General features: G+C 65.6%; 38 protein-coding genes and 6 pseudogenes (1 of these 44 running past the window's edge). 18 read left to right on the forward strand and 26 right to left on the reverse strand.

The genetic code is table 11. From position 1 onward, the window contains the following. The first annotated feature begins 734 nt into the window (after nucleotides 1-734). Nucleotides 735-944 (forward strand): hypothetical protein, encoded by a 210-nt coding sequence (locus CDN38_RS00005; RefSeq protein ID WP_099318711.1) that lies wholly within the window; start codon nucleotides 735-737, stop codon nucleotides 942-944. On the opposite strand, the gene CDN38_RS00010 is transcribed toward CDN38_RS00005, so the two are convergent. Both CDN38_RS00010 and CDN38_RS00015 read right to left on the reverse strand, forming a co-directional pair. After that, nucleotides 931-1353 carry a Zn-ribbon domain-containing OB-fold protein gene (locus CDN38_RS00010; RefSeq protein WP_075510411.1) on the reverse strand — a complete coding sequence of 141 codons (423 nt, stop codon included), beginning with the start codon at nucleotides 1351-1353 and terminating at the stop codon, nucleotides 931-933. The genes CDN38_RS00005 and CDN38_RS00010 overlap by 14 nt on opposite strands. Beyond that, nucleotides 1350-2513 carry a thiolase family protein gene (locus CDN38_RS00015; protein ID WP_075510420.1) on the reverse strand — a complete coding sequence of 388 codons (1164 nt, stop codon included), beginning with the start codon at nucleotides 2511-2513 and terminating at the stop codon, nucleotides 1350-1352. The genes CDN38_RS00010 and CDN38_RS00015 overlap by 4 nt, the downstream gene beginning before the upstream one ends. 52 nt (nucleotides 2514-2565) lie before the next feature. Between CDN38_RS00015 and CDN38_RS00020 the strand changes: the two genes are divergently transcribed. After that, nucleotides 2566-3435, forward strand: coding sequence for an NYN domain-containing protein (locus CDN38_RS00020; protein WP_075510419.1), 870 nt, complete (start codon nucleotides 2566-2568; stop codon nucleotides 3433-3435). A gap of 52 nt (nucleotides 3436-3487) precedes the next feature. Here the strand turns inward: CDN38_RS00020 and CDN38_RS00025 are convergent, their stop codons facing one another. Continuing rightward, the gene (locus CDN38_RS00025; RefSeq protein WP_075510410.1) at nucleotides 3488-4150 is read right to left on the reverse strand and encodes a hypothetical protein; all 663 of its coding nucleotides are present in this window, start codon (nucleotides 4148-4150) and stop codon (nucleotides 3488-3490) included. A 683-nt stretch (nucleotides 4151-4833) separates the two neighbouring features. Here CDN38_RS00025 and CDN38_RS00035 point away from each other — a divergent pair. Further along, on the forward strand, nucleotides 4834-5238 hold the full coding sequence (locus CDN38_RS00035) for a DUF732 domain-containing protein (protein WP_233027135.1): 405 nt from the start codon (nucleotides 4834-4836) through the stop codon (nucleotides 5236-5238). A gap of 322 nt (nucleotides 5239-5560) precedes the next feature. Continuing rightward, nucleotides 5561-7063: an HNH endonuclease signature motif containing protein gene (locus CDN38_RS00040; RefSeq protein WP_099318712.1), complete on the forward strand. Its 1503-nt coding sequence runs from the start codon at nucleotides 5561-5563 to the stop codon at nucleotides 7061-7063. 44 nt (nucleotides 7064-7107) lie between these two features. On the opposite strand, the gene CDN38_RS00045 is transcribed toward CDN38_RS00040, so the two are convergent. Together CDN38_RS00045 and CDN38_RS00050 are read right to left on the reverse strand one after the other, a co-directional pair. Beyond that, the gene (locus CDN38_RS00045; RefSeq protein WP_099318713.1) at nucleotides 7108-7905 is read right to left on the reverse strand and encodes an SDR family NAD(P)-dependent oxidoreductase; all 798 of its coding nucleotides are present in this window, start codon (nucleotides 7903-7905) and stop codon (nucleotides 7108-7110) included. Nucleotides 7906-7932: 27 nt separating this feature from the next. Then, the gene (locus tag CDN38_RS00050) at nucleotides 7933-8751 is read right to left on the reverse strand and encodes a class I SAM-dependent methyltransferase (RefSeq protein WP_075510405.1); all 819 of its coding nucleotides are present in this window, start codon (nucleotides 8749-8751) and stop codon (nucleotides 7933-7935) included. Between the two features lie 121 nt (nucleotides 8752-8872). Here CDN38_RS00050 and CDN38_RS00055 point away from each other — a divergent pair, with 121 nt between their 5' ends. Then, nucleotides 8873-9655, forward strand: a complete 783-nt coding sequence (locus CDN38_RS00055; RefSeq protein ID WP_075510404.1) for an SDR family oxidoreductase — start codon at nucleotides 8873-8875, stop codon at nucleotides 9653-9655. 432 nt (nucleotides 9656-10087) lie between these two features. Here CDN38_RS00055 and CDN38_RS31620 read toward each other — a convergent pair. Continuing rightward, nucleotides 10088-10666, reverse strand: a pseudogene (locus CDN38_RS31620) (PE family protein); the annotation flags it as partial. Between the two features lie 167 nt (nucleotides 10667-10833). Between CDN38_RS31620 and istA the strand changes: the two are divergent. Together istA and CDN38_RS00080 are read left to right on the forward strand one after the other, a co-directional pair. Then, entirely contained in the window at nucleotides 10834-12792 is a 1959-nt protein-coding gene (istA, locus tag CDN38_RS00065; RefSeq protein ID WP_438502276.1) for an IS21 family transposase, read from the forward strand. 337 nt (nucleotides 12793-13129) lie between these two features. Next, nucleotides 13130-13546, forward strand: coding sequence for a CBS domain-containing protein (locus tag CDN38_RS00080; RefSeq protein WP_075510403.1), 417 nt, complete (start codon nucleotides 13130-13132; stop codon nucleotides 13544-13546). Between the two features lie 14 nt (nucleotides 13547-13560). On the opposite strand, the gene CDN38_RS00085 is transcribed toward CDN38_RS00080, so the two are convergent. From CDN38_RS00085 to CDN38_RS00095, 3 genes are read right to left on the reverse strand one after another with little or no spacing between them, the layout of a single operon-like run. Beyond that, complete coding sequence (locus CDN38_RS00085; RefSeq protein WP_075510402.1) at nucleotides 13561-14829, reverse strand: amidohydrolase family protein; 1269 nt, start codon at nucleotides 14827-14829, stop codon at nucleotides 13561-13563. A 6-nt stretch (nucleotides 14830-14835) separates the two neighbouring features. Beyond that, nucleotides 14836-15609, reverse strand: a complete 774-nt coding sequence (locus CDN38_RS00090; RefSeq protein WP_075510401.1) for a class II aldolase/adducin family protein — start codon at nucleotides 15607-15609, stop codon at nucleotides 14836-14838. After that, on the reverse strand, nucleotides 15596-17218 hold the full coding sequence (locus tag CDN38_RS00095; RefSeq protein WP_075510418.1) for a class I adenylate-forming enzyme family protein: 1623 nt from the start codon (nucleotides 17216-17218) through the stop codon (nucleotides 15596-15598). The genes CDN38_RS00090 and CDN38_RS00095 overlap by 14 nt, the downstream gene beginning before the upstream one ends. A 123-nt stretch (nucleotides 17219-17341) precedes the next feature. Between CDN38_RS00095 and CDN38_RS00100 the strand changes: the two genes are divergently transcribed. Then, a complete protein-coding gene (locus CDN38_RS00100; protein ID WP_233027136.1) occupies nucleotides 17342-17863 on the forward strand; it encodes a GNAT family N-acetyltransferase in 522 nt (173 codons plus the stop codon). Nucleotides 17864-17882: 19 nt separating this feature from the next. On the opposite strand, the gene CDN38_RS00105 is transcribed toward CDN38_RS00100, so the two are convergent. Beyond that, entirely contained in the window at nucleotides 17883-20507 is a 2625-nt protein-coding gene (locus tag CDN38_RS00105) for an FHA domain-containing protein (RefSeq protein ID WP_075510399.1), read from the reverse strand. Nucleotides 20508-20785: 278 nt separating this feature from the next. On the opposite strand from CDN38_RS00105, the gene CDN38_RS00110 reads away from it, so the two are divergent. Next, a complete protein-coding gene (locus CDN38_RS00110; protein ID WP_075510398.1) occupies nucleotides 20786-21091 on the forward strand; it encodes a hypothetical protein in 306 nt (101 codons plus the stop codon). A 9-nt stretch (nucleotides 21092-21100) separates the two neighbouring features. On the opposite strand, the gene CDN38_RS00115 is transcribed toward CDN38_RS00110, so the two are convergent. Further along, a complete protein-coding gene (locus CDN38_RS00115; RefSeq protein ID WP_075510397.1) occupies nucleotides 21101-22531 on the reverse strand; it encodes a serine/threonine-protein kinase in 1431 nt (476 codons plus the stop codon). Nucleotides 22532-22785: 254 nt separating this feature from the next. Beyond that, nucleotides 22786-23817 (reverse strand): alpha/beta hydrolase, encoded by a 1032-nt coding sequence (locus tag CDN38_RS00120; RefSeq protein ID WP_082277088.1) that lies wholly within the window; start codon nucleotides 23815-23817, stop codon nucleotides 22786-22788. A 212-nt stretch (nucleotides 23818-24029) separates the two neighbouring features. Here CDN38_RS00120 and CDN38_RS00125 point away from each other — a divergent pair, with 212 nt between their 5' ends. After that, complete coding sequence (locus tag CDN38_RS00125) at nucleotides 24030-24227, forward strand: BBE domain-containing protein (RefSeq protein WP_233027066.1); 198 nt, start codon at nucleotides 24030-24032, stop codon at nucleotides 24225-24227. Between the two features lie 15 nt (nucleotides 24228-24242). Here CDN38_RS00125 and CDN38_RS00130 read toward each other — a convergent pair whose 3' ends face one another. Beyond that, nucleotides 24243-25472, reverse strand: coding sequence for an NRAMP family divalent metal transporter (locus CDN38_RS00130; RefSeq protein ID WP_408633050.1), 1230 nt, complete (start codon nucleotides 25470-25472; stop codon nucleotides 24243-24245). A 198-nt stretch (nucleotides 25473-25670) separates the two neighbouring features. Here CDN38_RS00130 and CDN38_RS00135 point away from each other — a divergent pair, with 198 nt between their 5' ends. Together CDN38_RS00135 and CDN38_RS00140 are read left to right on the forward strand one after the other, a co-directional pair. Next, entirely contained in the window at nucleotides 25671-26507 is an 837-nt protein-coding gene (locus tag CDN38_RS00135; RefSeq protein ID WP_075510395.1) for an SDR family NAD(P)-dependent oxidoreductase, read from the forward strand. Nucleotides 26508-26565: 58 nt separating this feature from the next. Beyond that, nucleotides 26566-27063, forward strand: a complete 498-nt coding sequence (locus tag CDN38_RS00140; protein WP_075510394.1) for a flavin reductase family protein — start codon at nucleotides 26566-26568, stop codon at nucleotides 27061-27063. A 10-nt stretch (nucleotides 27064-27073) separates the two neighbouring features. On the opposite strand, the gene CDN38_RS00145 is transcribed toward CDN38_RS00140, so the two are convergent. The 4 genes and pseudogenes from CDN38_RS00145 to CDN38_RS00160 form a co-directional block, all read right to left on the reverse strand. After that, nucleotides 27074-32170 (reverse strand): PPE domain-containing protein, encoded by a 5097-nt coding sequence (locus CDN38_RS00145; protein WP_082277091.1) that lies wholly within the window; start codon nucleotides 32168-32170, stop codon nucleotides 27074-27076. A gap of 545 nt (nucleotides 32171-32715) precedes the next feature. Further along, nucleotides 32716-34357: pseudogene (locus CDN38_RS00150) on the reverse strand (glycoside hydrolase family 183 protein). A 12-nt stretch (nucleotides 34358-34369) separates the two neighbouring features. Then, a pseudogene (locus tag CDN38_RS00155) lies at nucleotides 34370-36408 on the reverse strand (helix-hairpin-helix domain-containing protein). Nucleotides 36409-36492: 84 nt separating this feature from the next. Then, nucleotides 36493-37197 (reverse strand): potassium channel family protein, encoded by a 705-nt coding sequence (locus CDN38_RS00160; RefSeq protein WP_075510392.1) that lies wholly within the window; start codon nucleotides 37195-37197, stop codon nucleotides 36493-36495. A 152-nt stretch (nucleotides 37198-37349) separates the two neighbouring features. Here CDN38_RS00160 and CDN38_RS00165 point away from each other — a divergent pair, with 152 nt between their 5' ends. Further along, nucleotides 37350-38846 (forward strand): potassium/proton antiporter, encoded by a 1497-nt coding sequence (locus CDN38_RS00165; protein ID WP_075510391.1) that lies wholly within the window; start codon nucleotides 37350-37352, stop codon nucleotides 38844-38846. 211 nt (nucleotides 38847-39057) lie between these two features. Here the strand turns inward: CDN38_RS00165 and mmaA2 are convergent, their stop codons facing one another. The 4 genes and pseudogenes from mmaA2 to CDN38_RS00185 form a co-directional block, all read right to left on the reverse strand. Beyond that, nucleotides 39058-39921, reverse strand: coding sequence for a cyclopropane mycolic acid synthase MmaA2 (gene mmaA2 / locus CDN38_RS00170; RefSeq protein ID WP_075510390.1), 864 nt, complete (start codon nucleotides 39919-39921; stop codon nucleotides 39058-39060). 115 nt (nucleotides 39922-40036) lie between these two features. Then, nucleotides 40037-41743 (reverse strand): annotated as a pseudogene (locus tag CDN38_RS00175) (protein kinase domain-containing protein). 132 nt (nucleotides 41744-41875) lie between these two features. Next, a complete protein-coding gene (locus CDN38_RS00180) occupies nucleotides 41876-42616 on the reverse strand; it encodes a hypothetical protein (RefSeq protein ID WP_075510389.1) in 741 nt (246 codons plus the stop codon). A gap of 68 nt (nucleotides 42617-42684) precedes the next feature. After that, the gene (locus tag CDN38_RS00185) at nucleotides 42685-44235 is read right to left on the reverse strand and encodes an MFS transporter (RefSeq protein ID WP_075510388.1); all 1551 of its coding nucleotides are present in this window, start codon (nucleotides 44233-44235) and stop codon (nucleotides 42685-42687) included. 170 nt (nucleotides 44236-44405) lie between these two features. Between CDN38_RS00185 and CDN38_RS00190 the strand changes: the two genes are divergently transcribed. The 4 genes and pseudogenes from CDN38_RS00190 to CDN38_RS00205 all read left to right on the forward strand — a co-directional run bounded on the left by CDN38_RS00190 (nucleotide 44406) and on the right by CDN38_RS00205 (nucleotide 49928). Next, nucleotides 44406-45269: an SCO6745 family protein gene (locus CDN38_RS00190; RefSeq protein ID WP_075510387.1), complete on the forward strand. Its 864-nt coding sequence runs from the start codon at nucleotides 44406-44408 to the stop codon at nucleotides 45267-45269. 208 nt (nucleotides 45270-45477) lie between these two features. Next, nucleotides 45478-47922: a glycogen/starch/alpha-glucan phosphorylase gene (locus CDN38_RS00195; protein WP_233027137.1), complete on the forward strand. Its 2445-nt coding sequence runs from the start codon at nucleotides 45478-45480 to the stop codon at nucleotides 47920-47922. A 44-nt stretch (nucleotides 47923-47966) separates the two neighbouring features. After that, a pseudogene (locus CDN38_RS00200) lies at nucleotides 47967-48654 on the forward strand (VldE C-terminal domain-containing protein). A 228-nt stretch (nucleotides 48655-48882) separates the two neighbouring features. Then, a pseudogene (locus CDN38_RS00205) lies at nucleotides 48883-49928 on the forward strand (DUF2293 domain-containing protein). A gap of 83 nt (nucleotides 49929-50011) precedes the next feature. On the opposite strand, the gene CDN38_RS00210 reads toward CDN38_RS00205, so the two are convergent. Further along, entirely contained in the window at nucleotides 50012-50386 is a 375-nt protein-coding gene (locus CDN38_RS00210) for a pyridoxamine 5'-phosphate oxidase family protein (RefSeq protein WP_438502277.1), read from the reverse strand. Between the two features lie 372 nt (nucleotides 50387-50758). Between CDN38_RS00210 and CDN38_RS00215 the strand changes: the two genes are divergently transcribed. After that, the gene (locus CDN38_RS00215) at nucleotides 50759-53014 is read left to right on the forward strand and encodes a glycoside hydrolase family 3 C-terminal domain-containing protein (protein WP_075510385.1); all 2256 of its coding nucleotides are present in this window, start codon (nucleotides 50759-50761) and stop codon (nucleotides 53012-53014) included. 108 nt (nucleotides 53015-53122) lie between these two features. On the opposite strand, the gene CDN38_RS00220 is transcribed toward CDN38_RS00215, so the two are convergent. From CDN38_RS00220 to CDN38_RS00235, 4 genes are all read right to left on the reverse strand, one after another. Continuing rightward, nucleotides 53123-54142, reverse strand: coding sequence for a sensor domain-containing protein (locus CDN38_RS00220; protein WP_161951625.1), 1020 nt, complete (start codon nucleotides 54140-54142; stop codon nucleotides 53123-53125). Between the two features lie 126 nt (nucleotides 54143-54268). After that, on the reverse strand, nucleotides 54269-55432 hold the full coding sequence (locus CDN38_RS00225) for a hypothetical protein (RefSeq protein WP_075510383.1): 1164 nt from the start codon (nucleotides 55430-55432) through the stop codon (nucleotides 54269-54271). Next, nucleotides 55429-56355, reverse strand: a complete 927-nt coding sequence (locus CDN38_RS00230) for a hypothetical protein (protein WP_075510414.1) — start codon at nucleotides 56353-56355, stop codon at nucleotides 55429-55431. The genes CDN38_RS00225 and CDN38_RS00230 overlap by 4 nt, the downstream gene beginning before the upstream one ends. Beyond that, nucleotides 56355-57671, reverse strand: the 3' portion of a protein-coding gene (locus tag CDN38_RS00235; protein ID WP_099318715.1) for a GAP1-N2 domain-containing protein. 1140 nt of this gene lie beyond the right edge of the window; the window shows 1317 of its 2457 coding nt (coding positions 1141-2457); its start codon lies off the right edge, out of view; its stop codon occupies nucleotides 56355-56357. The genes CDN38_RS00230 and CDN38_RS00235 overlap by 1 nt, the downstream gene beginning before the upstream one ends.

Here is a 57671-nt window from a genome sequence, read left to right on the forward strand (position 1 = left end):
ACCTGAGCTAGGAAGCACTCACGACGACACAGGCCCTGCCCAACAGCCCAACCGGTCAACCAGCGTCCCCGCAATGGCCGTAAAACACCACCCTCCTAGAACGCCGTCGAGCTGTTGGACGCGACAGTGAATAGCGCACCATCAGTCACAGAAGCGACTCACGGCATGGACGTCCATCCGCGGATCGAGACTACGGGCACGCAATCGGCACGGGAATGAAGCTGCCGGTAGGCCAGCACAACCCCGGCGGAAGTGGCGGCGGAGGTTGGTACCCCGAGCCGGGGGGCTTCGGTGGCGGGTCGTCCCCGTCCCAAATCATGTTGGACACATTGCCCATTCCTGGCCACAGGTAGTAGTAGGTGTGACACACCGACATATCCCAACCGCGAAATGGGTCGGTCACGTGATTACCGGTCGCCGGCAGGGGGTTCCCCTGGGCACCACTGCTTTGGTGGACCCCAACCGTTGTCGTCGGTGGGAACGGGCCGGGATGGAGCGGAACAGGACCGGCCTGGCCCTGGGCGATCCCAGCGGCCCAGACTCAGGCCGGCTACCGCGAGGCCACCCGACAGCAACGCCCCGCCGATGATCCTCCTCAAATTGTGGGAGGCGTTCACCTCGATAGTTCACGCAATTCGGTGCTGAGGTGTGTCGTGGACGTGAAAGGTGCACTGCCTCAACGATAATCGACGTTTGCTGGCGTTGGAGAATCGATCGAGGAGTGCACCTATCAGATGCGGGCTACTACGGATTGGTTCATCGACGCGGCGATCGCCGCGATCCCGGCGAAGTGGCGGCGCAACCTGTTGATCACCATCGACGGGGCGGGCTCGAGCCACGCCGTGGTCGAGCACCCGCGCAAACTGAACGCCCGCCCGGGCTGGTCGGTGGCCTACTCGGTGGCGTTCGACAGCTGTGGTCGACACTGGTCTAAGACGGCGTGAAATATGGGAGCGTCAAATCAGAGCCAATCTCGTGGAATCGCAACCGCACCCGCATGCCGATGGCCAGATCCGCCGGTGCTACGCCGACGATGTTAGTCAGCATTTGGTAGCCCTCGTCCAGCGTGACGATCGCCGGCGCATATGGCAGCTCGAACTCGGGTGTCACCGGCCGGTAAACCACTGTCCAGCTGTATATTTCGCCGATCCCGGCACTGGGCGTCCAGGTGAGATTCCCGGACAGACACTGCCGGCAGTGCTCGGCCGGCGGGAAATTGGTGGCGCCGCACGCCTGACAGCGTTGATAGCGCAGCTCGCCTGCCCGGCATCCGTCCCAAAAAGCAGCGCTGAGCGCGGTGCTCACGTGCGGTACGGGACCGGTTTGCGGCCGCAACACCTCGCCCGAACTCATCGCGGTTCGTCACCGAGGATCAGCACCGTGGTGAACAGTGCGCCCGCTCCCCCATTGCTGCACAACGCGATACGCGCGTTCGGAACCTGAAATGCGCCCGCCTCACCGCGCAGCTGCTGAACCGCCCGGATCGCGCGCTGCATCATTTGCGGATTATTTCCGGCATGACTGAACGACATCGTTCCGCCGTCGGTGGTGACCGGGTGGCTGCCGCCGATGGCGATGTGACCGTCGGCGACGAACGGTCCGCCTTCGCCCTCGGCGCAGAAGCCGAACGCCTCCAGCTGACGGATGATCTCGAACGAGAACGGATCATAGAGTTCCAGCACATCCACCTCGTCACGACGCAGCCCGGAATGCGCGAACGCACGATCGGCCGCACGGCTGCCCACCAGACCATTGACCTGACCACCGCGCCGCCCCGCGAGGTCCCATGCGGGTGGGTGCTGATACGACGGGCCGTAATGATCTGCGCCGCTGCCCAACACGTAGATCGGCTGTCTGGCGACCTGCACCTTGTCCAGGTTCGCCACTACCAGGGCACAGCCTCCCTCGGAGGTGGTGGCGCAATCGAGCAGGTGAAAGGGCTCGGCTATGGCCCGTGATGCGGTGATGTCGTCAGGGGTGAACGGTCCGCGTTGGTAGTACACCGCCTCCGGGTTCCGCGAGCCGTTGTTGCGGATGGTGGCGGCAACGATGGACAGCTGTTCGCGCGTCGTGCCATAGACGTGCATGTGACGACGAGCGATGAGAGCGAACTCGGCGGCCGTGAACATCCCCCACGGCGCCACGAACTCGTTCTCCGGCCGGGTCCACGGCGCCGTGGCCTCATGATCGCGATACTCGCCGGCCTGGGCGGCGACGAGAACCACCACGTCGGCCATGCCATGCTCGATCGCGGTGACGGCCTCGGTGATCATGCCGATCCCGGCGGTCAGTCCCTGCCAGGCCGGCCCGAGGCGCAGGTCGTAGATCAGTGTGGTGGACAGCGCGCCGGCACTGATCCCGTCCACGTCTTCGAGGTCGAGGCCGGCGTCATCGAGGGCGCCCCGAATGGCCTTGACCGCCAGGCTACGAGAGGTTTCACCGTCGAGGCGGCGGCCCTGGCGGGTGTTGTGCACGCCGACGACGGCTGCGGTGCTGCGCTTGGTCGCGGTCACTGTCACTCCGTTCTGCCGCCATGTGGGTGTGGCACACGGCACGATGACGATCATGACCGATTCCAGCGCGACCCGAGTGGCCGTCTACTTCGACTTCGACAACATCGTGATCTCGCGCTACGACCAAGTGCACGGACGCGGCACCTTCCAAAAGGAGAAGGCCAAGGGTCTGGACCCGGAGCGGCTGCGGGCGGCGACCGTCGACCTGGGCGCAATCATGGACTTCGCCTCGTCGTTCGGCACCCTGGTGCTCACCCGCGCGTACGCGGATTGGTCGGCCGAGGTGAACGCCCGCTACCACGGCCAGCTGGTCGGACGCGCGGTCGATCTCGTGCAGCTGTTCCCGGCGGCCGCGTACGGCAAGAACGGAGCCGACATCCGTCTGGCCGTCGATGCCGTCGAGGATATGTTCCGGCTGCCCGACTTGACCCATGTGGTGATCGTCGGCGGTGACTCCGACTACATCGCACTAGCGCAACGCTGTAAGCGGCTGGGCCGGTATGTCGTCGGCATCGGCGTGGCCGGTGCCAGCAGTCAGTCGCTGGCCGCAGCCTGCGACGAGTTCGTCACCTATGACACGCTGCCCGGGATATCCACCACGGTCGTAGCGGCGCAGCCCAAGAAACGAGGACGGCACGCCAGCACCGCGGAGGCGGACGAGGAGCCTACTCCACCCGACCCGCAGGCCGCCGCCACCAGACTTCTCGAACGCGCGCTGCGGATCGGCCAGGAGAAGGACGACGCGGACTGGCAGCACAACTCGATGGTCAAGGCCCAGATGAAGCGGATGGACCCGTCGTTCAGCGAGAAATCCCTGGGCTTCAAGTCGTTCAGCGACTTTCTGCGTTCCCGTAGTGACGTGGTCGATCTTGACGAGAGCAGCACCACGCGGATGGTGCGCCTGCACAGCGACGCGGGTTGATCGCCGAGCAGTAGCTCCGCGCAGGACACGCCGCAGCGGATTCAGACCGTGGTTACCCGTCGATTTCGCCCGCGATTCCGCGCTCGATGCTGGCCCGGGTGCTGCCCGGCAACATGATGAGGCCGTCGAGTTCGGTACGCGCCAAACCATATGCCCGCTGTCGCTCCTGCTGCGTCGCGGAAGTGTCGGCCGCCACCCGCAACAGGCTCTGGGCACGCGCCAGCCGCTGCCGTTCGTCTCGGGAGAAGTCGCTTCTGCCTTTGCGAATGGCCTCTGTCTCCGCCGCATTGAAGGCGGTCACATAGTTTTCGACAGCCTCGAGGTACTGTCGCGCACCCTCCCGGTCGTCAAGAAGATCTTCCGCACGAACCGGCCGATGGAAGTCGGCCGCCAGTTTGGCTTTGTGAAAGGCCGTCGTCAGCGGATCTCGCATGTCGGTCATGGCCGGGAAGTCGAGGAGCTTGGCGGCATCGAGCTCGTACTGAAGCCAGCGAGCATCGGTGTGGTCGTGTGCATCGATCGCGCGACGTATTGCTCGCCAACGCGATGCTTGATTGCCGGTTTCACCAGAGTCGGCCGCCGCAGGATCAGCGGGATCGCTCAACGCCTCCCGTTGCCTCTTCAGGGACGAGAGCGCCCGGATGCCGGCATAGATCACGCCGATGACCGGAGCGGCCAGCACCAACAATTCGAGCAGCCGAAACAGCAGTCCCACCAGGCAAGGATGCCATCATCGGGCATACCGGGGCGCCTGCTGGACAGTCTGGACCCGAGATGCGGTGCAGCGCTTGCGCTTCGCCAAGCACCCAATGAGTTACCGGGAGCTGGCGTGATCGAAATCGACGAGATCCTACGGCTACGGTTACTGGCCAGGACGACCGCCACTGGCCTGGGCGACAGTTGTGGCGGCGGCGGCGCGGGCGGAAGCTCGCCCAGGGGGTCTGTCTTGATCAGTGCCATGCGTACCGTCCCTTGGGCATTAGTGCCCGGCCGGCCTCGCCCGAATCGGGCCGCCGCGAGATGCCGTTGGCCGCTGATTCCCGCCCCGTCGCCGGTGTAGTGGTCATCTTCAACGTCGGCGACAGCGTCAATGGGCTGATTTCCGAGGAATCCCCGTTTGCCTGCCAGCACTGGCCCGGTGAATCGGCTCATACACCGCAGGATGACCGCGAGCCGATCGGAGCCACATCGTCACCGGCACCGGTGCAGGACCGCGAGGCGGTGCCTATCAAAATCAGGCGGTGATTACCGCATACTCAGCGGGTGTTGCCAGCTTGTGCATGGCCGTCGTCATAGACGACGCCGCACCGTTATGTTTTGATTTAGTCATGCGACTGTATAGCCGTCGTGTACGTCGCCAATCACCTTATTCATTAGGGCCAGGATGCGCTGGTGTCGATGGATCCGATCTCCATCCGGCGACCCGTAACGGAATGGAATCCCGCCGTGTCCACAACAGGAACTCTAGTTAGTGCTTCGGCGGTGGTGATCGCTGCAATTGTCTGTGGTGGTGTGGCAGGCGCAGACCCAAATCAGGACCAGCAGTTTCTGGCGCTGCTCGCTGAATTGGAAATCCCCGCCGTCGACAACGTGCCGGTATTAATAGCCCGAGCCCATCAAATTTGTAAGGAACTCGATCACGGCACGTCGTTCCAGAGGACAGTGAACGAGAATACCGACATGATTTATGCGGACGATCCGTCCTTACAGCGAGTTTCTGATCGCGTCAATAGAACCGCGGTCAGGTTCAGCACCGCATCAGTGGTCGTCTACTGCCCGTCCCACCGCGGCGAGCTCCCGTAATGGCCTCGATGACGATGCCCAATGCTGCGCCTCTCGTAGCACGGTCACCGAATTGGTCTAGCCGTGCGTCGTGAATCATCTTGGGACGCGTAGGGAACCGCTGCTATCGTGCCGAAGCTTCACCGAGGCCGCTGCGCTCAACGCCGCAGAGTGAAACTGTTCGCCAGTGTCATCGACGATGGCAACTCCTTCGGCTCGGTGCTGCACCGCCGATCCACGGGCTGCCCGACTCAGCTGGCGGGCGGCCGAGAGCCTTGCGGGTTATCCACAGCCTGACGGTGGACACGCGGTATTGTCCGCCCGCTATGGCATAATCGAACTTATGTTCGAGAACCGCCGCGGTGAGATCGCTGAGATGGATGAGTGGTTTGAGCGCCGTCATCCATCCAAGACGCTCGAGTCGGCGGGGTTGGTTGATCGGATGTGTGCGGCGGGGCGGACAGAGAATCGGGCCGCTGCCGCACAGCTGAGCGCGATCGGTGACCTGTTTGCCTATCGGCTTTCCCGGTGTTCAGAGACCGATGACTGGGCCATCGACACGATGGAGGCGGTGACCGCCGAAGTTGGGGCGGCGTTGCGGATCAGCCAGGGGTTAGCGGCCAGCCGGCTGCGCTATGCCCGGGTGATGCGTGAGCGGCTGCCGCAGGTCGCCGAGGTGTTCAAGGCCGGCGACATCGACTATCGGGCGTTTCAAACGATGGCCTATCGCACCGAGCTGATCGAGGATCCCCAGGTGCTGGCCGCCGTTGATGCCCAGCTGGCGGCGCTGGTGCCGCGCTGCCCCTCGCTCAGCCGGGGCCGGCTGGGCGCACTGGTCGACAAGATCGTGGCCAACGCCGACGCCGATGCGGTGCGGCGCCGCAAAGAACAGCAGACCGAGCGCCAGATCCGCATCGACGAAGGCATCGGCGGCATCTCCCAGATCGAGGGCACCCTGTTCACCCCCGATGCCCACGCGCTGGACGAGCGGCTAACCGCGCTGGCGACCACGGTATGTGCCCATGATCCGCGCACCCGTGCCCAGCGCCGCGCCGATGCGTTGGGGGCCTTGGCCGCCGGGGCCGATCGGCTGGGGTGTGGCTGCGGGCGAACTGACTGCGCTGCCGGAAAACGGCCGGCCGCCTCCCCGGTGATAGTCCATGTGATCGCCGAGCAGGTCAGCCTCGACGGCCGGGCGGAGACGCCGGCGTCCCAAGTCTGCGCCGACGGGTTCATCGGCCCCGAACTGGTGGCCGAGTTAGCCGCCTCGGCCAAACTGATACCGCTGACCCACCCCGCCGACACCGGCCCGGAGCCAGGGTATGTGCCGTCGAAGGCGTTGGCTGATTTCGTGCGCTGCCGCGATCTGACGTGTCGCTGGCCCGGCTGTGATCGCCCGGCCTTCGAATGTGACCTCGACCACACCATCCCCTACGCCGCCGGCGGGCCCACCCATGCGTCAAACCTCAAGTGCTACTGCAGAACTCACCATTTGATCAAGACCTTTTGGGGCTGGAAGGACCAACAACTGCCCGACGGCACCCTGATCCTGACCTCTCCGACCGGGCACACCTATGTCACCACCCCCGGCAGTGCACTGCTGTTTCCCCGCCTGTGCGCACCCACCACCGATCTCCCCACCCACCAAACCCAAACATCTGACCCGTATGCCGGGCGCACTGCGATGATGCCCAGACGCCGCCGCACTCGCGCGCAAGACCGCGCCCAACGCATCGCCACCGAACGCCGCCGCAACCACCACGCCCGCACCACCCCACAAACCGAACACACCAATCAAACCGGACCCGCCCCACCCGACACCAACGACGAACCACCCCCGTTCTGATACCGCACGGCCTCGATGTAAGCGAGGTCGCTACCGCCGTGCCGTTACCGCTTGTCGGTCTGACCTGCCGCGATCTCGTCCGCCGCCTTGGCGACGATCCCCCCGGCCAGCCGGGACGACATCTCGGGAGCGTTCGCCGCGAACCGGGCCAGCGCCCGCTGACGCAGCGGAGCCACGGTGACCTCGGCGCGATTTCGCTCGATGGCGGTGACTACCGCCACACCGACCTGTTCGGGCGTGCCGGTGCCGATCAGCGGCGGCATGGCGGCCCCCGAATCGGCGAACATCCCGGCGCCGCCGATTGCCCCCGGGCTGACCACCGAGACACCCACCCCGGCCGGCCGCAGATCGTCGCGCAGGCACAGCGCGAAGCCCCGGATGCCGAATTTCGTTGCCGCATAGAGCGAGGCGCGCGGTGTGGCGGCCTTGCCGGAGATCGATGAGAGGAAGACGAAATGCCCAGACCTTCGATTGGTGAACACCGGAATCAGTTCGCGCGTCAGTTGTACCGGCACCTCAAGGTTGACCCGCAGCGCACGGTTCACCTGCTCGGCGGTGAAGCTTTCGAGTTTTCCGGAGGCCGGCAGCGCGGCATTGGCGACCAGGACGTCGATCTCCCCTGCTTCGGCGAGCAAGGCAACCGCGGCGCCGGAGTCAGACAGGTCGCTGACGATCGTCCGATGGTCGAGTCCACTCAACGAAGCCGCGAGCTTGTCCAGCTCCGCCGGTTTGCGGGAGCTCAGTATCAGTCGTGCGCCGCGGTCGGCGAGCGCCGCGGCGATCGCTCGTCCGAGGCCGCCGGTGGCGCCGGTGAGCAGGACAGTCTTGCCGGTTAGTTCCATTCGCTCGACGCTAGTCGATCCGGCAGCTCAGTATTCGAAGCGGCTCAGCACGTCATAGTCGCCGAACGTCGCATGCAGCAGCCGGTACATCAACCGCACCGGCGTCGCCTCGATCTTCTGATAACTGGCCAGTGCGGAGGTCTGTTCGCGGAAACGCAGCCTCGGGTTCCACTGTTCAATGTCTCGGACATCGCCGATGCCCCACTTGACGATGCCTTTGGTGAATATCTTCGACAGCCGGGGACCCATCGGCGAGATGGTGTCGAAAAGCATTTCACCGTGCTCGAATCGGTCGGTCAGACGCGCGAGCAGCTGCCGGACGTCGCCTTCGGCAAGGTACATCAGCAGCCCTTCGGCGGCGACCAGCGTGGGGCGTCCGGTCGGAATCCGCTGTAGCCAGCCGGGATCGGTCACCGACGAGCCGATCATGCGGTAGTTGTCCATTTCGTCGTACAGCCGGCGGCGCAAGTCGATGACGCTCGGCTGGTCGAGATCGAACCACAGCGCCGACGCGGGTACCGCAAGACGATATGCTCGGCTGTCCAGCCCGCAACCGAGGTGCAGTACAACCGCATCGGGGTGCCGTCGAAGGAAATCAGCGCACCAGTCGTCGAGCTGCTTGGCGCGCAGCACCACCAGATACTGATTGGTGGCGGGCAGCGAGGTGCGATGTATCCGCTTGAAGTCGTAGTCGATCCGATCCACCGCTTCGGCGGCCGCCCGATCACCCAGAATGGGTTTGCGGGAACGACTTTCACACGCACGCAAATACAGGGTCACCAAGTTCGTCCATTCCACCGAGCCCCAACCGACGGAACTGAAGTCGACTTTGGGAGGTGCCACAATTGCCCATCAATCTCCAGATCTCACCGGCCCAGCGTGCGGACGGTCCCGAGCGTACCGAAGCGGGCTGCTCACTCGGCGAGGGCCATGGTCTTCGCGGATGGCATCGTGGAAGTATCGAGGAATGCCAAACCGACTGACCGGCAAAGTCGCTCTTGTCAGCGGGGGCGCCCGGGGAATGGGGGCCTCGCACGTGCGGGCGCTGGTGGCCGAGGGCGCCAAAGTGGTCTTCGGCGACATCCTCGACGAGGAGGGCAACGCCGTGGCCGCCGAGATCGGAGACGCGGCCTACTACGTCCACCTCGACGTCACCGATCCCGATCAATGGGAGGCAGCGGTTGAGGCGGCGCTGAGCAGGTTCGGCGGGCTCGACATTCTGGTGAACAACGCCGGCATCCTCAACATCGGAACCATCGAGGACTACGCACTGTCGGAATGGCGGCGGATTCTCGACGTCAACCTCACCGGCGTGTTCCTGGGCATCCGCGCGGTCGTCAAGCCCATGAAAGCTGCCGGCCGCGGGTCCATCATCAATGTCTCCTCCATCGAAGGGCTGGCCGGCACCATGGCCTCCCACGGCTATACCGCGACCAAGTTCGGGGTGCGAGGCTTGACCAAGTCGACGGCGGTCGAACTCGGAGTCAACGGAATCCGGGTGAACTCCATTCATCCCGGACTCGTCAAGACACCAATGACGCAGTGGGTGCCCGAGGACCTGTTCCAGACCGCGCTCGGCCGCGCCGCCGAACCGCAGGAGGTGTCCAACCTCGTCGTGTACCTGGCCAGTGACGAGTCGAGTTATTCCACCGGTTCGGAATTCGTCGTCGACGGCGGCACCGTGGCCGGTCTGGGACACAAAGACTTCTCCGCCATCGACGTTGCCCAGCAACCTGATTGGGTCACGTAGAGCTTCTATCAGGACCGACAAGGTCCAGTCGCGAGCCGCCCGCCGGAGTGCGTCCAGCCCCGAGACGACCGGATGATCTTCCGGGCGAGCGGTGAATCCCACGCCGGCAAGGCAGTGGCGCCCACCGACCAGCGACGCACAGAAAACGCCTGCCCACCACGGGATTCCCCTACATCGGCCCTCTCTCTCCGGTCGCACCAGACTGCCTGGGACACAAGGGAGGATGGCCGTCGCAGACCCGATCTGTTGCGCCCAACAGATCGGTGCCGGTCTCGCCAGCAGGTTCACCGGCCGTCCGCGACGGCAATCACAGTTCCACACGAATCACCGGTGCCGCCGATACCCGATTCCCAACTTCCAGCGAGAAGTTCAGCCGCGCAGTGGATTAGATGCTCCAGGCCGGCCATCGCGTAAACCCCATCTGGTTGGTGATCACCTGGTGTATGAAGGCTGCTGGATCAGCAGCGGCAAGGGACCGGAAGGCGGCTTGGACATTCGCCGGCGCATTGGCTCAACACCGCCGGGAAGTTGGTGACGGCGTTGTGCACTGCTGTGGCGGCCAATTGGCCGTAGCCCACCTGGTTGGCGATGAACTGGTACAGGAAGGGCGCCGGATTGGCAGCTACGGCGCTTCCGAGGCTCTGCAGGTTGGCGACCGTATTCGAGAACAGCGTCTGGTACGGGCCGGCGACCGTGGGCCCCGAAGGTGCGAAGCACAGCCGATGCGTTGCTGATCGTTTCCGAAATGCTTTGCAGCTCAGCCTGAATCGGACCAGACACCAGCGCGGCGGCGGCGCCGCTCCCTAGCGCCCTCGCCGCAGCGGTGTCACCCCCGATCAGCGGCCCGCGCAGCAACGCCTGGGCGGGCGCGTTCACCGCACTCAGCAGACTCCGTGCACCGGCGGCCTCCGCATGGGCATATGCGCCGGCGCCAGCGCTCAATAGGCTCACAAACTCGTCGTGAAAGACTCCAGCCTGAGCGCTGACGGCTTGAAATTCCTGACCGTGTGCGCTGAATGTCGCCCGCCACGGTGATGGGACCGGTTTGAGCTGGGTTTAGCCACGGTCATGGGACCACCCGTTTGCCAGTAATGGGACCACCGGCGTGTCGTGCCGGTGGTTGCTCGATTACTGGATCGGATCGCTTCACATCGATCGATGTGGAGGAGGTCCGCTGGATGTTTCGGGAGGTTTCGGTGATCGAGGTACGTGAGATGTTGCGGGTGTGGATGTTGGGTGCTGGCTTGCGCAGGGTCGGCGCGCTGGCCGGGGTGGACCGCAAGACCGCTCGCCGGTATACCGACGCGGCGGTGGCGGCGGGTTTGGATCGCGGCGGCGACCCTGATCAGCTGACTGATGAGTTGATCGCCGCGGTGGTGGAGGCGGTGCGCCCGGATCGCCCCAATGGGCACGGTGCGGCGTGGGAATTGTTGTGCGCCAACCATGATCGGATCGCCAAGTGGGTCAGTGCGGGTTTGACCGTGGTCAAGATCGGTGACCTTTTGGCGCGGGACGGGGTGCTGGTGCCGCAGCGCACCTTGCACCGTTACTGCGAGCAGCGCACCGAGTATCAAGGCCGGGGTGGCACGGTGCCGGTGGTCGACGGCGAACCCGGTGCGGAGTGTCAGATCGATTTCGCCCGGATGGGGATGCTGTTTGACTCTTCGGCTGGTCGGCGGCGAGTGGTGCACGCGCTGATCTTCACCGCCGTGTATTCGCGGCACATGTTCGTGTGGTTGACGTTTTCCCAAACCCTGGAGGCGATCATCGCCGGGTGTGAGGCCGCCTGGCGGTTCTTCGGCGGCGTCTTTAAGGTGCTAATCCCCGACAATATGACACCGGTTGTGCCCAAGGCGGATTCAGTTAACCCGCAGTTCAGCGTGGGCTGGTTGGAGTACGCCCAGGCCCGTGGGTTTGTCACCGACCCGGCGCGGGTGGCCCACCCGAAAGATAAACCTCGGGTCGAGCGGATGGTGCAGTACGTGCGCGGCAACTTCTTCGCCGGCGAAGAATTCGTGGATCTGGCCGATGCCCAAGCCCGCGCCGAAGCCTGGTGCGCCGATAAGGCCGGCCAGCGTATCCATGGCACCATCTGCGCCCGCCCGGCGGTGGTGTTCGCCGAGTGTGAGGCTGCTCTGTTGTTGCCCGCGCCCACCGCGGTCTATCAGGTGCCGATCTACGCGCAGGCCAAAGTACACCGCGACTACCACGTGCAGGTCGGTAAGGCTTTGTACTCGATACCCGAACACCTTCGCGGACAGACGCTTTCGGTGCGCGCTGACGGTGAGTTGGTGAAAATGTTTCACCGCGGCCAGCTGGTCAAAACACATCCCCGCCAACCGGCCGGGGGCCGCTCCACCGACCCCGCCGATCTGCCCGCCGACAAGAGCGGCTACGCCATGCGCGATCTGGCCCGGCTGATCGCCACGGCCGCCGGGCATGGACCCGATATCGGCATCTACGCCGAACGGCTGCTGGATCACCAGCTGCCCTGGACGCGGATGCGGCAGGTCTATCGGCTACTCGGGCTGGTCAAACGCTACGGCGCCGCGCCGGTGGATACCGCCTGCGGACGCGCCCTGGAGCTCGATGTCATCTCGGTGCCCAAGATCGCGGCCATGCTGGAAAAGGCCACCGAAAACACCCCTGCCGAGCCGCCGCGAGCAGCCTGCGGGCTGGGCCCGGCACGCTTTGCCCGCGACCCGGGCGAATACCGCACCAGCACATCTCGGCCCAAGCCGGACTGGATGAGGATCATCGACGGCGGCGCACTTGACTCTTCCACCCAGGAGGAGGGGCCCAATCCGCTGTCGATCGGCTCACCTCCACAGCCCACGAACTCGTCATCGAAGGCCAGTCCTACCGGCGACGCCAAAAACCCTCAGTTGACACCACCCCCAAGACCCCCGATCATCCCCTGTGAGCCAAACAGGTGGTCCCTAGCTGCTGGCAAACCGGTGGTCCCATCACCCTGGCAAATGACAGCTGAACAACGCCGAGATAGCCGCCGATACCTCGTCAGCGCCTGCGGCCAGGATCCCGGTGGTGGGCGCGGCGGCGGCCGCAGTGGCCTCGTTGATACCCGAGCGCAGACCAACAAGGTCTTGCGCGCAGCTTCAACCAGCTCGGCACCATGAACATCAATGACATTTCGGCCTCCCTCGCCTAGGACCGTCGTGACCGGGCGGTCATCCGGGCAATCCGACGCTAAACCTACTCACGGGTAAGTTTCCGAATTCACAGTACTCGCAGGGTTTGCTACCAAACCACACAGGAAACCTGCCGCGCTGACGCCGGCGTTGACTCGGCATCGATGGAGCCACCGGCACCTGAGGCACCGGACGGTTCTCCTTAAGCCATCCTTAAGCTGCACTGGTTGCTCGGACAAGCTGGCCATCGCATCGGTACCAAGGCCACCTGATTTGAGGACTCAAGTCACTAGAACCAGCGGACGGGGCTGGGTGAGATGGTGGCGTGACTACTCTTCCTTCTGCCGGATCGCTTCCGATTTCCACCGTTGCCGGTGACCCGGTGGCGCGTGTCGTCGCCGACGCCACAGTGGCCGATGTAGCCAACGCGATGGTCGCCGACAACGTCGGGGCAATTGTCATCGGCGACGACGAACGTCCCGCCGCGCTGGTCAGCGAACGCGACATCGTCCGGGTCGTGGCCGCCGGGAAAGACCCGAATGCGGTACGGGCCCTAGACATCGCCAGCACCAAGCTGGTGTGGTGCGACGCCGAGGCGACCGTCGACCAGGTGGCCAACTGGATGATGCAGCGCTACATCCGTCACGTTCTGGTGGAGCAGGACGGTACGCCGGCTGGGATCGTTTCGGCTCGCGACCTGCTCGGCGTCTACTGCGCCGAAGCCGATCTCGACATGGGCTGACCCGGGACCGGCGGTCAGAATGCGTCAGGGCTGCATTGGATGTCGGCCCGCACCGGGTGACGATACAACCGCGCGGCGTTCTCCCAGGTGACCTTGCGGATCACCGGCTCGGGCAGCCCGCCGATCTGTTCGTAGATTGTTTGTTGGGTGTGCGGCCACGTCGAATCGCAGTGTGGATAGTCGGCTTCCAGCATGACGTTGTCGGCGCCGATGCGGTCGTACTGGACGAACGACGACTTGTCCTCCACCGCGCAGAACCAGAAGTTGCGGGTGAAAACCTCTGCCGGAGTGAGGCTTTCACCCAGAGCCTGCCAAGTGCCATACATCTGGTGATAGCTCAGCATGTGGTCGAGGCGATCCAGCAGTCCTGCGACCCAGCCGATTCCGCCCTCCGACAAACAGATCTTGAGATCGGGGAACCTGCTGGGCAGACCGGAGTACAACCAGTCGACCGCAGCCGAAATGGCATAGGCGAAAAACAGCACACCCGCGACATCCGGCGGCGCGTCGTCGGTGGTGGACGGCGACGAACCCGACGACCCGATATGCAGATTGACCACCGTGCCGGTTTCGGCGCACTCGGCCATCATCGGATCCCAGTGGCCCGAATGGATACTCGGCAACCCCAGCATCGCCGGGTTCTCGGTGAACGTGACCGCGTGAAAGCCACGCTCGGCGTTCTCACGGATCATCGTCGCGCCGAGTTCGGGATCCAGCAGCCAGGGCAACTGGCAGGCGATGATCCGGTCCGGATACGACCCCGCCCACACCTCGAGGTGCCAGTCGTTCCACGCTCGCACCGACGCCAGCGCCAGGTCGCGATCCTTGGTCACCTGCTGCAGCCGCTGGCCGGCGAAACCGGGCAAGAACGACGGGAAGTTCAGTGAGGCGTAGACGCCGTTAAGATCCATGTCTTTAATGCGCTCGTGGATATCCCATGCGCCCCTGCGCATCTCGTCAAAGCGCACCGGCTCGAAACCGTACTCGGCCACCGGCCGCCCCACCACGGCGTTGAAGCCGACGTTGGGCAACACCTGGCCGTCGTAGACCCACGCCTGTCCACCCTCGGCAGTGTCCACCACGCGCGGCGCCCGGTCGGCGAACCTTCGGGGCAGACGTCCGGTGAAGGTATCCGGCGGCTCGACGATGTGGTCGTCGACCGAGATCACCGTGTAGTGGCGTCTTGCCCGCGGCGGGTCGGGCAGAAAGGTCACCGACCGGTTCGCACCGGTCTCGGCGGTCGTGAAGTTCGGGTCCGCGGCCAACTCGTCGATCGATTTCATGGTCGTTCAGCTCAGAACTTCTGGATCAGCCTTGATGGTCATCCGCGCGGCGCCGGCCCAGTACACGTCGGCGGCGCGTTCGATAAGCGAGCGTTGCATACCCGCCATGTCCGTCCATTTCATCTGCACGGGTTCCTTGCCGGTGAGCATGACGTCGTAGGCCAGCTTGCATACCCGTTCGATCGACGCCGCGCGGTAGACGGCTTCGGCGAGAGTGCGGCCGGTTGCGATGACGCCGTGGTTGGCCAGAATAGTCAGCTTGGCGTCTCCGATATGCGCTGCGAGATCGGCTGCGCGGGAAGCGCTGTCGACTTCACCATCGTAGGTGTCGACCAGGCACAGGTCGTCGAGGAACAGCGAGCCCGTCTGATGCACCAGGTCGGGCAGCCTGCCCAGCGCGGCCAGTACGCACACGTAGTAGGGGTGGTTGTGAATGACCACCCTTGCGTCATCCCGGACGCGGTGCAGTTCGGTATGGATGTGGATCGCCGGGGTGACATCCCACCGGCCGCGGACCACTTGCGCGTCGGCGTCCACCACGCAGATATCCGACGCGGTGAGCTCCTGCCACCACAATCCCCACGGATTGACCAGCATGTCGCTGTGCCCGTCGGGTTGCCAGGTGATGTGTCCGGCCATGTTTTCGGCGAACCCGATCGCGGCAAGGTGGCGGAAGGCCACGGCCAGCGCCTGCTCATCGGACAGCTCGACCCCGATCGGGGGCATCACGGCCGGCGCCCACACCTCCAGACCGCCCGGGCGTGGCTCAGCAGTGTTCATCATCGACCTCCATCCTGGTGCGAATGTCTTCGCGAAGAGCGCTTTTGGCAACCTTGCCACCCGAGGAACGGGGCAGCTCGTCGACCACGATCAGTCGCTCGGGCAGTAGCTCCTTGGAAAAGCCCAAGCCCAGCAGATGATTCACCAGGTCGGCCAGCTCCAGGGTGCGCGAGCCGACGAGTTCGGCATAGAGGCAGACCTTTTCGCCGAACACCGGATCGGGCATCGCGACCGCTGCGGCCACCGCGATCGCCGGATGAGTCAGCACGGCGTCTTCGACCTGCGCCGCACTGATGTTCTTGCCGCCGCGCACAATGAACTCGGAGATCCGGCCGGTGACCGTCAGGTACCCCTCGGCGTCGATCTCGCAGAGGTCACCCATGCGCATCCACCCGTCGCTGGTGAACAGCTTGTCGTGGTCGGTGCCGTCCAGATAGCCGAGGCTGGTCGCCGGTCCCCGGCAGGCAGGCTGGCCGCGACCCGTCGCGGTGACGTCGCGATCCCCGTCGAAAAGCCGGACCGACATCTCCGGCAGCACCCGTCCAGCGGTCCGCAGCCGGCGTTGCCGCTCATCATCCAACGTGGTCCCGCTGAGCAGCCCGGTCTCGTTGGAGCCGTAGAACTGCAAGATCTTGGCCCCAGTGATTTCCTCGAACTCCGCGGCCGGCCGGTACGGCACCGCCTCACCGCCGGTGAAAACGACACGCAGCGAGCTCAGATCGTAATCCCGGCACCCGGCGTCGGCCATCAGCATCGTCAACTGCGTACTCACACAACACAACACCGTGACCCGGTGGTCGGCTATCGCCTGCGCAGCCGCCCTTGTGGTGAACCGGTCCAGGATCACCGCGGTGGCGCCAAGATGGATCGGAGTCGTATGACTGGTCCAGATCCCGAACCCGAACGGTGTCGCGATGACCGGCAGGAACACGTCGCCAGCGGTCAACAACCCATGGGCGACGGCCTTCAGATGAAAGTAGTGCCAACGGTTTTGGGTATGCACCACACATTTGGGGCGCCCCGTGGTGCCGGAGGTGGAGTTGATCAGGAAGACGTCATCGGGCCCGAGCCGGCAGTCGATGTCCAGCGCCCCGGGTTTGGTCTCGACGCTCAGCGCCGGCGCTCCCCCGCGCCGGCCGAGCACCAGCAACGGCACCGGGTATTGCGCGGCCACACCCGCAGCAGCGTGGCTGCGCAGCCGGTCGCTGATCAGGATTTTCGGCCGGGTATCGCGCACAATCCGCGCGACTTCGCGAGGACCGGCACGCTCGCCGAGCCCGACGACTACGGCCCCGCAGCGCTCGATCGCGACGAACAGCGCGTGGATGGCTGCCGAGTCGCCGTGCCACACCGCCACCCGGTCTCCCCGCGCCACCCCGACGCTCGCCAGTTGTTCGGCCAAAGCCATAGCCGCACAGTGAAATTCATGCCAGGTCAGTGGTCCGCCGGGGTAGTCGACATAGGCGGCCCGGTCGGGTAAGAGCTCGGCGTTTCGACGCACCGCATCAGACAACGTGGTGTCCGACCACCAACCGGCCGCACGGTAACGAGCCGACTCGTCGGCACTGAACGCCGCAGAACCCACGGCATCGAGCCCACCGGCACCCATCACCAAATGATAGGAAAGCAGCGTGGCGTCATCCGAAGCCGCCACGGCGCGAATCCGCCACGCCGCGGCGCTACCCTCAACACATCCCCTCGAGCAAAACCAGCGGGAGCGAGCGTGACGGAGATGCCCGACGGTATCTCGATCCGGCAAGCCGAGCCGGCGGACTACGCGAACGTCGCGCCGATGCACTACCAGAGTTGGCGACTGTCCTACCGGGGAATCGTGATCCCCGAGCTGCTCGATCTCTTCGATTGGCAGACGTGGATCGGTCGGGAATACCCGCTGGCGTTGAGCCGCGCCGGGTGGGCGATGTGGCTTGCCGAGTCGCGCGGCCGCATCGTCGGCGTGAGCATCTTCGGCCCGGAGCCGGGCAATCCCGACCATCTCGAGATCGACGCCCTCTACGTCGCCGCGGGACATGAACGCCGGGGCATCGGCAGTCTCTTGCTCGACCATGCGCTCGGCTCCGAGCCCTCGCATGACGCAGTCCTGTGGTGTGCCGAGATGAACCATCAGGCGCAGCGCTTCTACCAGAAGAAGGGCTTCCAGCCCGACGGGCGCTCCGACCCCTTGACCTTGATACCGGGCGTGCTGGCGGTACCCCAGATAGGTTTCACCCTGCATCGATCCACCGGCCGGGGCTGAGTCGTCCTACCGGTAACAATCAGCCGCGCGGCAGGCGGATCTTCCACCGCACGAAGCCGACGTAGAAAACACTGATCAGAACCAGCATGCCCATGTCGAACCACCACGCGCCGGGCGTGTGCTGCCAGTGCGAATCCTTCGGAGTCAGTGGGCCGGGCACCAACTTGATCAGGTCGACGGTGGAGGCCGATGCCGCGAATCCCCAGCGCGCCGGTGTCGCCCAAGACATCTGGTCGAGGCCGGCACGCCCGGTGACCGGAATCATGCCGCCGGAGAACACCAACTGCGACATGACCGCGACCACGAGCAGCGGCATGATCTGTTCATTGGATTTGGCGATAGCCGACAACGCCAGCCCGAGCATCGCTGAGGCGACACAGGTCAACGCGACGTCGGCGAACAGTTCGAGACCCGGCTTGCCCAGCGCCACCGCACCCTGCGTCGGGCCACCCTTGCCGATTAGCACGATGATCGTGACGATCGCCGACTGAACCACCGCGAACACGGTGTACACACAGATCTTGGCGATCAGGTACGCAGTGGTGGACAGGCCGACCGCCTGTTCTCGCCGGAAAATGGGCCGCTCACCGATGAGGTCGCGGATGGTCAGCGCGGTTCCCATGAAGACGGCGCCGACATTGAGCAACACCAGGATCTGGCCGGGCTCGTTGGGGGCATTGCCCATCGGATTGGGAAACCCGAAGCCGACGTCACCGGGTACCGACATCGACAGCGAACCCATGATGAACGGCAGCAGCGCCAGAAAGACGAAGTAGCCGCGGTCGGAGACGATCAACCGGATCTGCCGCCGCGCGATCGTGGAGAACTGCCGGAACAGGCTGGTGTGCGACGGATCGCCCAGCTCAGCGGGTTGCTCGGCCGGCGGTGGTGGCGGCGGCGGGCCCGTGCGCGACAGATACCGGGCCTGGGCGCCGTCCGGGTCGTCGGCGACCGTGCTGAAGATGTCGGCCCAGTTGGTAGTGCCCATCGCCGGGCCGATCTGGTTGGGCGGCCCGCAGAACGCCGTCTTACCGCCGGGGGCGAGCAGCAGCACCTGATCGCAGACGTCGAGATAGGTCAGCGAATGGGTGACCACCAGCACCACCCGGCCGGCATCGGCCAACTGTCGCAGCATGGTCATGACCTGGCGGTCCAGCGCCGGGTCCAGCCCCGAGGTCGGCTCGTCCAGGATCAGCAACGACGGTCCGGTCAGCAGTTCCAACGCCACCGACGCACGCTTACGCTGACCGCCCGACAGCTTGTCGACCCGGGTCTCGAGATGCTTGGACATCTCGAGTTCCTCGAGTACCCGGGCAACCACCTGTTCCCGGTCTTCCTTGGTGGTGTCGGGCGGCAGCCGCAGCTCGGCGGCATACATCAGCGCTTGTTTGACGGTCAGCTGGCCGTGCACCACGTCGTCCTGCGGGACCATGCCGATCCTGCTGCGCAGCGAGGCGTATTCGGCATGCACGTTGTGGCCCTCGAACGCCACCGTGCCGCTGGTCGGATGCGTGTAGCCGGCCACCAACCGCGCGAAGGTCGACTTGCCTGCGCCGGAGGGACCGATGACGGCCGTGAGCATTCCCGGGCGCGCGGTCAACGAAATGTTGTCCAGCAACGTCTTGTTGTTCTCGATCGTCCACGTCACCCCGCGCACATCCAAACCGCCGGTGCGCGTCTCCAGCAACGTCTCTTCGCGACGCGCCAGCGCGCCGCCGGCGAAAACCAGGTCGATGTTGCCGATCGTGACGACGTCGCCGTCATGCAGCAGCGCCGATTCGACCCGCACCCCGTTGACGAAAGTGCCGTTGATGCTGCGGTTGTCGCGGATCTCGGTGCCCCCGGGCGTCGGGACCAGGGTGGCGTGGTGGCGCGACGCCAGCACCTCGGGGATGACGATGTCGTTGTCGTCGGCCCGACCGATCCGCAGCGAGCCAGGCGGCAACTCCCCCGCCGCTTTGCCGGGCCGCAGGATCTTCATCATCGACGTCGCGATGTTGCCCGTTTCACCGCTGGGACGGACGGTTACCGGAGGTGGCGGACCCGCCGCGGGTGGGCGGTAAATCTGCGGTGCGGCCTGCGGCCCCGACTGCGGTCGGACCGGTTGAGCGCCGGTCGGGTAGTGCGGCGGCGGCCCCGACGGCGGCGCGTGCTGTGGCCCGCCGGGCGGTTGGGCGGGTATCCGGGTGGTCGGCGGTGGCTGCGGTGGCGGTTGGTGCGGCTGCCATTGGGCGCCGGTCTGCGGCGCAGCGTGGGCCGGCCGTGGTCCGCTCGGGACAGGGGGCACCGGCATCGCCGTCGTCGGCGGTGGACGCCCGACAAAACCCTGCTGGCGGCGACCGACCTCGAAGTCCAGCACCGGACCGTCGGGATTGCCGATGTTGACCCGCTGGCCGTCGTGGATATCGACGACCGGTACGCGGCGGTTGTTGACATAGAGGCCGTTGAGGCTGCCGTTGTCGATGGCCATCCAGCGGCCCTGGTCGAAGCGCAGCAACAGGTGCACTCGCGAGATCAGCGGGTCCGCGACACGGACGTCGGCGCGTAGATCACGGCCGATAACGACATCGTGGCCTGCTGCGAAGGTGCGCTCGGCTCCGTTGTATCGCACGGTCAGCACTGGCGGCGCGACTGTTTGGGTCATCGGGACCAACTGTAACGGCAGCAGCGCCAACTGCAGAACAAGACGTGGATGAGTGTTCGTCGCGTGGAATCAGTTCCAACATCGTGCGCTGGCCCGAACGCCCAGGCGACGGAGAGAATCGTCAAGCAGGTCCGGTATCCGCCGTCGAATCCGGCGGCGCGCAGGATGACCTGTGCTCGGTTACCCGAGAACGCGGATAAAATTCGTTGCCCAACCAGTCCCACGCGATCGATTGGGAAAGCCTGGCAAGGTGCCAGCCAGCAGCAAGGAGATTCTCGATGCGTCCCTGGAAGCGGCCCGCGGCCGTGTTAGCGACAGCGGCACTGGCGTTCACTGCCATGCCAGAAGTGTTCGCCATCATGGCGCCGACCGCCCAAGCGAATGCGGATGTCTGCGTCAATGCCGGCCGGCGAGTCTCGGTCAGCGGGTGCGCCAACATTGCCGATGCGGTAGCCCCCTACGTACCGCCGCCGTCGGAATACGCCCCGTTGCCGGAAGACTATCCGCCTCCCCCGCCCCCGGCGCCCAATGTCAACGTCTGCGCTAATGTCGGTCGGCGCATCAGCGTCAGCGGGTGTGTGTAGCCCCGGTCATCAGGGCCAGCCGTTGCTGCGGCGGATCTCCTCGCGGCATTGACGACGGGTCTGGCCCGTCTGCTGCATGCAGATCTGGATCGGCGATTCCTGCTCGGTGGGTAGCGGCGACTCGGTGGGCTCCGCCGTGGCAGTGGCCGTCGGACTCGCGACCGTGCCGGACGTGAGCGACCAGATGGTCGTGTTGGTGCCCTGCAGCGTCGAGCAGTAGGCGGTGGCCCCGGTTTTGGTGACGCCGGTACTGCCCAGCGGTGAACAGACGGCGCCGATGACCACGACGGGTGCCGGGGCTGCCGACGTAGTGGTTTCGGTCTGTGCGGCCGCGGTAGTGGACGGCGTGGTGGTGATAGTCGTGGTAGTGGACGTCGTTGCCGGCGAAGTGGTGGTTGTCGCGGCGGAGCCGGACGTCGTTGCCGACACGGCGCGCTCGTCGTCGGCGCGCTGGAACTCGCGGAGCGCCACCACGATCGCGATGACCAGCAGTATCGCCAGTACCCCGGGGATCAGCACGGCTGGTCGCACCAGCGACCGTTTGGCCGGCGGCACGGGCACCGCGACGGGTCGGGCGATAGTTTCGTCGGCATCGTCACCACCGCCGAGGCGATGGCCGAGCGCCCGGGCGAAGTCGATGCACCGCTGATACCGGTCCTTGGGATCCTTGGCCAGTGCCTTGGCGAACACCGGGTCGAGGTCCGCGAGGGCAGGCAGCCGATCACCGATCGGCGGGGGTGACGCGCTGAGGTGCTGGCTGATCACCACGGCGGGGTTGGAGTGCTGGAACGGTGGGGTGCCGGTGAGCAGGTGGAACGCCGTAGCTGCCAGTGCGTACTGGTCGGCCCGGCCGTCGAGGTCTTGGCCCATCAGCTGTTCGGGCGCTGCGTAGGACACGGTGCCCACGGTCATATTGGTCGCGGTCAGCCCGCTGGCTTCGCCCACCCAACCGGCGATCCCGAAGTCGGCCAACATGATTCGCCGATCTGGGGAGTCTGGCTTGGCGATGAGGATGTTGGCGGGCTTGACGTCGCGGTGCAGCAGCTTGTGTTCATGGGCATAGTCGAGCGCTTCGGCCACCGCAGTGATGATCGCGGTGACCTCGGGGCCCGGCATCCCGTTGGGATACCGCTCACGCAGCAACCGGACGGCGTCCACCCCGTCGACGTAGTCCATGTCGATCCACAACTGGCCGTCGGTTTCGCCGCGGTCGTGCACCGCGACAATATGCGGGTGCCACAGTGAAGCCGCGGCGTCGGCTTCACGGTTGAAGCGTTCCCGGTACTCGGTGTCGGCGGACACCTCCGGCCGGAGTACCTTCAGGGCGTCCTGGCGTGGCAGTCTCGGGTGCCGGGCCAGGTAGACCTCGCCCATCCCGCCGGAGCCCAGCTGTCGGACGATGGTGTAGCCCGCGAACGTCGAACCTTCGGCGAGCGGCATGGCGGCATCGTAGCCCGCCGCGCCGTTGACGGGTCGAAGATCACGGTGTCCGGCCAGTAAGGACCTACCAGCTGTGATCGATCACACGGCTGCTGCGGTGCCCAGCTACCGGTTTATCGCGTTTTCGAGGCCAGGGCGCCGGGTGACCCGGCGTCCATGCGCGGTAGCCCCATGCGTGATAGCGATGCCTTTCCCGACGACGTGCCGCTCGAGACCACGGCCTACGACTGGCCGGCGAAACCCGCTGGGTAACGCTACCCGGCTGCCGCAGCTGGCATGCGCCCCGCGCAACCGGCGGTGACCTCTTTGACAAAATCGCCTAGGTATCGAATGGCCCGCCTGCCTTCCGGCAAGACGTCTGCCGCCAGCGGGAAATCGTGAATTTGGCCGTCCCACAGATGCAGATCACAGCGGATTCCCGCGGCGCTGAGCCGGTTCGCCATGAGCTCCGCGTCGGCCAGTAACAGTTCGTCCGAACTCGCGTGGATGGCGACGGGCGGCAACGGGGATAGGTCGGCGTCCACCGGGGACTCGACCCGACGTGAGGATTTCGGCCGCTCCTGTGGCAGCTGCACCTCGCCCAGATACCGAGCGAACATCGACAGGGCTCCGCAGGTGAACATCGAACATCGGCGTGCGTTGCGGTGGGCGAGCTTGCGGGCCGGATCCGGATCGGTGAAGGGCGAGACGGTGGCGATGCCGGCCGGCTTCGCGAGGTGGCTGCGGATCGCCGACAACGTCGTCATGAACGCTAGGTACCCGCCCGCCGAATCGCCCGCCACCACGACCCGCTCGCCATCGAGGCCTTGATCCTGCAACCAGGAAAGGCCGCTCAACGCGTCCTCGATCGCGTCGGTGATCTGGTGCGACGGCAGCTTGCGGTATCCGACGTTGAGCACACCGGCGTCCGCCGCCTTCGACAGCCGGCACACCAGAGAGCGGTGGGTATTGAGCCCGCAGGTGAGGAAGGCCCCGCCATGCAGGTACAGAATTGCCCGTGTCGGGGAAACGCCCGGCGCTCGAACCCATTCCGCAGTGCAGTGATCGAGGCGTACCGGGTCGATCCTGGCCGACGACCGAAAACGGGGCAGCAAACCCGCTAAGCTGTCGATGTAATCAAATGGCCAGCGCAGATTCGGTTGGATGGCCCAGGCGCGCACCGCGTTCTTAACGATCAACCGGGTGGCAAGTGAGACCGCAATTGATTGCGGACTGTGGCGGTGGTGAATTCGGCGGCCATCCGGCTTCCTCCCCCGTGCGTGCCGGGGATTCTTCATCATGACCATTGCGATCAACTCCTCATGATGGCCAATGGATACCCTGGCCGGTGACCACCAAACTGAGGTACGTGCCTGCACTGCGAGTAGGATTTGTCACGTTTATTCGACACACAACGGGGTATACCCCTACTGCAATGTGTCGGGCGGTTTTGGGTACCAGTTGTGGTGCTCCTGGCCGGCGATAAATGTGCTTCCGCAAATTCGCGAGGACTTTCGGGGTGAGCACACCCGCTATTCCGCTACTACTGGTAGCGGAAGTGGTGATCGACCGCGGCCATATGATGAACCGACGCGGGGCGGGTTCGACCCGTAAGCCAGCGAAAAGGGCGCACTATCAGCGGCTCCGCCAGGTCAAGGCGGCCTACGACCCGCACAACGTGTTCCACATCAACCAGAACATCGTGCCGGCGGGATAACCAGCGCCGGATGACTCACGTCCAGCCGAGGACTTGCGGAACCATGTAAAGCCCGAAGGCGATGACAACCAGGCACAGCGCACGGGTGGTGTACTTGCGTACCCCACTCATGCGCCATTGCTCGGGTAGTGCGCGGGCTTCCAGCACCAGCAGCAGCCCCAGCACGATGGGCAGCAGCAAGGCGTTCATCACTTCGACATCGACCGCCAGATTGACCAGGTCGACGCTGCCCAAGACGAGTGCCGCACCGACGAGGTGAGCAAGGGCGTAGGTGGTGTAGAACTTGGCGGTGGCCCGAGTGGGCCGCTGGTTGAGGGTGTGCTGCCATTCGAAGACCTCCGACAGCCCCCACGCACCGGCCAGCGAAGCGACGATCGCGGCGACCAACGCCGCGCCGAGCATTCCCATACCGAACAGCACGGTACCGCCGAATTCGCCCAGATACGGGGTCAGGGCATTCGCGATCTGCCCGACGGTTTGCAGGGGCGCCGCCTCCTGATGTGTGCCGATGGTGGCCGCGACGGTCAGCACCACCGCAATCATGATCAGTTGGGTCAGCACCGCGCCGGTGGCGGTGTCGTAACGGGCCTGCCGGATCGTGGCCACCGACAGGTGTTTGTCGACCACCGCACCCTGTTGATAGAAGATCATCCAGGGCATGATGACCGCGCCGACGTTGGCCGCGACCAGCAGCAGATAGGACGAGTTGCCCAGCGGCATCGACGACAAGCCGGCCAGCAGCGCGTCCAACTGCGGACGGGCCATCACCATGGCGACCAGAAATGCCAGCTCGGCCGTGCCGATGGCCAGACCGATGCGCTCGACCCGCCGGTAGCTGCCGGTCAGCGCCAACGCCAGCAGCATCACGGTGGCGATCGGGATGCTGACCCAGCGCGAGACACCGAAGAGTTCGCCGACCCCGGCGACCCCGACGAATTCGGTCAGCAACGCCCCGATCGCCGAGGCGAACAGCGTGAACGCCGAGAGCCATGCCCAACCGCGGCCGAATCGCTCTCTGATCAATGCGCCGTGGCCCCGGCCGGTCACGATGCCCAGCCGCACGGTCATCTCCTGAACGACATAGAGGATCGGCATCAGAATTAGTTGCGGCAACACCATCCGATAGCCCCACTGGGCACCGGACTGGGCCGCGGTGATCAGCGAACCCGCGTCGGTGTCGGCCAGCATCACCACCAGGCCCGGCCCCCACACCGCCAGCAGTGCCCACCGCCCGCGGCTGCGCACCGATTTCGGCGACGAACGCTCCTCGGATGCCCTGCTAACCCCAGTCACGGCTCGACTGACCCCTAGATGTGACAGCAAGATTGATGCGCCATACCGGGTCTTGCCGGAGCCGACACCGGCCTGCCGGTACTCCTTCGAAAGACTGCCAGCCAAGGCGGATGAACGACAACTCGCGCGAGTATCCCAAGATGGTTAACCATGAACGACCCAACGCACGGCCGCCCGCTGCTCGCCGACCGGGTGGCGGTGGTGACCGGCGGCGGCGGCGGTATCGGCGCGGCGACCTCGCGGTTGTTCGCCGAACACGGCGCCCGGGTGGTCATCGCCGACATCGACCCCGACCTCGCCGGGCGAACCGCCGAAGAGATCGGCGAATCGGCCTTGGCGGTCGTCACCGATGTCCGCGACGCCGTCCAGGTGAGTGCGCTGGCCCACACCGTGCTCGACCGCTACGGCCGGGCCGACGTGCTGGTCAACAACGTGGGCCACTGGTTGCGTCACCCCGGCAACTTCGTCGACACCGACCCACAGCTGTGGGACGAGCTCTACCGGGTGAACCTGCACCACGTGCTGTTGGCAACTCACGCGTTCCTGCCGGCGATGATCGATCGACATGCCGGCACGATCGTCAATGTGTCATCCGTGGAGGGGCTGCGCGGTTACCCGGAGGATCCGGTGTACGCCGCCTTCAAAGCCGCCGTCATCCACTTCACCCGCAGCCTGGCCGTCCAGGTCGGCCGCCACGGGGTGCGAGTCAACGCGATCGCCCCCGACGTGACGGAATCACTGCAGGTGCCCTATTCGCAGTGGTTGTCCGAGGACGAAAAAACCCAATGGCCGCAATGGGTTCCGGTCGGACGGATGGGTCTACCGCAAGACCAGGCCCGGGTGATCCTCTTCCTGGCCTCCGACCTATCGGCGTTCGTCACCGGCCACACCATCCCGACCGACGGCGGCACCGGCGCGGCCGGCGGATGGTTCCGCTCGGCGCGCCGACCCAACCGGGAATGGACGAATCGCCCCATCGCGCCCTAACGCGCCGGCGCACGCCCCCCGGGGATTCCCATTCGGTGTGAACGGGAAGACTGAGTAGGTGGCCGAACCCGACCTCGAAGCGTTCGACAAGCTGGTGTCCCTACTGAACTACCCGGTGTTCGTCGTCACGGTCGCGGCCGGCGGCGCCCCGTCCGGCTGCCTGGTGGGCTTTGCCAGTCAGGCCAGCATCCATCCCCCGCGATTCCTGGTCGGTCTGTCAGAGCAGAACCACACGTTCCGGGTGGCAGCCGGCGCCACCCATCTGGCGGTGCACCTGTTCGACCGTGAGCATCTCGATGTCGTCAAGCTTTTCGGCAGCCGTAGCGGCGACACAGTCAACAAGTTCGACCGCTGCTCGTGGCATGTCGGCCCAGCGCAGACGCCCATCCTCGACGACGCGGCGGCCTGGTTCGTCGGCAAGATTCTGGATCGATTTCCGCTCGGCGACCACGTGGGGCATCTGCTGGAGCCGGTGGACGGCAGCCCGCCGCACCAACTGGAACAGTGGGTGTCGTTCCGCGACGTTCGCGACCTGCCACCGGGCCACGAGGCCTAAGTTGCGCGGATCAGGCGCCCGGCAGAATGTCCATGAAGGGCCGGATGCTTACTTGGAAGTTACCCGGACCCGCGGTCGCCAAGGTGCCGTCCGCGACGGACACGGCGAGATTGAGGAAGCCGTTGAAGGCTTTGGCACCCGAGCCGATGCCGCCGACGATCGCGAGGTTGGCGCCCGCCAACCCGCCCGCTGGGTCGCCGGCGACAGCGGTGTTGTTGCCTCCCACGACGACCGCGACATTGAGCAACCCGTTGGCGCCGGCGAGGACTCCGTGGTTGTTGTCACCGACCACGGTGGCGACGTTGAGGATGTTGGCCGGGCCGTTGCCGACGGCTTCGACGCCGTTGTTGCCGAAGCCGACGACGGTCGCGACGGTGCCGAGATCGGCAGCGCCCTGCCCGCGGGCCGCGACGTTGATGTTGGAGTCACCGACGGCGGTGGCGATGCTGCCGATATTGAGCCCACCCCCACTGGCCACGACCGCGTTGTGGTCGCCGATGGCGGTCGCGGCGATGGCGATGTTGCCGCCCACGCCTCCGGCCTGGGCCGCCACGTTGGTGTTGCCGTCACCAATTGCCGTGCCCAACGTGGCGATATTGCCGCCGAGCCCCGAAGCGGTGGCCGAGGCCCCGTTGTTGCCGCCAGCGGCGGTCGCCACGGTGGCGATGTTCTCCACGCCGGACGCCGAGGCCGTGGCAGAGTTGCCGCCACCGATGAACGCGGTGGCGACGGTAGCGGTATTGCCCGCGCCGCTGGCGGTGGCCGAGACCGCGTTGCCGTCGGTGATCGTGGTCCCCAGAGTCGCGATATTGCCCCCGATACCCACCGCCCTGGCCACCGCGGCGGTGTTGTTGTTGCCGATCACGGTGGCCAGGGTGGCGATGTTGCCGCCTATCAGACCGCCGGCTTCGGTGACGCCGCCGGTGTTGTTGTCCCCGATCACGGTGCCCAGGGTGGCGATGTTCTCCACGCCGAAGGTGCTGACTTTCATCTCGTTGCCGCTGCCGATCACGGTGGCGACGGTGGGGATATTGCCCACGCCGGTCGCCCCGGCCGTGGCGATGTTGTTGTCGCCGAACGCATTGGCCAAGGTGGCGATATTGGCGCCGATTCCCCCGGCCGCGGCGCTGACCTGGGTGTTGCCGTTGCCGATTGCGGTGGCGACGGTGGCGATGTTGCCGCCCACGCCGGTCGCGCTGGCGGCGACCCCATTGCTGTCGCCGCCCGAGGTCGCAAAGGTGGCGATGTTTTCCAGACCGAACACGGTGACTTCAGCGGAGCCCTTGTCGCCGATGGCGGTGGCAACGCTGGCGATGTTGCCGGAGCCGGTCGCACTGGCTGCGACCGTGGTGTTGCCGTCACCGATCACCGTGCCCAGGGTGGCGATGTTGCCGCCGATGCCCACGGCCTTGGCGCCCGTGGTGCTGTTGCCGCTGCCGAACACCGTGGCCAGGGTGGCGATATTGCCGCCGGCTCCACCGGACTCGGCGGCTACCGTGCCGTTGCCGTCGCCCCACGAGGTCGCCACGGTCGCAATGTTCTCCACGCCGAACGCGTTGGCAACCAGCCCGCTGCCGCTCCCGATACCGGTGGCGACGGTCGCGATATTGCCCAGCCCGGTCGCGCTGACCTGGGCCGTGTTGTTGTCACCGAACACGTTCGCCAGGGTGGCGATGTTGCCGCCGCCGCCGCCGGCCGAGGCACTGACCTGGCTGTTGCCGTCGCCGATCGCGGTGGCGATGGTCGCCAGATTGGCGCCGATGCCGGGCGTGCTGGCCGCGACCCCGTTGTTGTCACCGATTGCGGTCGCGATGGTGAAGTCGTTCTCCACGCCGAAGGCCGAGACTTTGGCGGTATTGCCACTGCCGATGACGGTGGCGACGTTGGCGGTGTTGCCCAAGCCGATCGAGCTGACATCGATCTTGTTGTTGTCCCCGAAGGCGCTGGCCAGGGTGGCGACGTTGCCGCCGCCGCCACCCGCCTCGGCGCTGACCTGGCTGTTGCCGTCGCCGATCGCGGTGGCGATGGTCGCCAGATTGGCGCCGATGCCGGGCGTGCTGGCCGCGACCCCGTTGTTGTCACCGATTGCGGTCGCGATGGTGAAGTCGTTCTCCACGCCGAAGGCCGAGACTTTGGCGGTATTGCCACTGCCGATGACGGTGGCGACGTTGGCGGTGTTGCCCAAGCCGATCGAGCTGACATCGATCTTGTTGTTGTCGCCGAAGGCGCTGGCCAGGGTGGCGACATTGCCGCCGCCACCGCCGGCCGTGGCGCTGACCTGAGTGTTGCCCTGGCCGATGGCCGTCGCGAAGGTCGCGATGTTGGCGCCGACTCCGGGCGTGCTGGCTGAGACGTTGTTGTTGTCACCGTAGGAGGTGGCCACGGTGGCGATATTTTCCACCCCGAGAGCGCTGGCCGAAGACGTGTTGTTGTTACTGAACAGCACGGTGGACACCGTGGCGATGTTGCCGGCGCCCAGCGCGCTCGCCGAAGCCGAGCTCTTGTCGCCGATCACGGTGGCCACCGAGGCGATATTGCCGCCTCCGGCACCGGACACGGCGCTGACCTGAGTGTTGTCGCTGCCGATGGCGGTGGCGACGGTGGCGATGTTGGCGCCCAGCCCCGGCGCGCCGGCGGCAATTCCGTTGTTGTCACCGATCGCGGTGGCCACCGTGGCGATATTTTCCACGCCGATCACATTGACGTCGGCGGTGTTGTTGTCGCCGATGACGGTGGCGACGCTGGCGATATTGGCCGCACCAAGGGCCTGGTTGGTGACGCTGTTGCCGTCACCGAGTGCAGTAGCCACGGTGGCGATATTGCCGCCGCCGGGGCCGGCTACGGCGTTGACCTGGGTGTTGCCCTGGCCGAGAGCGGTGGCCACGGTGGCGATGTTGCCCCCGATGCCGGGCGCGGAGGCCGAGACATTGCTGCCGTCACCCAGGACGGTAGCCACGGTGGCGATATTCTCCACCCCCAACGCGCTGGCGTCGGCGCTGCTGTTGCTGCTGAACAACACGGTCGCCACGTCGGCGATATTGCCGGCACCCAGGCCGCTGGCCGAGGCCGTGTTGTTGCCCCCGAACAGCACGGTCGCCACCGAGGCGATATTGCCGCCCCCGGCGCCAGACTCGGCGGCAACCTGATTGTTGCCCTGGCCGATACCGATGGCGGTGGCGACGGTGGCGATATTGCCCCCCACGCCAAGCGAATTGGTGGCCGAGACCCCGTTGTTGTCGCCGATCGAGGTGGCCACAGTGGCGATATTTTCCACGCCGAACGAGCTGGCAGACACCGTGTTGTCGTTGCTGAACAATGCGGTGGACACGTTGGCGATATTGCCGGCACCGAACGCGCTTGCCGTGACCTTGTTGCCGTTACCGAACGACGTCGCGACGGTAGCGATATTGCCGCCGGCCCCGCCGGCGTCGGCGCTGACTTGGCTGTTGTCGTTGCCGAATGCGGTGGCGACGTTGGCGATATTGCCGCCGACGCCCACGCCGCTGGCTCCGACCGCATTGTTGTTACCGGCCGTGGTGGCCACCGTGGCGATATTGTCTACGCCGATCGCTTTCGCGGTAGCCGAGTTGCCATTGCCCAGCGCGGTGGCCACGTTGGCGATATTGCCCGCACCGAGCGCGCTTGCCGCCACGTTCGGGGCGTTGTTGCCGAACGCGGTAGCCACCGTGCCGATATTGCCCGTGCCGGTGGCGTCGGCCGTCACCGAGCTGTTGCCATTGCCGCCCGCGGTGGCCACCGTCCCGATGTTCTCCGCACCGAACGAGTTGGCTTTGACCACGTTGTTGTCGCCGAACAACGCGGTGGCCGCGGTGAGGGTGTGCGCACCGGTCGCGCTGGCGGCAACCGTGTTGCCGTCCCCGACGAACACGGTGGCGGCGGTGCCGAGATTGCCACCCACGCCGGTCGCGGTGGCCGCGACGGAGTTGTTGTTGCCGAAGGCGCTGGCGAGAACGATCTCATTGAGGCCCGCGCCGCCCGCCTGGGCCAGGACCGTGTTGTTGCCGCTGCCGGCGACGGTGGCCACCACGGCGTTGTTCTCCACGCCGAACGCGTTGGCAGCGACCCCGGAATTATTGCTGCCGAACACGGCCGCCACGATGCCGGTGTTTTCCACACCGTTGACGACGGCCGAGACGTCGGTGTTGTTGTTGCCGAACACCGCCGCCACGGTGGCGTTGTTCTCCACACCATTGGCGATGGCGGTAACCGTGTTGTCGCTGCCGAACGCGGCAGCCACGGTGCCGATATTGCTGACGCCGATGGAACTGGCCCTGATCGTGTTGTTGTTTCCGAACGCGAGAGCGCCGGTGCCGAGGTTGACTCCGCCGGTGGCGCTGGTTGAGCTGTTGCTGCCAAACGAGCCGGCAACGTTCAGGACGCCGCCGGTGGCCTCGGCGGTGCTGTCGCTACCGAAGGCAAGAGCGATGTCGGTCACGCCGGCATTGGCCGTGCTGTTCGCCCCGGAGGCGACGGCCAGGCCGCCAAAGGTCGAGTTGGCGTTCGCGGTGCCGCTCTGCACCAGCTGCAGCCCGAAGATGGAGATACTGAAGTCCGTTGCGGCCGGCAGCGCCAGCTCCTGCTGCAACGGCGCCAGCTGTGCCGCCGCCGCCGACACACCGGTGTGGTAGGCCGACATCACGGCCACATCGGCGGCCCACATCTCCTCGTACAAGCCCTCGGTCGCCGCTATCGCAGGTGAGTTCTGGCCGAACAGGTTCGAGATCACCAGCGCCACCAGATCGTTGCGGTTGGCCGCCACCAGGGCCGGATGGACGATCGCCGCCTGTGCGGCCTCGAACACCGCCGCGACCGTGGTGGCCTGCCCGGCCGTCCCTGCCGCTGAAGCTGCCGCCGCGCTCAACCAGCTCGCGTAGGGGGCCGCCGCGGCCGCCATCGCCGCCGAGGCTGGGCCCTGCCACGCCCCGCGCGCCAGTCCAGCTGTGACCGAGGTGAACGACGACGCCGCGGCCTGTAACTCGTCGGCCAGACTTCCCCACGCCGCCGCTGCCTCCAACATCGGTTGGACCCCGGCGCCGGCAAACATCCGTAGCGAGTTGATCTCCGGCGGCAACACGGAAAAGTTCATCGGATCCATCCGTTCCTACTCGGCGGGCTTTGCGCCGGCCGCCTCACCGTGAACGCCGTCGCGACTTACCGGCTGTCCCTGACCAGCTGCCCGCGCCCGGTGCAGAATACGGCGGGTGGCCCCGTCCCATCGCGCCACCTCCCGCCACGAGAACCAGGTCACCGACCGGTCATCGAAAAGCTGGCAGCAAAAACATATCCGGCTTTGACGCGCAGTATCTGCGTTTGCCCGAAATACCGTCGTCAGTCCTAAAACTCCCGGGCACCACGGCCGTCACGACACCGGCCAAAAATTCTATTGGCGGCGGTGAAGGCGACGATAACGATTCACCGCAACGGCTTTCGATACGATCGAAGATATTCCGGCGCTCGGGAAGTAGGGAAATGGCCGCTCCCACGTCGCGGGCCACGCCGCCGACCGGGTACCACCCCGGTTCACTCCCCACCGGGTGGTCTCGCCGCGAAACCGGGACAGGCTTGTCGACGGCTTCCGCGCAACCGCAGGTCTTTGCCCTTCTTGTCCCCGCGCGCAGGGCTATTCCTGGGCTACCCCAGCACGGTGTGCATCAACATCACGTTGTAGGCCGACCACAGCGACAGGTTGAAGTACACGTCTTTACCGGTCGACCAGGGATGCATCATCGGCGCGTAGATGCCGCCGGGCATCTGCCAGGACGACACGAGCATTTGCTCGGGGCTCCACGGGCCCTGCGGAGCCGGCGCCGTGCGCGCCACGACGTCGTTCATACCGTTGGTGTACATCACCAAATATTGCTTCAGATAAGTGTTGTATTGAGCCGACATTTCGCCCACCGGTCCCGGGATAACCGGCGTCGCGGCATCCGGTTTGTTCGGTACCCAGGAATTCGAGTCACCGTTCCAGTATTGGTATTTGCTCAGATCCGGCACGAACTGCTGGGGAACTCGTGCTACATACGCCGAACCGCCGCGTCCCGGTGGGGTGCCGAGCGAGTACAGGTAGCCGTCGTTGGCCTTGACGAAAGCCCCCATCTGGAAGTTTTCGTTGCCGGGCACAGACCTGGCTCGTCCGGTGTCGGGCCCGGAGGCGCGGATGGTGCCGGGATAGACCCCCCAGTTCTGGCCGTTGTCCTTGGACACCGCGATGCCCGAGTAGTTGGTGGTCCATTCACCGTCGCGGCCCCAATCCCTGATGGACATGAAGTTGATGTATTGGGTTTTCCCTATGGATATCCCGGAGGTCGGAATGATTCCGGTCTCGTTGGGCGCCCACTTGATGCTGCTGATGATCTGCTTGGAAAAGCCCGGTTGACGCACCGGCGAACCGGAATACCGGTTGGCGGCGTCGCCGGGCGCGACGCGAATTCCGTCGCCCAGGTCACGGTCCTGACTGCGGAACAGCGTGTTGTACCGCCACTGGTGTTCGTTGACCGCGCAATAGCCGAAGGTGTCACCGAAGGCCATGAGTACCTGGTGGTTGGCGGGATCGCCGTTGTCCCAAAGGATTCCGAGGTCGGTTCCGGAAATGCCGAATTGTTCGAGAGTCTTGTTGGGGCTGTCGGGTCCGGTCACCCACTCGGCAAGCGACGTCGTGGCACCCCCGAGTGCGGCGCCAGGATCGGGTGCGCCGGGCGCCGGCACCGGCGCCGCATTGGGGGCCAACTGGGTGGCATTGGGAGACGGGTTGCCCGGGTTGGGCGGAGCGGGCGGGGGGACCGCCGCCTGGTGCGGCGGAGTCGCCGCTTGCTGCTGTATCGGCGCGGATCGAGGACCCGGATTCATCAACCTCGACAGGGGCCCCAACCTGGGCAACGGCGCCCGGTCGTTCGCACCACGAGGCCTCGGCCCCCTCGTCATCGGGCCGAGCGTCGTGCCGCCCGGGTTGGTCACGATGGCGTTGGGAGGCGGCGGGGCGTTGGCGGCGTCCCCGCTGCACGGCACCGCCGTTGCTGCCGGCGCCAGGCCCACCGCACTGATGAGTCCCAATACGGCCGCCGACGCCACCGATACCGACACGACTCGATGAATCGCCGACATGTCACAACCTTCCAGGGGCACAAACGTCGGATTGACGTCCGCAGTTGGCTGATGTGACGATAGTGATTCATGTGGCCTTTGTGATCACTGATCCACGATAGGTATGCGTCTGTGACCGTGTCGCAACGCAATTCGCGCCCCGCCTAATACACCCCCGGCCAGCACGCAGCATCGAGAACAGGTGCTACTTCCCGAAGCCCGCGTCCCGCAACGCGCGGGCCATAGAGTTGGCCGGCTGACGGCAGAAGTTCTTGCCATGAGCCGAGTTTCGCCGCTCCGGTCGGCTCACCGGCTGGCGTTGCGGATCGTCGTTGAGACGCAGGCTCAGTCCGATCCGCCGGCGTTCCACGTCGACATCGACGACCTTCACCCGTACCACCTGTCCGGACCGTACGAGCCGCAGTGATCTCAAAGCGCCTGCATCGCCGATGATTTCGGCCAGCGAGACACCCGCTCGATCGAGAATGCGGCGCACGACCGGGTATGCCTCGGGATGAACACCGGACGCGTCCAGCGGGTCGTCGCCGTCGCGAATCCGCAGAAACCCGGCACATTGCTCAAACGCTTTGGGCCCTAAGCGAGGAACGTCCAGCAGCGCCCGGCGACTGGTGAACGGACCGGCCGCGTCACGATAGGCGACGATCGCTTCGGCCAAGGATTCCGATATCCCGGAGACCCGCGCCAGCAGCGGAACCGATGCCGTGTTCAGGTCGACGCCCACCGCGTTCACCGCGTCCTCGACCACAGCGCCGAGGCTGCGGGCCAAAACCGCCGGGGTCACGTCATGCTGGTACTGCCCCACCCCGATCGACTTCGGGTCGATTTTGACCAACTAGGCCAGCGGATCCTGTAGCCGCCGCGCTATCGACACCGCTCCGCGCAGCGTCACATCGAGCTCGGGCAGCTCATGGGCAGCATAGGCCGAGGCCGAATACACCGATGCGCCGGCCTCGCTCACCATCGCCTTGGTGGGCACCGGGGCCCCGACGGCGCGGATGTCGCTGATGAGTTCGGCTGCCAGCGTGTCGGTCTCACGCGAGGCGGTGCCGTTGCCGACGGCGATCAATTCGACGCCGTGACGCGCCACCAGCGCGGCCAAGGTTGCCTTGGCCAAATCCCATTGCCGTTGCGGCTGATGCGGGTAGATCGCACAGGTGTCCAGCACCTTGCCGGTCGGGTCGACCACGGCAACCTTGACACCCGTCCGGAAGCCGGGATCCAGGCCGAGAGTCGTGCGCGCTCCAGCCGGGGCGGCGAGAAGCAGATGGGTCAGGTTTTTGGCGAACACCGCGACGGCCTGTTGTTCCGCGCGTTGCCGCAGTCGGATCCGGGCGTCCACGGCGGCTGACGACATCAGCCTGGTGCGCCAGGCGAATCTCACCGTCGCGGCCAGCCACGGCGTCGCGGCCGTCTGCGCCGACAGGTCCACGCCAAGGCTGGCGGCGACCATCGCTTCGTAACCGTCGTCCGAGCCGCCGTCGAAGGTCAGGGCAAGGATCTTTTCCTTCTCGCCACGCAGCACGGCCAGCACCCGGTGTGACGGCACATCGTCTGCAGCGTCTCGGAGAACTCGAAGTAGTCATGAAAGTTCTGTGCCGCAGCACTTTTGGTGACGTCTTCCGACCACGGCGCGCTACCCAGCGAACCTTGCGCCCAGAATTTCTCCCGGATCGCGCCGACCAGCTCGGCGTCCTCGGCGGCTCGCTCGACCATGATGTGCCGGGCGCCGTCCAGCGCGGCAGCGACATCGGCGACATCAGCGACATCAGCGCACACGTAGGCCGCGGCCGTAGCCTCCGGAACCAGGGCCGGGTCGGACAGTAGTCGATCGGCCAGCGGCTCGAGCCCTGCTTCGCGGGCGATCTGCGCCTTGGTCCGACGCTTCGGTTTGTAGGGCAGGTAGATGTCTTCGACACGAGACTTGGTGTCGGCGCTGAGCAGCGCCGCCCTCAGCTCGTCGGTCAGCTTCCCCTGTTCCTGGATCGATGTCAGCACCGCTGCCCGGCATTCGTCGAGCTCCCGCAGGTACAGCAAACGCTCGGCCAGGGTTCGCAGCTGCCCGTCGTCGAGACCTCCGGTGGCCTCCTTGCGGTACCGGGCGATGAACGGGACCGTGGCGCCGCCGTCGAGCAACCGGACCGCGGCGGCCACGTGGGCCTCCTCGACGGCCAGTTCCTCAGCTAGCCGGGCGGTTACGGATTTGATTGCGGTGCTTGGATTCACGCGCAGGAACCCTACCGAATGGTCCGGACACCGCTCGGGCAACCGGGCACGGCGCGTCGCAGGCGTGCCTCCCCCGCCGATCCCTCAGGCCGACGGTGGCCGGCCCGGCCGGGTGGAGGCACGTGCGGGTGCCGCGCTGTACATGGCCGCCCACACCGAACGTTCCAGGAAGCTGTCGGCGATGAACAGCATCTCGTCGCCGGCCCGGAGCACGTCGTCGGGCTGCGGAACTTTGACCGCGTCACCCCGCAGCACGGTGACCAAAGCGGTGTTGGCCGGTAGGTCAAGCTCGCACACCCTCCTTCCCACCAGCGGATTGTCTTCGGGCAGCGTCAGTTTCGTCAAAGCCGCCCGGCCCTCGCGCAACACCATCATGCGCACCAGGTGACCGACGTCGATGGCGCCCTCGACACCGGCGATCATGGCGCCCGGCGTCGAGACCGCCACATCGATGCCCCAGGCGCGGCCGAACAGCCACTCGTTGCGCAGGTCGTTGATCCGCGCCACCACCCGGGGCACCCCGAACTCGATTTTGGCCAGCAGACCCACCACCAGATTGGCCTTGTCGTCTCCGGTGGCGGCGATCAGCACGTCGCACGTCTGCACCCCCGCCTCGTGCATCGTCGACAGTTCGCAGGCGTCGGCATGCAACCAATCCGCGCCTGGAACCGTATGTGGTTCAAAGTTGTTCCGTTGCCGTTCGATCAACAAGACCTTGTGACCGCGATCCAGCAATTCCTGCGCGACCGAACGGCCGACCTTGCCCGCGCCGGCAATCACGATCCGCATTTTTCCCGTCGCCACCCAGCCATCTTGTCTCATCGGCCGTCAGGCTTCGGACTGTGCCGCCGACAGCGGGCCGTCGCGTACTGATTTACTGGCAGCACGCCGCCTCGCGCGCCGCGCCACCGCCGCCGAGATCACATCTGGACGGAAACCAAATGAGCTTGCAGCAGCTGTATCTGGCTTTGTTGATCGGTGGCCTCGTGCTGCTGGCCAGCATTGTGGGTACCCGGTTGGCGACGCGGGTGGGATTTCCCAGCATGCTGCTCTTCTTGCTGGTCGGCGTCGCCGTCGGTGAGGACGGGCTGGGGCTGAAGTTCGACGACGTCCAGCTGGCCAGGAACGTGGGTACCGCGGCGCTGGCCCTGATTCTCGTCGAAGGCGGATTGACCACCCGATTCACCGACATCCGCACGGTGCTGGGACCCGCGGCAACATTGGCCACCGCCGGAGTCCTCATCAGCATGGCGGTGACGGCCGTTGGCGCGCACCTGCTGCTGCGCGTCGACTGGCAGGTGGCCCTGTTGCTCGGAGCCATCGTCTCCTCCACCGACGCCGCAGCGGTGTTCTCGGTCCTGCGGGTGCTGCCGCTGCCGCGGCGTGTCGCCGGACTGCTCGAGGCCGAATCCGGGTTCAACGATGCACCCGCGGTGATCCTGGTGCTGATGTTCAGTGCGGTGCCCTTCGCCGTCGAGCCCGGGACTGCGATCGCCGATCTGCTGTTCGAGCTCGTCGCCGGCTCCGCGGTGGGAGTGACGATCGGCTACCTGGGTGCCTTCGCGCTGCGACGTATCGCGCTGCCCGCCTCCGGCCTGTACCCGATCGCGATGTTCGGGTTGGGTCTGGTCGCGTTCGCGGCCGCCGGCGCAAGCCACGCCAGCGGATTCATAGCCGCCTATCTGTCCGCGGTGGTGTTGGCCAACTCGGGCCTGCCGCACCGGTCGGCGACCCGGTCGTTCGCCGAGGGCGTCGGCTGGCTGGCGCAGATCGGGCTGTTCGTGTTGCTCGGACTGCTGGTGGACCCTAGCGACGTGGCCCACGACGTGGTGGCCACGATCGTCGTCGGACTGCTCTTGCTGCTGATCGCCCGGCCCCTGTCGGTGGTGGCGTCGCTGGCAGCGTTCCGCATCCCGTGGCACGACCAGGTCTTCCTGTCGTGGGCGGGTCTGCGGGGCGCGGTGCCGATCGTGCTGGCCACCTTTCCGGTCGTCGCGGGCGTCCCGGACAGTTATCGCCTGCTCAACATCGTCTTCATGCTGGTCGTGGTATTCACCCTGGTGCAGGGCCCGAGCCTGCGCCCGATCGCGCATCGGCTGGGACTGATTTCCCGCGAAGCAACCCGCGAGATCCAGGTGGAAGCGGCGCCGCTGGACGTGCTCGACGCGGAGCTGCTGACGATGACCGTGCAGCCGCCGTCACGCCTGCACAACGTCACCGTCCTGGAGCTGCGGCTGCCCGACCCGGCCGTGATCACCCTGATCATCCGCAACGGCCACACCTTCGTCCCGCTGCCCGACACGCGGATCCAGCGCGGCGACGAACTACTGATCGTCACCACCTCCAACACGCGGGCCGCGGCCGAGGCAAGACTTCGCGCCGTGAGCCGGCGGGGCAAACTCGCCTACTGGTTCGACGAGTACGGCGAACCCGACTGACGCCCTGCAGGCGTCGGCGGCGAAACCGACCCGGAGCTCGCCCGCGCCGCTAGCAACGCCGCCAGGAAGCACCCCAGCGCTGTCCACCCCTCGACACCGCCGAGCCCGTTCTTGGCCAGCGCAACGAGCGCGACACCCGTCACACCCACCAGCGCACCGGCGGCGACCGAACTGGCGCCGGTGCCCTGAACCGGCAGGCCGGCCGGAACCCCTACTTCTGCAAGGTGAACTGGTTGACGTCGATGTAGCCGTCGCGGAAGAGCTTGGCGCAGCCGGTCAGATACTTCAGGTACCGCTGGTACACCTCTTCGGATTGGATTGCGACGGCCTCGTCGTGGTGTGTCTGCAGCGCCTGCGCCCACAGGTCCAGGGTCCGCGCGTAGTGCAGTTGCAGCGACTGGCGCCGCGTCAGGGCAAAACCCGCCGCCGCGGACTGCTCCCCCACCATCTCGATCGTCGGCGGATGGCCACCGGGGAAAATCTCGGTCCGGATGAACTTCAGGAAGCGCGCCAACCACAAGGTGAGCGGCAAGCCGGCGTCGACCATCTGCTGCATGGTCAGTCCGGTGATGGTGTGCAGCAACATGACGCCGTCGGCAGGCAGGATCCGGTAGGCCCGAGCGAAGAAGTCCGCGTGACGGTCGTGGCCGAAGTGCTCGAAGGCGCCGATGGACACGATCCGGTCGACGGGCTCGTCGAACTGTTCCCAGCCCGCCAGCAACACCCGCCTGCTGCGCGGGGAGTCCATCTTGTCGAAGGTCTTCTGGACGTGGGCGGCCTGGTTCTTCGACAAGGTCAGGCCGATGACGTTGACGTCGTACTTCTCGATGGCCCGGCGCATGGTGGCGCCCCAGCCGCAGCCCACGTCGAGCACCGTCATGCCCGGCCGCAGGCCCAGCTTGCCCAGCGACAGATCGATCTTGGCGAACTGGGCGTCCTCCAGCGTCATGTCGTCGCGCTCGAAGTAGGCGCAGCTGTAGGTCTGGGTCGGGTCCAGAAATAACCGGAAGAAGTCGTCGGACAAGTCGTAGTGCGCCTGCACGTCGTCGAAATGCGGCGTCAGTTGTCCAGCCATGGGTTGTGAATGCCTTTCCGGCCCGGAGACCACGTTTATGGTGCCCGCACGAATGCGCACACATAATCTCCCCCAAGGCGTGTCCGGAAATGCTAGCCGATTGGGCGTCGCGTCGCTAAATCCAAGCGGCCCACGTCATCCGATCAGCCCGCGTGAGCCAGCTCGAATTCTGCAGATCCATAGCCTTGTTGCCGTCCCACACGAACGGGGTCCCATTGGCGTTGAACGTAGCCAGGGTCTCACTGGCGGCGGTGGCCTTCGATTGGGCGGCGCCGAGGTCGGATCCGGCCTTGATGCAGCTGATCACGGTGGCATTGGCGCCGACGGTCTGGGCCAGATGGGCCAGTTCGGCGTCGGTGCGATCGGATGCGGCACCCTCCTGGGGTTGGAAGTCACTGCCGAACAAGGCGGAATAGAAGTTGGTGTACGTCTTCGGATCGTTTTGACCGGCAACACAGTACGAGGCCGCCACCGCCCGCGTCGAGTAATTCGTGGTGTGCGATTGGTCGTCGAGAAAGTTGAGCAGGTGATAGCACGGCGGACAGATGGGTTCGTTGAAAATGTCGATCGTTTTCGCCGCGGCGGAGCTGCCGACAAATACCCCGTCATTGAGCACCCGGAGTTCAACCGCGTCGGCCGGTGGCGGTGGCGAGGTAGGCGCCGGCCGCGGTGCCGACGACCGCCACGGCTGCGCGACAACGATGCCCAGTCCTGCCGCGACGGCTACCACGACGGCCACCGCAACGCCCGCCCATAACCAGGGCTTGCCGCCGCCACCGGAGGGCTGGACCGGCGGTTGACCCCACGGTGGTGCCCCGGCGGTACCCGGATAACCGTGCCCCATCCGGTGGCGCCGGCCCACGGCGTGGGCTGCGGTACACCCGCCGGGCTGTGCCGCGGGGGCCGACGGCGTAGGCATCGGGGCCGCGAAACCCGCGGCCGGCTGGCCGACGGCCGCGGCCGGCATCTGGGCTACCTGACTGCGCTGCAAGACGTCGGTGGCCCGATCCTGGTCAGGGGTGGCCAGTGCCGCGTAGGCCGCCGGACAGGTCGCCGCAGGTGGCGTATCGGTCGCCCGGATCCTTGGCCATGCCGCGGGCGATCACCTGGTCGAAGGCGGCCGGGATGCCGGGCCGTGCGGCGCTGGGCCTCGGGATGGCCTGACTCAGGTGTGCGCCCATGACGCTGAGCTGGTCGCGTCGATACGGCGGTGACCCGGTCAAGCACTCGTACAGCACGCAGGCCAAGGCATAGATGTCGGCCCGATAGGTGACCTCAATGTTGCCGAACCGTTCCGGCGCCATGTAGTAGAGGGGTGCCGACCGTGCTGCCCAGCGGCGTCAGCTTTTCGCCGGAGGTGGCGCTGGCGATCCCGAAATCATAGGTAGGCGAAGTCGTCGCTACTGACCAAGATGTTTTCTGGCTTCACGTCGCGATGTGTCACCCCGGCATCGAGCGCTGAGCCGATCTGGCGCACCACCGCCACAGCCCGCGGCGGTGTCAGCGGACCGTAGCGCTTCACTATGGCGGCCAGGTCCTTGCCGTCGATCAGGCGCATGTCCACGTAGAGCTGACCGTCGATCTCGCCATAGTCGTGTATGGGCACCACGTGCGGTGTAGCCGCCCGGCGGTGCGGGCTTCGCGCTGCATACGGGTGCGGAGAACCGGATTGCTGGACAGCGTCGGCGACATGAGCTTCAGCGCCACGACGCGCTCGCGCACCGTGTCTTCGGCCTCATAGACGTCGCCCATGGCGCCGCGACCGACCAAGATACTGACCGAACTGCGAACCCTCCCGCGAATCCGCGGTCGCATCACCCATCGCCGACTCCTCACCCGCCTTCCGCGTGCACGACTAAAAGCGCATGGACGCGGTGACGTGCAGGCATAAGGCTAATCGGCGTGCCGGCAGGGGGACGCGGTGGACAACGAGAATGCCGCCGCGACAACGAACCTATCCGGTGTCGACCCGCAGGTCGGCCAGCTGCATCGACACCAGGGTCGGAGCGGGCAGCGGGCGATTGCCGGGGCCGATCGGGTAGACCCGCCGGCGCGTCTGGAAAACCAGCCCGCCGGCGTGAACCGGCTCGGTGCAGTAGTGCGCGGCCCGTGCCCAGTGACCGACCACCTCGGCGACGTAGTCATGCCGACGCAGCCGCCCGCTGGCATCGAAGTAGAAACTCTGCCGCGGCGAGTGGGTATGGATGTGCGGCGGGAACGTCGCGTTCAGCCGCCGCCAGGTCTCGCCGCCCTCCTGCCATGTCCCTGCCTCGTCGACGTCGACGCCGTCGCGCGTCAACAGGTAAGGGGTGGTGAGGTAATTCCACATGGCATAGCCGGCGAAGTAGACCGAATCCAGCGGATCCCAACGGAAATTCCGCCGCAGGCCCGAGCGCCCGAAAAACGCTGGCCGCGGGTTCGCCCGTGAGCTGATGACGTGGCCGTCGTGACTCTCGATCCGCACCGTCCCGTTGTCGAAGACCCCGCGCTGCCCATCAACGGGGAAGGGGTCCAGGACCGTCCGAGCCTGCTGGACATCAACCGTGACGCGGTAGTCCGCGAACCGGTTGCCCGGGACCCGCGTCCGGACCAACAGCCCGCCGCTGCGTACCTGCGCATGGATTCTGGCGGCGGTTCGCCAGCGCTGCAGTCCGCCGTGGGCCTCCAGCGCCTCATCCAGCAGGGTGCTCGTCATTGCCACGTCCTCGGTCGAGGTTTATCGGTGCTCCTCGAAGTAATCGAACACCAATCGCGGCTTCGGCGTCAGGGTCGTTGCGCGTGACCACCGTGCGGATCATCGTCGTGCGCCGGTGCTGCGCCCGCGCGCTGACCCTCCCCGGCACCCGCCGGTTCTTCGTGCTGCTCGGCGTCGGCCACCGTCAGCGGCAACGCCAGTTCTTCCAGCGGGCGCCGTTCGGCCGCCACCCCGAGCCACAGTTCGACCAGGCCGGCCGCGGCCATCACCACGGCACCGATGAGAAACGACCAGAACACCTGGCTGCGCTGGCCGGAATTGATCAGCTGACCGAACAACAGCGGGCCGCTGATGCCGCCGATCGCGGTGCCGACCGCGTAGAAAAACGCGATCGCCAGCGCGCGTGTCTCCATCGGGAAGATCTCGCTGACGGTCAGGTACGCCGCGCTGGCCCCCGCCGACGCCAGGAAGAATGCCACCGCCAGCACGACGATGAATGTCCAGACGCCGCCGGTCCGAGTCACGAACAGTGCCGCGAGCACCACGGCCACCACCGCCGACCCAATGTAAGAGAAGGTGATCATGGGTTTGCGGCCGACGGTGTCGAACAGCCGCCCGAGCACCACCGGGCCGACGAAATTACTGAGCGCCCACACGATGAAGAACACCGGCACGTGTCCGGACGCGACCCCGTAGAAACCGCTCAACAGCGTGCCCAGGTTGAACGTCACGCCGTTGTAGAGAAACGCCTGCCCGATGAACAGCGCCAGGCCGAGGACCGCGCGCCGCGGATAGAGCGTGAACGCCACCCTGGCAATCTCCCAGAACGAAATCGTATGGCGCTGACGTACTTTGAGTGGTCTTCCGGGCGGCTCGGGCAGCCGTTGGCCGGTATCCCGCTCCACTTCCCCCTCGATTTCCCCGACGATCCGCTCGGCTTCGTGCTCGCGCCCGTGAATGAACAACCATCGGGGGCTTTCTGGAACGTTGCGCCGGACCAGCAGAACGAAGATTCCGAAGATGGCGCCCACACCGAAGGCAAGTCGCCAGCCGATGTTCGCCGGGAAGTGCGAGGTGTCCAACAGGACCAAAGCGCCAGCCGCTCCGGCAGCCGACCCCAGCCAATAGGTACCGTTGATCACCAAATCCACCCGACCGCGCACCCGGGCCGGAATCAACTCGTCGATCGCGGAATTGATGGCGGCATACTCGCCACCTATCCCCGAGCCGGTGAAAAAGCGGGTCAGGAAGAAATACCACGGCGCGAACGCGAAAGCCGTTGCGACGGTGGCGATCAAGTACACCGCGAGGGTCAGCAGAAACAGATTGCGCCGGCCGAACCGGTCGGTCAGGTGACCGAAGAACAACGCGCCCAGGCAGGCTCCCGCGATATAGAACGACGCCGCCAAGCCGATGTCTGCTGCGTTGAGCTCGATACCGCTACCGTGCTCGGTCAGGCGTGACGACACATTGCCGACCATGGTGACTTCGAGCCCGTCAAGAATCCACACGCCGCCCAGGCCGATGACGACGCGCCAGTGAAACCGCCCCCAGGGCAGCCGGTCCAGGCGTGCCGGCACCTGGGTGGTGATGGTTCCGGTTTGCGCGCTCGCACCCATGGGTTGACTCCATTCTGGGTAGGCGGAGACTGGCCCCACTACCTCGCCTGCGGATGCCGACGGCGGCCGGCACCCCAATCACCGTTCGCGACACTAGCCAACCAGTCGGCAAAACTCGTACTCGGCCGGACCCGCGCCGGTAGGCCGAAACCGAGTGGTTAGCTTCAGGAATGCAACGCAATCCTGAACTCGCCCGTCAGCTTTATGACCGCTTCGAGCCCGTCCACGCCGTGACGTACTTCGCGCCGGAGGCCCGCACGGCCCTGACCAATCTCGGCTACCGGGGGTTTTGGATGGGCTACTTCGCTGCTCGGTCGGCTCCGCTGGGCCAGGTTCCACCCGAAGTCGTGGCCGCGGTGTTCTACAACTTCGCCCTTGCGCGGGTGGCCAAGGCGCTACCGACAGCGTGGCAAATTGCGGGGCCGCACCTTGCGTTGCAAGCGCGCGCCGAGTCGGCGGTGGCGGCGCTGCGGCGGTACGGCCTCACCGACGACGACCAAAACGTCCGCACCGCAGCCCGATTGGCGGGTAGCGCTGCGGGCCAGGCGCCGGTCGACGGCCGGCCAGTGTTCGCCGCTAACCGCGCCCTGCCATGGCCTCAAGATCCGGTGGCCGCACTATGGCAGGCGACCACGTTGCTGCGCGAGCATCGCGGCGACGGTCACGTAGCTGTGCTGGTTGCCGCCGGCATCTCGGGGCGCGAGTCCAATGTGTTGCACTGCACCGCTGACGCGGTGCCCCGGGAGTACATCATGCAGACCCGTCACTACGACGATGCCGAGTGGCGCGCATGCGAAAAAAGCCTGAGCGAACGCGGTCTGCTCGACGAGGATGGCTCCCTGACGCCCGCCGGGCGTGATCTGAAGAACCAGATCGAGGCCACCACCGACGCGCTTGCGCTGCGCGCGTTCGACGGTCTCGACGACGGCGAGCTAGAGGCGTTGTTGGCGGCTCTGACCGCGATCGCGCGGACGGTGATCGACGGGGGTGACATGCCGGCCGTCACGCCGATGAGCCTGCGACGGGATTCTTAGGCCGACATTGCGGCGGGCCGGCGAGCGAGTGAAAGACAGTCGACTGGCGCCGCGTCGGTACGCCTGCGGTGCGATACTCGCACCCACCACCGGCTGAAATCTAGGGAACGCGAACATGAGCAATGTCATTCGACCTTCGGCCCACGCATCGACGACAGCCTCCGTTCAGGAGAGGGCATCCACCAGCGCCGAGGACGTCCGCACCGGAATGAGTTCGGAGGCTCTTCGCCAGGCCATCGAAGACCACCTGCGCTACTCACTCGGCCGCCCGGCCACCCTATTGCAGCCCAAGCATTACTACCGCGCCTTGGCGCTGGCCGTGCGCGACCGGATGCAGCGGCGGTGGATCGAGACCACCCAGACCTATCTCCACCTGTCTCGCAAGGTGGCGTGTTATCTGTCGGCGGAGTTTTTGCTCGGCCCGCACTTGGGCAACAACTTGCTCAACCTGCAACTCGAGGACCAGGCCCGCACCGCGTTGGCCGCGCTGGGCCAAGACCTCGACGAGGTGCTGGCCTGTGAGGAGGAGCCCGGCCTGGGCAACGGCGGACTGGGGCGGTTGGCGGCCTGCTACCTGGACTCGCTGGCCACCCTGGAGCGTCCGGCCATCGGTTATGGCATCCGCTACGAGTTCGGCATCTTCGACCAGGAAATCCGCGACGGCTGGCAGGTGGAGAAAACCGACAACTGGCTGGCCGACGGCAATCCGTGGGAAATCGCCAAGCCCGAACTGAACTACCAGGTCGGCTGGGGCGGCCACACCGAGTCCTACACCGACGAGCGGGGCAGGTACCGGGTGCGTTGGGTCCCGCAGCGCGCGGCCAAGGGCGTCTACTACGGCACGCCCATCCAGGGTTACGGCGTCAACACCTGCAACACCCTCACGCTATGGAGTGCCCGCGCCATCCAGTCGCTGGCCCTGGACGCATTCAACGCCGGCGACTACTACCGGGCCGTGGATGACCAGGTGGTGTCCGAAACCCTCACCAAGGTGCTCTACCCCAACGATCAGCCGGAAGTCGGCAAGCAACTGCGGCTGGCCCAGCAGTATTTCTTCGTGTCCTGCTCGCTGCAGGACATGCTGCACCTGCTCGAAGATTTCGCCGGCCTGCCGGTCCGGGAGCTCTCGAACCGGGTCGCGATACAACTCAACGACACCCACCCCTCGATCGCCGTCGCCGAGCTGATGCGGCTGCTCGTCGACGAGCGCGACCTCGACTGGGACGAGGCGTGGCAGATCACCGTGGCTTCGCTGGGCTACACCAACCACACCCTGCTGCCCGAAGCTCTCGAAACCTGGCCGCTGTCAATGTTTCAGCGGTTCTTGCCGCGGCACCTGGAGATCATCTACGAGATCAACCGCCGCTTCCTCGACGAGGTGCGCGCCCGGTTTCCCGGTGACGAGGACCGGGTCCGGCGGATGTCGCTGATCGACGAGGACGGCGGCCGGCGGATTCGGATGGCGCACCTGGCCACCGTCGGTAGCCATGCCGTCAACGGTGTCGCGGCATTGCACTCCGAGCTACTGAAAACGACTGTGCTCAAAGACTTCTACGTGATGTGGCCGGAGCGCTTCAGCAACAAGACCAATGGGGCGACACCGCGCCGATTCGTCGCGCTGGCCAATCCCGGCCTGCGCAGACTGCTCGATCAGCGGCTCGGAGAGGGGTGGTTGCGCGACCTGGACCGGTTGCGTGCGCTGGCTCCCCTTGCCGGTGATCCCGTATTGCAGGAACAGTGGCGGACCGTCAAGCGGGAGAACAAGGCGCGGCTGTCGGACTACGTACGAGCCAACACCGGTATCGCGCTGGATCCGGAGTGGCTTTTCGACATCCAGGTCAAGCGCATTCACGAATACAAGCGCCAGCACCTCAACCTGCTGCACATCATCACCGCCTACCACCGGCTCAAGCAGCGTCCGAACCTCGAAATAGCGCCGCGCGCATACATATTCGGCGGCAAGGCGGCGCCCGGTTACACGATGGCAAAACTCATCATCAAACTGGTCAACTCGGTCGCGGAAACGGTCAACGCGGATCCGGACGTCAACGACCGCATGAAGGTTGCGTTCATCCCGAACTTCAACGTACAAAACGCGCAATTGATCTATCCGGCAGCAGATCTCTCCGAGCAGATCTCGACCGCCGGCAAGGAGGCGTCGGGCACCGGAAACATGAAATTCATGATGAACGGGGCGCTGACCATCGGCACCCTCGACGGCGCCAACGTCGAGATCCGCGAGCAGGTCGGCGCGGAGAACTTCTTCCTCTTCGGGCTGACCGTCCAGGAGGTGCAACAGGTGCTCGGCCAAGGCTATCGGCCCAGGGACTACATCGCCGAAAGCGACGAGCTCACAGCAGTTCTCGGGCTGATCGCCGACGGCCGGTTCTCGCGCGGCGACACCGCGGTGTTCGCCCCGCTGATCGCCAACCTGACCGACCACGACCCGTTCCTGGTCATCGCCGACTACGCCGACTATCTGCGCGCCCAGCAGGAGGTCAACGCCACCTGGCAGGACACCGAAAGCTGGACCCGCAAGTCCATCCTCAACTCCGCGCACAGCGGAAAGTTCTCCTCGGACCGGGCGATCGCCGAGTACTGCGACGACATCTGGAACATCGCGCCGGTGCCGATCGGATCTCCAAGCGACTGACCCGGTGGGGACTCGTGCAACAAAAAGATCAAAAGGACTGCCACATGCGTCGCACACGCCACTAGAGTGCAGGGCGTGGGCACCGCCGTGTTGGCCAACGGGCGAGGCCGCTGGTTGGCAATCGCGGCCTCACTCGTCGTCTCTGCCGGCATGATCTACGCCCAAGACAAGGGCACCGAGCGGCCGTGCTGCGTGCAGGCCCCGGCGGCAACCCCAACACGTACCGCAGCGCCCACCGCCAGTCCGGCGGAGGTGGACATGTTGGCGGCAGCCGCACCCGTCGCCGGCCAAGACTTCCAAATGGCGTTACCTGCCGGCGTCGCGTCCGAGCAGGGGCTGCAGATCAAGACCATCTGGGCGGCTCGCGCCATCAGCGTGCTCTTTCCCCAGATCAGCACCATCTACGGGTTTCGGCAGGATCCCCTGAAGTGGCATCCCAACGGGTTGGCGATCGACGTGATGATCCCCGACCATGGCTCCCCCGCCGGTATCGAGCTCGGCAACCAGATCGCCGGGTATGCCCTGGCGAACGCCAAACGCTGGGGCGTGCTCCATGTGATCTGGCGGCAGAAGGTCTACCCGGGTATCGGTGCCCCGAGCTGGACGGCGGACTACGGCTCCGAAACGCTCAACCACTACGACCACGTTCATATCGCCACCGACGGCGGCGGATACCCCACCGGGCAGGAAAGCTACTTCATCGGATCCATGCGGCCGATGCCGCCGCAGTGATCAGCTGACCGATCAGTGTTCGATCAGCATGTCTGGCGCCTGGGTCACGCAGTTTCCTCGGCGGTCGGGTAGCCGACTGCATGCGTTCCTGGTTGCCGGCCGCCCTGGTGTTCCGCGAGTTGGTGTTGAAAATCCCTGTGCCACTGATGCTTTCAGGAAGCTAATGGCGCGGTCCGCGGGTGGTCACTGTTTCGCCGAGCACGCCCGGCGGGTAGGCTTGGCCCGTCTATGACAGGGCAGAACCTGGAACAGCGCGTCACGCGAGTGGCCGAGGCGCTGCTCGCGGAACGGCGATTCGTCAGTGCGATCGACGTGTTGGTCGGCCTGAACTGGCTTGCGCCGTCGCGGCTCGACATCTGGCGGCAGGGTCGGGTGGCAGCCTTGGAGCAACTCATGCAGGTGAACCCGGCCAAGGTGGCGGCGGCGATGGCGGCGCTGCGGCAATGGGCGCAGAACCGCGGGCTCCATCCGTCGGAAACCGATTACATTGCCCGCACCCGGGACCGCCGCGAGCTGCGGTTCAGCGTCACCGCCGATGCCGCAACCGAGCGCGCCTACCGTACCCACTGGGTGTCTCCGGACCTGTCTCAGGACGCGATCAAGCGGCAGAGCCGTCCACCGGATCTCGTGGTGATCTCGCCGCTCAAAGGGTGGACCTGCACGGCGTGCGATGGCACCGGCGACCTGCTGTTCATGGAGGACGACGGACCCCGCTGCCTGGACTGCGCCGACCTGGGCCATCTCGAGTTCCTGCCGTCTGGTGATGCCGCGCTTACCCGACGGGCCAAGAAGATCAGCCGGCTTTCGGCGGTGGTAGTGCGGTGGAGTCGTTCGCGCAACCGCTACGAACGCCAGGGCATCCTCGCCGAGCCGGAGGCCATCGAACGGGCCGAACAGGAATGCCTCTCCGACGCAGAGTCGCGGCTGCGCCGCCGGGAGCGCGACAAAGTGCGACGGGCCGGCGAGGATGCGCGGTTTCAGGCGGAATTTGCCGGCGCGATCCGGGAGTTGTTTCCTATTGTCCTGCGGACCGGGCCGAGTCGATCGCACGCCACGCGGCGGCGTGTGCCAGCGGCCGGATCGGACGGACCGCGGCCGGACGGGCGCCGGATCCGGACGCGATACGACTTGCCGTAGCGGCGTCGGTCCGACACGTCGACACCGATTACGACATGCTGCTGATGTCGGCGGTCGACCGGGAAACCGCGCGGCACCGGGTACATCAGCGTGTCGAGGACGTAATGAGCGGCTGGCGCGACGGTGGCATGGGGTGAGCGCGGCAGGCTCGGGCTGTGACTGCATCGCCACCGGGTCCCCATTCGCTTCCCCGATGCAAGGCCGAGTCTGGCTAACTTGGCTAGGTTCGCGAGGAACACCGGTAACCGGCCGGCGCCAAAGTCATAAAGCCGCGCCCAGCGCCCGGCTCGATCGAGATGCGCACCATCTGCTTGTACGTCGACCGCACGTTGTGTTCGAACTCGGCAAGCTGGGGTTCGTCCATTGACCTCCTCGCTGCCGCGAGGTACTCGTCGGTGACGCCGTCGACGGTTTGCAGTGTGGCGAGGCCACGCACCAACAGGGCCTTCGCCTCTTCTGGGGCGGAGCCGGTGTCGATCGTCAACGCGACTTGCGGACGGCGCGAAAGCGCGTGGGCTTTCGGGGAGGTCGGTGCCGTGGAGACAACGATGCGGTCGCCGGTCCAGTAGAACCCGACCGGGACGACCCGCGGCAAACCATCGTGTCCGTTGTAGGCGAGCAGGGCCGTGGAGCCGGAGAGCAGCTTCTGGGCTTCTGGGTGGCCAAGCTCCTTTGGCCAACTCTTGCTTAGTCATCACACCGGCAGTCCTACCCGGTACGCCCGGCCTGACACCCGCGGCTGCGGGTTGAGTAGTCGGTAGTTGAGGTAAGGAGCGGGGCACTCTGGAAGCGCATCAGGGTCAAAAGGCCCTTTACTGGAGAACGGGCGAAGCCGAACCTCATTGCCTACAAGCGCAAGCTCGGAGCACGTGGTCTGGCGGCTGGCTGCCGTGGTCGATGGTTTTCAAGGAAGTAAAAACCGAAACGAGTAGCTGATCGACCTGACGAGATTTATGGAGCACGATAGATGATTCTGCGCAGGCCTTTGCTGACAGCAGCTAATTTCCTACTGGCATTCTTCTTTCTTGTCGCCTCGGCTCCAATGTACACGCAATTCGGACAGCCAGTAAATACCGCACCCAAACGGCCATGGACAAACAAATTACTTTCCCCGGATGAGCGGGCCGATCTGGTCATCCAGCAGATGACGCTCGACGAAAAAGTGCAGTTGCTTCATGGCCTGGGATGGCGAGTTTACCTTGACGGAACCACGTCCGGGCCGGGCGTGCGTTCTCTTGGAGGCGCGGGTTTCATCCCGGGTATTGAGCGTTTGGGGATTCCCGACCTGCAGATGTCGGATGCCGCCCTTGGCGTCGCGCGCGGAGCCCCACGGAGCCGCTATTCTACGGCGCTGCCGTCCGGTGTGGCTGAAGCCTCGAGCTGGGATCCAGAAATCGCATACGAATACGGCGCTCTCATCGGCGCCGAGCTTCGCGACCAGGGTTTCAACATGTCATTGGGCGGCGGAGTCAACCTTACCCGGGAACCGCGTAATGGTCGCACCTTCGAATACAAGGGCGAGGATCCGATTCTCGCCGGCACCCTGGTGGGTGAGGAAATTAAAGGTCTGCAGAATCAGCATGTGATCGGCAATATCAAGCACTATGCAGTCAACGACCAGGAAGACGGCCGCCACTTCGCCAACTCCGTTATCAGTAAGCGCTCGATGCAGGAGTCAGACTTGCTCGCGTTTCAGATCGGCATCCATAATTCAGACGTCGGCGCGGTAATGTGCTCCTACAACTTGATCAACGGCACGTATGCCTGTGAGAACGATTATCTCCTCCGCGATGTCCTCAAGGAGGTCTGGGGATTTAAAGGCTTTGTCGTTTCCGATTGGGGCGGAACGCACAGCACTGTGAAAGCGGCCAAAGCCGGACTTGACATTGAAATGCCGGGCAATGACCATTTCGGCGAACCACTCAAAAAAGCGGTCCAGGACGGAGAGATTTCCCAGCACCAGCTGAACTCCATGGTTCACCGTGTCCTTCGCACTGAATTCGCCACTGGGGTCATCGATTATCCTGCGCATCCGAAGGTGGTCGACGTAATGCATGGCTTCACGGTCGCGCAGCGGGTTGAGGAGGCCGGCGCAGTGCTTCTGAAGAACGCGGAGAACCAACTGCCACTGGACGCGTCCTCGATCAAATCCATCGCGGTCATTGGCGGCCGTGCCGACGTTGGTGTCATCTCGGGCGGTGGTTCGGCCCAGGTCGATCCCGCCGGGGGCAATCCCGTTATTGCGCCCGGCGTCAATAGCGGCGATATCATGGCGCTCCCGCCGGAATGGGTCTACCACCGCTCGCCGCCATTAGACGCTATTATCCAGCGAGCCCCTCAGGCAAGAATTGAATATAATCCCGGAAATGATCTCACCTCCGCAGCCGCGCTGGCGAAATCCTCCGAAGTCTCGATTGTCTTTGCTGTCCAGCATGAGTCGGAAGGTGCCGATCTCCCCAACCTCTCTCTCCCCAACAATCAGGACGCGCTGATTCAAGCCGTCGTTGCCGCCAATCCGCATACCATCGTGGTGCTTGAGACGGGAGGAGCGGTAACCATGCCCTGGCTGGATCAGGTGAGCGCCGTGCTTGAATCGTGGTATCCGGGCATACGTGGCGGACAGGCGATAGCCGCCATTCTTTTCGGCGATGTCAACCCGTCGGGCAAGCTGCCGATCACGTTCCCGAAACGCGAGGCTGATATGCCGCATCCCGACGCGACCAAACCACCGACCGAGCCAGCTGCCCCCACCGGCCCCAAGGCCGGCGAAAAAATCTTCGATGTGCATTATGACGAAGGCCTGAAGGTCGGCTACAAATGGTATGACGCGGAGAATAGGACACCTCTATTTCCGTTTGGATTCGGCCTGTCCTACACGACCTTCGCTTACTCGGAACTGAACGTCACTCCCGGAGACTCGCTTGACGTCACCGTCCGCGTCACCAATACCGGCAGGCGCGCCGGAGAGGAGATAGCCGAAATCTACGCCGGTTTGCCAGAAAGTGCGCAGGAGCCGCCGCGCAGGCTGATCGGCTGGAAAAAGGTCGCACTCGAACCTGGTGAGTCTAAGACCGTCACCGTGCATGTGGAACCGCTGTTTCTTTCCATCTACAACGTTGACCGCAACGCATTCCAGCTCGTCCCGGGAGAATATTCGATATGGGCAGGAAACTCTTCGGGTGACCTGCCTCTGGAAGTAGCCGTGACTCTCCAAGGCAAGTAACCACGATTACATCGTCCGATATCGCACGAAAGCGCGCGCGCCGTTGGCGTGTCCCCGGCTGCGTGTGTCCGCCGTTGCCCACTCCCCCGTATGCCGCCGACAACCTCGCTATTGCCGCTGAACTTTGGCGACCATTTTGTCGGCTAACTGCCGACCTTCGTCGGCGATGCGGTATCCGCACGCATTGACGTCGATGACCACATTGGACACCGCGCTCAGCGCACGCTGGCAGCCCCAGTTGTTACTGGCTCCGAGTTGAAGCTCGCTCAGCGTGATTGTCGGCGGCTCGCCGTTGAGACTCGCCAAGGTCCACTTGACCGTGTTGCCGGCGGTGTTCGTGGCGCTGACCGTCTGGTTGGCGCAGCTTTTCCACTTGTCGGCCGAATTCTGCACGAATTGATGGGCCTTGTCGGCAGACGGGAACGTCACCGCGGCCTGGGTGACCCAGTGGGCATGGTAACGCCCCGGCTCGTACACGAGTTGGACTCTCAGTGCGGTCTGGCCGCTGCCCGCATACACAAGGTCCTGCACGGCATAAAGCGCCCCCTGGCACTCCGGGTGCGACAGCTTGATGGGTGTGGGGTCCAACCGGTAACCCGTTTCCATCGTTTCCATGGTTGACGCGCCCATGACGGCGTTGATGTCGGCCGCGCTGAGCAGAATGCCGTCCAGTTGTTCGGGCGTCGTCAGGGGCGGCGGCGGTGACGTGCTCGGAGGCAGGACCGCCGACGGCGCCGGTGGTGCAGCACTGTGGCCCGGCTTCGGCCCGCGCCGGTTTGTGAGTAGCACGGTGATCGTCACCACCACCAGGATCACGGCAACGCTAGCCGCGCCGATCGCCGCTATGGCCGGCCACCGAATCGCCCGGCGGGCCCGGAGCTTCTCGAAGACCTTCCCGAAGACCTTCTTGGTGACCTTCTTCGGCGGCTGCTGCACATCGTGATAGCCGGGAAACGCCTCGATCACCGGTGGTAGTGGCGGTCCGTTCGCGGCAGAGAAGTATTCCGGAACGGGCTCGGTCGGCTCTACGTCCGTTGCGCCCTGAGGCTGCGTCGCCGACCCCTCGGATCCCACATCGAAGGGATTAGGCTGCGGTCCCGGCGATCGCGGATCCACATCGTCGGACACTTGCCATTCCTCCCACGCGCCGCATAGTTGGATCATATCGGTACGAACCTCGTCGGCATGCCGGCAAGCGTCGCCATTGATAGCCGCCGGATGGTAGCGAGCCGTCACGGCCAGCCGCCGGATCCGTTACAGCACCCCAAAGCTGGAGGTGACCCAGCGCAGCGGATCGGTGCAGCGGAACGGGGCAATGCCGCGCACGTTCAAGCGGTTGCCGTCCGGGGGCTGGCCCAACGCCGATACCGCGAAGTAACGATGCGGCAAAGGCACTCCGGTGAAAGGGTGTTCGACCGCGGTGACAACCGAGCCACCTTGCAGCCTGAGCAGCAGGCTACGGACTTCCTCGTGGAGAAGTTGTCCGTCGGCGTCGTCGTACTGTCTGCTCGCGGCGCTGTCACGCAGGTACGACGCGCCGGAGTTGGACATGACGTAGCTCCAGTCCGAGCCCTCGACGTCGCGCAGCGCCCGCAATGCGTCGAACTTGGACACGATGACCGCCAGTTTGGGCCGTCCCGTGCCGACCGCCAGCATCACGTTGCTCAGGACGGACCGCGGATCTCCGCCCGTCGACGACGGCGCCGGCAGCAAATCCTGCAGCTGATCACGAACTCCCTTGACTCGCAACGGGTCAAACATGAAAAACACGGCGTCCGCGTCGGCGAAGAACCGGAAATGCGGAGCGTAGGTATTGCCGGCCTCCAGGTCCTCTCCGGCCACGTCCCGCAACACCACGAAGCTCGGCACCCCAAGCCACGCCCCGATGCTGAAAATGAGTGGTTCGCGTTGATGCGAAGCCTGCGTTCGCACGGTGGGCGTTGGTGGGATGAGCCCTCGCTGAACATACAGCGGCTGCTCATAATTGACGGCGTATGCCTGGGCCGAGGCTTGGGTGGTGGGGCTCATCGACACGCTCAAGGTTTCGCAGAGCAGCTCCATCTGTTTGATCAAGACGGCGATATAGATGCTTTTACCGGTTGCCCGGGCCCCGGCCATCGCGATACACACCGCCTGACCCTGACGCCATCCGCCCGGAAGTTCGAAGTGGCAGATTGGGCAGATCTCGACGACGGGCAGTCCATTCATCGCGGCGCTGGCGTCTGCCGCCGTGTGCAGCCGACCCTTGTAGCCCGGCGGTCTCTTGGCGTCGTACACCGGCGGCGAAGTGACGGCCGCGCCATAGTAGGCCGATGCGGCCGCATCCGCATAACGAGGGATTCCGGCAATGCGCGGGTCCACTATCCACGCGTAATGGTCGTCGCTCAGCACCGAGAAGCAGCGCGGGCACTTCGTCACATCAAGCCCCGCACGAGTGCGATCGCGATGCGTTCCAGCACCGCCGGCTGGCTGAGCACCTCAGCGACGGCGTCGACACCCGGGCGGGGCGGACGCAGCACCGCGCAGTCGGTTTCCAGCCGCGGATCGGTCGAGATGGCAATGACCGGAAACCGTTGCCGCAGTATCTGTGTCGGAAAGTCGGTGCACACCACGGTGCGCCCGCCGTTGCCGGCGATTGCCGACCATCGGGCACCGGCGGACCATCGCGGCTCCGCGTTGCGAAGTGAACCCGCCAAGGTGCCGGCCGGTTCGGTGGGGACCGGTACGGGTTTCTCCGCGACCAACACGGCTGACACGTCGGTGATGCCGACCGCATCGGCAACGCCAACCACGATGTCAGCCGCGGCCGAGACGCTTCCGTCGCTGAATGCCGAGCGCATCGAGGCCGAAGCGTCCACCGCGATGACGACCGGGTGGCTCGACGGCTCGGATCGCCGCCCGACGACTTTCCGGGCGGCCGCGCGGGCGGCAGTCCCCAGCGGGTTCAACGGTCGGTCGGCGACCGCGCTGACCGCAATCTCGATGCGGGTCCCAGCCGGTGTCAACGTGGCTAGTTCGACGTCGCTGTCTCCGGAGACGTCAACCGGTTCGAAGACCACCTGAACGGGATCCACGGCATCGGCGGTATCGGGTCCGATTGTCAGCTGGACCACGGTGTCCGGACCGAAGAAGTCGCCCCGGGCCGGTTGCACGCTGACAACAAGCGGGCCGATGACGATCGGCAGGACCGAACGGTGCGACGAGGACCGCACCACAGGTTGATCGGCCGCGGCGTGGACATTCAACACCGCCTCGGCTACCGATCCGGTGATCGACAGGGCCAGCGCCTGACTGGGGATCGTCACACTTCGGGTGCGCTCACTCATGAGATAGATGGGCATCAGTGACTCCACTGGGAGGGTGCCGCCATGGGATCCAGGCAGCTGGACTGACCATGGAGCGCGTCGAGCACCATCGCGCGAAAACGTCGCAGCGACGCGGCGTCGGTGGCTGCGCTGATTTGGCCCATCATGTGCACGACGTCGTGGACCTCGTCGGCGTCCCAGGGGAATGTTGCCGCGATGCGGGCGGCCAACCGCCGCAACAGCGGCTCTATCGGATCGGTCCCGGCGGGATGCAGCAGGCTGACCGCGAGAGCTGCCGTGGTGGAGATCACGCTGGTCTCCGCCAAGTCGAATACTTGCTCAGCCACCTCGGTTTGCAGGCTCAGATCCGTCAGCAAGGCGGCGCACACCCGGGGACACGGCGTGCCGACAATGGCACCAACGACCGCCAGGACAAGCAGCCGGCGCGCGAAGTCGTGGTGAACGCGCTCCGGTCCGACCGCTTCAACCGCTTCGTCCCACCTGGGGGTATAGGCGCGCTGGTATGTCATGACGTAGCCGCGCGCGACCCAGTCTTGCGGTTCATAAAGCCGTACTACCGCGCATGCAACACCCAGTTCATCCTTATTGTCGACGACGACCCGGGTGGCGAGCTCAAACATTTCCGGTGAGTCGGCCGCCGCGACCAGTCCGAGAATTAGTTCCCGAGTCGGCAGGCGCTCCGCGACCCGGTCTTCGATCCGATCCAGTTGCGCCGACGGCAAACCGTGGACACGCCGCCACCACGCGTCCGCCTGCCGATCCTGTTCGGTTTCGGGGCCCAGTCGGTGCGCTCGCGCGGCGCGCAGCGCGGCCCGGGTCCAAATCTGATTTCCAGGCCGGACCTCGGTCAGCTGCTCCGGCGACGGTGCCGTCACCCCGTCACTGAGCCAGTCCAGCACGGCATCGTCGAGTTGCCCCCCGGGCTGATCCGGCGGCTCGCCCTGCCCCATCATCACCGATGCCACAGCCACGCGACAGTCAACGCCGATGCGCCCGCCGAGCTCGAGGATCAGACGCCGGGCTTGCCGCGGGTCCCGCAGCGCCGGCAGGACGTGTTCCTCGAACACCTCAGACAGGTCGTAGTCGATTCCCAGCCGGATGAGGATGTCGGCGACTCGTAGCACTCGGCCCGGACCCCGATCACCGGCAGCCCGCAAGGCTGCCGGGATCGCCACCAGCAGTTCGGCGGGAACCGCCCGGCCGTGGTAGCGGGTCCGGCCCAGCGGGATCGGGCCTGGCCGATCTAGCCACCGGTCGTCGCAGATGGCGCGTGACACGTACACCGCATCGGCGACCTGCGCCGTCAGGCCGTCCGGCATCCGCCGTGCCGC

The organism is Mycobacterium ostraviense, assembly GCF_002705925.1.
Lineage (GTDB): Bacteria > Actinomycetota > Actinomycetes > Mycobacteriales > Mycobacteriaceae > Mycobacterium > Mycobacterium ostraviense.

Excerpts from the sequence above, each read along its gene's own strand:
- CDN38_RS00055 (WP_075510404.1), top strand. The coding sequence starts at position 8,873 with ATGCCAAACCGACTGACCGGCAAAGTCGCTCTTGTCAGCGGGGGCGCC.
- CDN38_RS00135 (WP_075510395.1), top strand. The coding sequence starts at position 25,671 with ATGAACGACCCAACGCACGGCCGCCCGCTGCTCGCCGACCGGGTGGCG.
- CDN38_RS00145 (WP_082277091.1), bottom strand. The coding sequence starts at position 32,170 with ATGAACTTTTCCGTGTTGCCGCCGGAGATCAACTCGCTACGGATGTTT.
- CDN38_RS00020 (WP_075510419.1), top strand. The coding sequence starts at position 2,566 with ATGACCGATTCCAGCGCGACCCGAGTGGCCGTCTACTTCGACTTCGAC.
- istA (WP_438502276.1), top strand. The coding sequence starts at position 10,834 with ATGTTTCGGGAGGTTTCGGTGATCGAGGTACGTGAGATGTTGCGGGTG.
- CDN38_RS00095 (WP_075510418.1), bottom strand. The coding sequence starts at position 17,218 with ATGGGTGCCGGTGGGCTCGATGCCGTGGGTTCTGCGGCGTTCAGTGCC.
- CDN38_RS00100 (WP_233027136.1), top strand. The coding sequence starts at position 17,342 with ATGCCCGACGGTATCTCGATCCGGCAAGCCGAGCCGGCGGACTACGCG.
- CDN38_RS00040 (WP_099318712.1), top strand. The coding sequence starts at position 5,561 with ATGTTCGAGAACCGCCGCGGTGAGATCGCTGAGATGGATGAGTGGTTT.
- CDN38_RS00230 (WP_075510414.1), bottom strand. The coding sequence starts at position 56,355 with ATGCCCATCTATCTCATGAGTGAGCGCACCCGAAGTGTGACGATCCCC.
- CDN38_RS00160 (WP_075510392.1), bottom strand. The coding sequence starts at position 37,197 with ATGCGGATCGTGATTGCCGGCGCGGGCAAGGTCGGCCGTTCGGTCGCG.
- CDN38_RS00185 (WP_075510388.1), bottom strand. The coding sequence starts at position 44,235 with ATGGGTGCGAGCGCGCAAACCGGAACCATCACCACCCAGGTGCCGGCA.
- CDN38_RS00110 (WP_075510398.1), top strand. The coding sequence starts at position 20,786 with ATGCGTCCCTGGAAGCGGCCCGCGGCCGTGTTAGCGACAGCGGCACTG.
- CDN38_RS00215 (WP_075510385.1), top strand. The coding sequence starts at position 50,759 with ATGATTCTGCGCAGGCCTTTGCTGACAGCAGCTAATTTCCTACTGGCA.
- CDN38_RS00085 (WP_075510402.1), bottom strand. The coding sequence starts at position 14,829 with ATGAAATCGATCGACGAGTTGGCCGCGGACCCGAACTTCACGACCGCC.
- CDN38_RS00010 (WP_075510411.1), bottom strand. The coding sequence starts at position 1,353 with ATGAGTTCGGGCGAGGTGTTGCGGCCGCAAACCGGTCCCGTACCGCAC.
- CDN38_RS00035 (WP_233027135.1), top strand. The coding sequence starts at position 4,834 with ATGGATCCGATCTCCATCCGGCGACCCGTAACGGAATGGAATCCCGCC.
- CDN38_RS00045 (WP_099318713.1), bottom strand. The coding sequence starts at position 7,905 with ATGGAACTAACCGGCAAGACTGTCCTGCTCACCGGCGCCACCGGCGGC.
- CDN38_RS00195 (WP_233027137.1), top strand. The coding sequence starts at position 45,478 with ATGAGTTCGGAGGCTCTTCGCCAGGCCATCGAAGACCACCTGCGCTAC.
- CDN38_RS00180 (WP_075510389.1), bottom strand. The coding sequence starts at position 42,616 with ATGACGAGCACCCTGCTGGATGAGGCGCTGGAGGCCCACGGCGGACTG.
- CDN38_RS00165 (WP_075510391.1), top strand. The coding sequence starts at position 37,350 with ATGAGCTTGCAGCAGCTGTATCTGGCTTTGTTGATCGGTGGCCTCGTG.
- mmaA2 (WP_075510390.1), bottom strand. The coding sequence starts at position 39,921 with ATGGCTGGACAACTGACGCCGCATTTCGACGACGTGCAGGCGCACTAC.
- CDN38_RS00190 (WP_075510387.1), top strand. The coding sequence starts at position 44,406 with ATGCAACGCAATCCTGAACTCGCCCGTCAGCTTTATGACCGCTTCGAG.
- CDN38_RS00005 (WP_099318711.1), top strand. The coding sequence starts at position 735 with ATGCGGGCTACTACGGATTGGTTCATCGACGCGGCGATCGCCGCGATC.
- CDN38_RS00115 (WP_075510397.1), bottom strand. The coding sequence starts at position 22,531 with ATGCCGCTCGCCGAAGGTTCGACGTTCGCGGGCTACACCATCGTCCGA.
- CDN38_RS00105 (WP_075510399.1), bottom strand. The coding sequence starts at position 20,507 with ATGACCCAAACAGTCGCGCCGCCAGTGCTGACCGTGCGATACAACGGA.
- CDN38_RS00090 (WP_075510401.1), bottom strand. The coding sequence starts at position 15,609 with ATGAACACTGCTGAGCCACGCCCGGGCGGTCTGGAGGTGTGGGCGCCG.
- CDN38_RS00120 (WP_082277088.1), bottom strand. The coding sequence starts at position 23,817 with ATGGTCATGATGAAGAATCCCCGGCACGCACGGGGGAGGAAGCCGGAT.